At 44.4% G+C, this 57,671-nt stretch carries 47 protein-coding genes; 4 read left to right on the top strand and 43 right to left on the bottom strand.

Annotated elements, in window-relative coordinates; genetic code table 11:
- Window positions 1-458: 458 nt before the first annotated feature.
- The 19 genes from ASL11_RS11995 to ASL11_RS11905 form a co-directional block, all read right to left on the bottom strand.
- A complete protein-coding gene (locus ASL11_RS11995) occupies window positions 459-893 on the bottom strand; it encodes a hypothetical protein (protein WP_056613930.1) in 435 nt (144 codons plus the stop codon).
- A gap of 202 nt (window positions 894-1,095) precedes the next feature.
- Entirely contained in the window at window positions 1,096-2,112 is a 1,017-nt protein-coding gene (locus ASL11_RS11990) for a CapA family protein (protein ID WP_056613926.1), read from the bottom strand.
- Between the two features lie 663 nt (window positions 2,113-2,775).
- Complete coding sequence (locus ASL11_RS11985) at window positions 2,776-3,918, bottom strand: zinc-dependent alcohol dehydrogenase (protein ID WP_056613923.1); 1,143 nt, start codon at window positions 3,916-3,918, stop codon at window positions 2,776-2,778.
- A gap of 1,150 nt (window positions 3,919-5,068) precedes the next feature.
- The gene (locus ASL11_RS11975) at window positions 5,069-7,282 is read right to left on the bottom strand and encodes a family 78 glycoside hydrolase catalytic domain (RefSeq protein WP_157256913.1); all 2,214 of its coding nucleotides are present in this window, start codon (window positions 7,280-7,282) and stop codon (window positions 5,069-5,071) included.
- Window positions 7,283-7,315: 33 nt separating this feature from the next.
- Window positions 7,316-9,529 carry a helix-turn-helix domain-containing protein gene (locus tag ASL11_RS11970; RefSeq protein ID WP_056613913.1) on the bottom strand — a complete coding sequence of 738 codons (2,214 nt, stop codon included), beginning with the start codon at window positions 9,527-9,529 and terminating at the stop codon, window positions 7,316-7,318.
- Between the two features lie 106 nt (window positions 9,530-9,635).
- Window positions 9,636-11,282 carry an extracellular solute-binding protein gene (locus ASL11_RS11965; RefSeq protein ID WP_056613910.1) on the bottom strand — a complete coding sequence of 549 codons (1,647 nt, stop codon included), beginning with the start codon at window positions 11,280-11,282 and terminating at the stop codon, window positions 9,636-9,638.
- Window positions 11,283-11,365: 83 nt separating this feature from the next.
- Window positions 11,366-12,241: a carbohydrate ABC transporter permease gene (locus ASL11_RS11960; RefSeq protein WP_056613907.1), complete on the bottom strand. Its 876-nt coding sequence runs from the start codon at window positions 12,239-12,241 to the stop codon at window positions 11,366-11,368.
- Window positions 12,242-12,257: 16 nt separating this feature from the next.
- A complete protein-coding gene (locus ASL11_RS11955; protein WP_056613904.1) occupies window positions 12,258-13,217 on the bottom strand; it encodes an ABC transporter permease in 960 nt (319 codons plus the stop codon).
- A gap of 472 nt (window positions 13,218-13,689) precedes the next feature.
- Complete coding sequence (locus ASL11_RS11950) at window positions 13,690-15,636, bottom strand: discoidin domain-containing protein (protein ID WP_056613902.1); 1,947 nt, start codon at window positions 15,634-15,636, stop codon at window positions 13,690-13,692.
- A gap of 22 nt (window positions 15,637-15,658) precedes the next feature.
- Window positions 15,659-18,586 (bottom strand): discoidin domain-containing protein, encoded by a 2,928-nt coding sequence (locus tag ASL11_RS11945; RefSeq protein WP_063795555.1) that lies wholly within the window; start codon window positions 18,584-18,586, stop codon window positions 15,659-15,661.
- 38 nt (window positions 18,587-18,624) lie between these two features.
- On the bottom strand, window positions 18,625-18,837 hold the full coding sequence (locus ASL11_RS11940; RefSeq protein WP_056613897.1) for a hypothetical protein: 213 nt from the start codon (window positions 18,835-18,837) through the stop codon (window positions 18,625-18,627).
- Window positions 18,838-18,858: 21 nt separating this feature from the next.
- Window positions 18,859-22,491, bottom strand: a complete 3,633-nt coding sequence (locus tag ASL11_RS35420) for a discoidin domain-containing protein (RefSeq protein ID WP_063795554.1) — start codon at window positions 22,489-22,491, stop codon at window positions 18,859-18,861.
- A 103-nt stretch (window positions 22,492-22,594) separates the two neighbouring features.
- The gene (locus tag ASL11_RS36440; RefSeq protein WP_157256912.1) at window positions 22,595-22,750 is read right to left on the bottom strand and encodes a hypothetical protein; all 156 of its coding nucleotides are present in this window, start codon (window positions 22,748-22,750) and stop codon (window positions 22,595-22,597) included.
- A 269-nt stretch (window positions 22,751-23,019) separates the two neighbouring features.
- The gene (locus tag ASL11_RS11930; RefSeq protein WP_056613893.1) at window positions 23,020-24,708 is read right to left on the bottom strand and encodes a hypothetical protein; all 1,689 of its coding nucleotides are present in this window, start codon (window positions 24,706-24,708) and stop codon (window positions 23,020-23,022) included.
- Window positions 24,709-24,752: 44 nt separating this feature from the next.
- Window positions 24,753-25,793, bottom strand: a complete 1,041-nt coding sequence (locus ASL11_RS11925; protein ID WP_200962426.1) for a glycoside hydrolase family 88/105 protein — start codon at window positions 25,791-25,793, stop codon at window positions 24,753-24,755.
- A gap of 38 nt (window positions 25,794-25,831) precedes the next feature.
- Window positions 25,832-26,134, bottom strand: a complete 303-nt coding sequence (locus tag ASL11_RS36970) for an alpha-L-rhamnosidase-related protein (RefSeq protein WP_056613890.1) — start codon at window positions 26,132-26,134, stop codon at window positions 25,832-25,834.
- Complete coding sequence (locus tag ASL11_RS36430; RefSeq protein ID WP_157256910.1) at window positions 26,103-26,288, bottom strand: hypothetical protein; 186 nt, start codon at window positions 26,286-26,288, stop codon at window positions 26,103-26,105. The genes ASL11_RS36970 and ASL11_RS36430 overlap by 32 nt, the downstream gene beginning before the upstream one ends.
- A 380-nt stretch (window positions 26,289-26,668) precedes the next feature.
- Window positions 26,669-27,622 carry a 6-bladed beta-propeller gene (locus ASL11_RS11910; protein WP_056613884.1) on the bottom strand — a complete coding sequence of 318 codons (954 nt, stop codon included), beginning with the start codon at window positions 27,620-27,622 and terminating at the stop codon, window positions 26,669-26,671.
- 14 nt (window positions 27,623-27,636) lie between these two features.
- On the bottom strand, window positions 27,637-28,449 hold the full coding sequence (locus tag ASL11_RS11905; protein ID WP_056613881.1) for a phytanoyl-CoA dioxygenase family protein: 813 nt from the start codon (window positions 28,447-28,449) through the stop codon (window positions 27,637-27,639).
- 179 nt (window positions 28,450-28,628) lie between these two features.
- On the opposite strand from ASL11_RS11905, the gene ASL11_RS11900 reads away from it, so the two are divergent.
- The 4 genes from ASL11_RS11900 (at window position 28,629) to clpP (ending at window position 31,661) form a co-directional block, all read left to right on the top strand.
- Window positions 28,629-29,534, top strand: coding sequence for an AraC family transcriptional regulator (locus ASL11_RS11900; protein WP_056613878.1), 906 nt, complete (start codon window positions 28,629-28,631; stop codon window positions 29,532-29,534).
- Window positions 29,535-30,068: 534 nt separating this feature from the next.
- The gene (locus ASL11_RS11895) at window positions 30,069-30,662 is read left to right on the top strand and encodes an ArsR/SmtB family transcription factor (protein ID WP_056613874.1); all 594 of its coding nucleotides are present in this window, start codon (window positions 30,069-30,071) and stop codon (window positions 30,660-30,662) included.
- A 13-nt stretch (window positions 30,663-30,675) separates the two neighbouring features.
- Window positions 30,676-30,999, top strand: a complete 324-nt coding sequence (locus tag ASL11_RS11890) for a hypothetical protein (RefSeq protein WP_056613871.1) — start codon at window positions 30,676-30,678, stop codon at window positions 30,997-30,999.
- Window positions 31,000-31,079: 80 nt separating this feature from the next.
- The gene (gene clpP / locus ASL11_RS11885; protein ID WP_056613869.1) at window positions 31,080-31,661 is read left to right on the top strand and encodes an ATP-dependent Clp endopeptidase proteolytic subunit ClpP; all 582 of its coding nucleotides are present in this window, start codon (window positions 31,080-31,082) and stop codon (window positions 31,659-31,661) included.
- A 272-nt stretch (window positions 31,662-31,933) separates the two neighbouring features.
- Here clpP and ASL11_RS11880 read toward each other — a convergent pair whose 3' ends face one another.
- From ASL11_RS11880 to ASL11_RS11775, 24 genes are all read right to left on the bottom strand, one after another.
- Window positions 31,934-33,118, bottom strand: a complete 1,185-nt coding sequence (locus ASL11_RS11880; RefSeq protein ID WP_056613866.1) for a M24 family metallopeptidase — start codon at window positions 33,116-33,118, stop codon at window positions 31,934-31,936.
- Between the two features lie 473 nt (window positions 33,119-33,591).
- Entirely contained in the window at window positions 33,592-34,074 is a 483-nt protein-coding gene (locus tag ASL11_RS11875) for a hypothetical protein (RefSeq protein ID WP_056613863.1), read from the bottom strand.
- Between the two features lie 16 nt (window positions 34,075-34,090).
- Entirely contained in the window at window positions 34,091-34,516 is a 426-nt protein-coding gene (locus ASL11_RS11870) for a hypothetical protein (protein ID WP_056613859.1), read from the bottom strand.
- On the bottom strand, window positions 34,513-34,659 hold the full coding sequence (locus ASL11_RS36425; protein WP_157256909.1) for a hypothetical protein: 147 nt from the start codon (window positions 34,657-34,659) through the stop codon (window positions 34,513-34,515). The genes ASL11_RS11870 and ASL11_RS36425 overlap by 4 nt, the downstream gene beginning before the upstream one ends.
- A 16-nt stretch (window positions 34,660-34,675) precedes the next feature.
- Window positions 34,676-34,825, bottom strand: a complete 150-nt coding sequence (locus tag ASL11_RS37085) for a hypothetical protein (RefSeq protein WP_164483567.1) — start codon at window positions 34,823-34,825, stop codon at window positions 34,676-34,678.
- Between the two features lie 22 nt (window positions 34,826-34,847).
- Window positions 34,848-35,747, bottom strand: a complete 900-nt coding sequence (locus ASL11_RS11865) for a hypothetical protein (RefSeq protein WP_056613857.1) — start codon at window positions 35,745-35,747, stop codon at window positions 34,848-34,850.
- 13 nt (window positions 35,748-35,760) lie between these two features.
- The gene (locus ASL11_RS11860; protein ID WP_056613854.1) at window positions 35,761-36,693 is read right to left on the bottom strand and encodes a hypothetical protein; all 933 of its coding nucleotides are present in this window, start codon (window positions 36,691-36,693) and stop codon (window positions 35,761-35,763) included.
- A complete protein-coding gene (locus tag ASL11_RS11855; RefSeq protein WP_063795553.1) occupies window positions 36,690-38,201 on the bottom strand; it encodes an ATPase, T2SS/T4P/T4SS family in 1,512 nt (503 codons plus the stop codon). The genes ASL11_RS11860 and ASL11_RS11855 overlap by 4 nt, the downstream gene beginning before the upstream one ends.
- A gap of 23 nt (window positions 38,202-38,224) precedes the next feature.
- Complete coding sequence (locus ASL11_RS11850; RefSeq protein WP_056613851.1) at window positions 38,225-39,460, bottom strand: AAA family ATPase; 1,236 nt, start codon at window positions 39,458-39,460, stop codon at window positions 38,225-38,227.
- Between the two features lie 33 nt (window positions 39,461-39,493).
- Window positions 39,494-40,201 (bottom strand): hypothetical protein, encoded by a 708-nt coding sequence (locus tag ASL11_RS11845; protein WP_056613848.1) that lies wholly within the window; start codon window positions 40,199-40,201, stop codon window positions 39,494-39,496.
- A gap of 199 nt (window positions 40,202-40,400) precedes the next feature.
- A complete protein-coding gene (locus ASL11_RS11840; RefSeq protein WP_056613845.1) occupies window positions 40,401-40,988 on the bottom strand; it encodes a TetR family transcriptional regulator in 588 nt (195 codons plus the stop codon).
- A 24-nt stretch (window positions 40,989-41,012) separates the two neighbouring features.
- The gene (locus ASL11_RS11835) at window positions 41,013-42,176 is read right to left on the bottom strand and encodes a YhgE/Pip domain-containing protein (RefSeq protein ID WP_056613842.1); all 1,164 of its coding nucleotides are present in this window, start codon (window positions 42,174-42,176) and stop codon (window positions 41,013-41,015) included.
- 302 nt (window positions 42,177-42,478) lie between these two features.
- Window positions 42,479-43,552 (bottom strand): Gfo/Idh/MocA family protein, encoded by a 1,074-nt coding sequence (locus tag ASL11_RS11830; protein WP_056613840.1) that lies wholly within the window; start codon window positions 43,550-43,552, stop codon window positions 42,479-42,481.
- Window positions 43,553-43,584: 32 nt separating this feature from the next.
- A complete protein-coding gene (locus tag ASL11_RS11825) occupies window positions 43,585-44,751 on the bottom strand; it encodes a Gfo/Idh/MocA family protein (RefSeq protein ID WP_056613837.1) in 1,167 nt (388 codons plus the stop codon).
- Between the two features lie 34 nt (window positions 44,752-44,785).
- A complete protein-coding gene (locus ASL11_RS11820; protein ID WP_157256908.1) occupies window positions 44,786-44,989 on the bottom strand; it encodes a hypothetical protein in 204 nt (67 codons plus the stop codon).
- Between the two features lie 181 nt (window positions 44,990-45,170).
- Window positions 45,171-46,832 (bottom strand): extracellular solute-binding protein, encoded by a 1,662-nt coding sequence (locus tag ASL11_RS11815; protein ID WP_056613832.1) that lies wholly within the window; start codon window positions 46,830-46,832, stop codon window positions 45,171-45,173.
- Window positions 46,833-46,920: 88 nt separating this feature from the next.
- Window positions 46,921-47,817, bottom strand: a complete 897-nt coding sequence (locus ASL11_RS11810; RefSeq protein ID WP_056613830.1) for a carbohydrate ABC transporter permease — start codon at window positions 47,815-47,817, stop codon at window positions 46,921-46,923.
- Window positions 47,818-47,833: 16 nt separating this feature from the next.
- Window positions 47,834-48,802 carry an ABC transporter permease gene (locus ASL11_RS11805; protein ID WP_056613827.1) on the bottom strand — a complete coding sequence of 323 codons (969 nt, stop codon included), beginning with the start codon at window positions 48,800-48,802 and terminating at the stop codon, window positions 47,834-47,836.
- A complete protein-coding gene (locus tag ASL11_RS11800; RefSeq protein ID WP_056613822.1) occupies window positions 48,784-50,325 on the bottom strand; it encodes a glycoside hydrolase family 43 protein in 1,542 nt (513 codons plus the stop codon). Before ASL11_RS11800 ends, ASL11_RS11805 begins: the two co-directional genes overlap by 19 nt.
- 37 nt (window positions 50,326-50,362) lie before the next feature.
- Complete coding sequence (locus tag ASL11_RS11795; protein WP_235550461.1) at window positions 50,363-51,973, bottom strand: response regulator transcription factor; 1,611 nt, start codon at window positions 51,971-51,973, stop codon at window positions 50,363-50,365.
- A 1-nt stretch (window position 51,974) separates the two neighbouring features.
- Window positions 51,975-53,732 (bottom strand): sensor histidine kinase, encoded by a 1,758-nt coding sequence (locus tag ASL11_RS11790; protein ID WP_056613816.1) that lies wholly within the window; start codon window positions 53,730-53,732, stop codon window positions 51,975-51,977.
- Window positions 53,733-53,985: 253 nt separating this feature from the next.
- Window positions 53,986-54,828 carry a carbohydrate ABC transporter permease gene (locus ASL11_RS11785; RefSeq protein WP_235550460.1) on the bottom strand — a complete coding sequence of 281 codons (843 nt, stop codon included), beginning with the start codon at window positions 54,826-54,828 and terminating at the stop codon, window positions 53,986-53,988.
- Window positions 54,829-54,926: 98 nt separating this feature from the next.
- On the bottom strand, window positions 54,927-55,829 hold the full coding sequence (locus tag ASL11_RS11780; protein WP_056613810.1) for an ABC transporter permease: 903 nt from the start codon (window positions 55,827-55,829) through the stop codon (window positions 54,927-54,929).
- A gap of 66 nt (window positions 55,830-55,895) precedes the next feature.
- A complete protein-coding gene (locus ASL11_RS11775) occupies window positions 55,896-57,623 on the bottom strand; it encodes an extracellular solute-binding protein (protein WP_235550456.1) in 1,728 nt (575 codons plus the stop codon).
- Between the last annotated feature and the right edge of the window lie 48 nt (window positions 57,624-57,671).

The raw sequence follows: 57,671 nt of genomic DNA, 5'->3' as shown, positions 1-57,671 counted from the left end.
GTCTCTGTAATGGCTTACCCGACCTACTTTCGTTTGTTTGAATCAAGAGGGCGAAGGCCGGGCTTTGGTACCGAAGGCGTCAGTTATAAAATGGATAGATACTGTTGGGAGACATTAAAATTCTGAAGTGCAAGAAGCCAGCAAACATAAGGATTTGCTGGCTTCTTCATGAAAGTAAAAAGACAAATATAGTTTTGAAGTGGTTGTGGTGATCGAAAAATCCTAAAAACAATTAAGTTATGAAGTACTTCTAACACCAATAAAAACAGACAGTTCATTGAACTAACGTTTCCCGTTAGCTTAATGATGCAATGCGGTTAGGTGGTGCAGAGTTGCCTGGCTCTAATGGGCAGCAATGTTATAGTTACTTATAACTAATAATAAGAAAAGCCGCCCTATATATTAGAGCGGTCAATGAAATTAACATCTGCTTTAAGACAATAATTTAATAGAGTAAATTATTCGCCTCCCTCTCTTTCACATTCTATTCTAATAATTTCGCGTCGAGGTATTATCAACGTTAAATCTATCGGTTGTTCACCACTATTATCTACTCCAGTTATTTCAATAAAATCTGTTCCAATTCTAACTAAAGGACCATTGAATTCTCCTTGGTTTTTTGTCTTGATAAAAGCGAGAAAATTTAGCTCTCTATTAGGCACTAAGTCAGGGAAATCATATTTCCCAATATCAGAAAAATTGTGCCTAATTAGCCTACCATTTTCTGCTTGCACGACAAGAGACGATTCGTTAACTTCCCTAATTAGACCATTTTGATTCACCAGGTCTCTCCCGCGATTATCAGCCAAGAATACAATAAATTTGTTTTGAAGTTGTGTAAGCCGCTGTTGAAGGGTTATTTTCCTAGTAGCAGGACAAGCAATAATTTTCAATAATACCACTCCTCTTGTAAATTTACCTTTCTTCTATTTCACTAAATTTTCACCTGTATCGAATTTGTGCATGTATGTCCATGACTTATTTAAATAACGGAATACGATAGTTTAATAATTGGTTTACTTGCTGGTTCTAAAATAAACTACCCTTTAGCTTAATGAGGATACCGTTCAATTTCGCGGCAGCCTCATATTGTAGTTATTCTACCTTACTTTTTATTATTTTTTTCGTTTGGTTTAACATGTTTTGAAATCGTTCACGCTGCTTTGCACTTAATTTCGGATTGTTTTCATTTAAGGCTTCATGTATGGAGATAACCTCTGTTTTATTACGACCGTTTTCAGTTTTACGATGCACCAAAGTAGGAATATAATTAGTCTCCGATATGAATATTTTCCCTTCTTCATTTTTTTTGACTTTAATATTAAGAATGATACTGCTTTGAGTATGGGAGTTTTTCATTAATTTTGTAGAAATAAAATTACCTAAGGAATACGCAACAAATTGTTGCTCTCCCCTCGTACTTAACGGCTGAAGAACATGTGGGTGTGACCCTAAAATTATATTGGCTCCGTGTTTAAATAAAAGTCTTACCAATTGCTTTTGTTTCAGGTTTGGAGTATGACTGTATTCATTTCCGAAATGCAGATAAATGATCACAAGATCGACGTGTTTTTTCAAATGATGAATATCCTCAATTATTTTTTTCGTTTGGATTAAGTTAACCATCCAAGATTTATTTGATGGTACTGAAATACCGTTGAGTCCCGAAGTAAAGGATAGGATTCCGGTCTTTACACCTTTGATGTTTTTGATAAGATATTCTTTCGCCTTGTTTTCAGATTCAAATGTACCGGTATAATCAATCCCATTTTGTTTCAAAATCCTTAACGTTCGAAGTAAACCTTTGGCGCCGAAATCCATACAATGATTGTTTGCTGTTATTAAAACATCAAAGCCGGCTCTTTTTAGGACTGGAGCCAGTTCATCAGGACATTTGAACAAAGGACCACGTGATTTTCGTCTCACTCCCCCTTTAGTTCCAGCGAAGGTGGTTTCAAGATTTCCTATCGTTAAGTCCGCTTTTTTCAGAATTGGAGCTACCTTTTCTAAAAGTGGGTCGAAAGAGTAAGTCCCGTTAGCCAGTTTAGCATCGGAAATGATGTATCGTTTTACCATAAGGTCTCCGACAGCAGCTATCAAAATTTCAGACAAATTCGTTCACCTCCTATTTTTTATCTGTATAAGCGCTCTCGAAAAGACATTCTTGTAAAGAAGGACAATGCTGAGATCTGTGTGAAATCAATCGCTTCCATAAAGTCTGTGTATCTTCATAATATGAGCAAGAGTCCAATTGCGCTTGGGCAAAACTATTGACTTCAACCTTGGTTTTGATATTTAAAATTACCTTGGATCCAAAAAACAAATAAGGCTACCATCAAAGTGAACTGCATCCCGTCAAGTAGACAGACTGCTCCTAATAATAGAAACAGCGGCAGCCATGGACGAGAAAATAAAGTCCTAGACTGCCGCTGTTTTATGCCATTTAATAGGGGGACTTCGACCGCCACGGATCATCCGCTACATGGAGAGGGCTATCCAATCTGGCGAACGGGCCGCGAATGAAGTTCCCGCTTATCGATAGGCGGGCTTGGTCTCGTTTAATTCATCCTTTTTACTATCAAATTTTTATGCAGCACCGTATTGCCCTCGAACAATCGACTATTCAATGGCGTGTTGAACTGTCCTCTTCGGCCTCTTCGGCCGAAACAATTAATAATGAAATCGGTAGCGGAATGACCCATCCGCGCTACCTAACTATTGTAATGGTCATCCGCGCTTTCTGTAACTTATATGTTCGTTTTTAAACCGTATGTGCTAAGGTTTCAAGACAATCTTTATTGCATGATCCTCTTTATTATTGAATATCTTATAGGCGTGTTCTGCGTCACTTAGTTGTAGCCTATGGCTGATCACATCAGTCGGATCAAACACACTTTCCTTAATCTGACGATATAATTCGGGCATATAGTGAATAATAGGAGCTTGTCCCAATTTCACAGTAATATTACGGCTAAACAGATCACCAAAAGGAAATGCGTTATAATTTGCGCCATATACACCAGTTACTTGTATAGTGCCTCCTTTGCGCACAAGTTTAGTCGCCATCCTGAATGCTCCTAAACCTCCACCTTGTAGCTTAAGCAATGTTTCTACCTTTTCGACAAAAGTTTTCTCCGAATCCAGTCCTACCGCATCAATAACCACATCTGCACCTCCACCCGTAAGCTCCGCAAGATGTTGTAGAAGCTCGTCCTGCTTTTTAAAATTGAAAACTTCTACACGATTTGTTTTCCGAGCATGCTCCAAACGATAATCAACATGGTCGATGGCTATAACGCGTTTTGCACCTTTCAGCCAGGCAAATTTCTGCACTAGCAAGCCTACGGGACCACACCCTAGGACAATTACGGTGTCTCCGGCTTTCACGCCGGCATTGTCCACACTCCAATAGGCTGTAGGTATAATGTCAGATAGAAAGAGGAGCTTTTCATCTTCCATTTCGGCATCCTCTGGCACTTTAAAAGGAACGAAGTTCCCATATGGAACACGGAGAAGCTCAGCTTGTCCGCCTGCATACCCGCCAAAAGTTTCGGAATACCCCAAATAACCGCCTGTATCACCATGTAAAAAATCATTCGAATGGTCACATTGGCTTTCCAATTGATGTGTACAATACCAGCAATGACCGCAGGCAACATTAAAGGGAAGAATGACACGGTCTCCCTTTTTCACTTTAGTCACATCTTTACCAACCTCTTCGATAATCCCCATTGGTTCATGTCCAATTATGAAATCCTTAGGGGTGTTAGGAATCTCTCCGTTATAAAGATGAAGGTCCGAGCCACATATCGTCGTTGTTGTGATGCGGACAAGGATATCATCCGACTTCTGTATTGTTGCGTCAGTAACTTCTTTAACTTTCACATTTTTTAACCCTTGGTAGGTTACAGCTTTCATTTAATTACTCCCTTGTTTAATTCTATGTATTCTTGTTTGCTGACTTGTCCACAGTCGTTCATTTTAATAGTCACCTTTTGCTCTTTCACCACTTTGTTATTGAAAGCAAGCATTTATGGTAATCTGTGCGGATTATTCCATTTCTTATCCCAAAAACCGAATCCAAGAGTAACGAAATCAGGGAGCAGAAGCCAAAGTAATAGGGTTCTGTTCAGTTTTTTTCTAGCTTAGCATATACCAAAAATGGAAAAACAATGTATATACGAAGAACTTTAAGGTACACGTTAATACCGAAAGCAACCATCCATTGAGAAAGTGATGTTATTATGAAGCTAATTGATTGGGTTTCAATTCTGCATGTTCTTTTAAGTATCCTGCCCGTTAGTTTAATCCCCCCATGCCTACTACCTGGATACGACTAAGGACTTCCTCCTCCCTCCATACACAAAATTAAATAGGCGTTCACCCAATAGAGTGGACACCTATTTAATTTCAAAACTTATTTTGTTACTTCAGGTCTTTATTGTCTACTTCAATACTTTAATGTTTACTTCATTACTTTAATGTCTACTTCAAAACTTATTTGTCACCCGATAACGTGATGTTGGGTGACAAATAAGTTTTGAAGTGCTAGAAACCAGTAAAAACAAGGGTTTGCTAGCTTTTCTTATAAAAACGATTTACAAATTAAGTTTTGAAGTGGTATTTCGGATTGAAAAAGCTGAATTACAAATAAGTTTTGAAGTGCTTCTGACAAATCATTGCCATAGTCTCTTTGAACAAACGTTCTTCGTTCAAAGAGACGGCCACGATGTGGTAAGGTGGTATCACAATGTAAGAAAATTTAGACATTTAGCGATGCAGCCTTACATCAAGGCTTTCAGAGTAGTAACTTATAAAGCAGATGCTCTACCAACTGAGCTAATGACTCATGAAAAGAACTGGGGATCAAGGATTTGAACCTTGGCATGACGGAGTCAAAGTAGAAGACTTACGAGATTGCCCCCTATTCAATTCTTAGGCACTTATTAATTAAGCATCGTCAACATGAATTTTTTACCCACTAACTTAAACGTAAAACTATGCGTACCGCTGTAATTGAATTTAATATTGTCAAAATCTGTCGTATATCTCTGCAAATCCGTTGGATTTAGGCCCGTATGACAGGGATACCAGGCGGAAAGCTTTCGGTCCACACCCCGTTCTCAAAACTGAGTCGAATCGTGCCAGTTGGAACATTCAGCTGCAGCGATAATGACGTCCAGGTTGCAGGAAGCTTCGGACAAAAAGCGATTTCTTGCCAACCCGGCTTCGCAGGCTTTAAGCCGATAATATCTTCGATCAGCAAAGGAACCGGCCCGCTTGCCCAAGGATGGCATAAGCTGGTGTTCCATTTCTGATCTTTCCCCCATGCTTCGAAGCAGGTGGTGGCTCCTTCTTTGAGCATATTCCCCCACGAATGCTCATCGTCGGCTGAGAGCAAATCATAGATCAACTCATACTCTGCGACCTCCGCTAGAGCTTTCATTACAAAGTAGGAGAAATACACTCCGCATGCAAAACGCTTGGTCCGGATCATGTCGACAATGGCGCTGACAGACTCCTCTGGAGCGATATGGAACAGCAGCGGAAGTACATTGGCATGCAAGGCATGATGTGTACTCTGCTCCGAATCTGTAAACAAACCGTTCTTCTTATCATAGAAAGCCTCTAAGAAACTCCTCTTTAATTGCGGCAGCCGATTTTCATAGGCAAAACCGAGCAATTCACGTATCTCGTTTACGGTACCTACGCAGCCGATATATAGCGCGTTAATGACGTTATGGCAGCCAGGACCGACTGGCCTACTCAGTTCAAAATCATAGTTGTCACGTAAGTTTTGTGGCCAATCAACCAGATTCCATTTGTCCGTGACACCCTCAAGCAATCCATCCCCACGCTCAAATTTCTCAAAATGTCGCAGCAAACCCTCCGCATACGGATACATCGCCTGAAGGAATGCCGTATCTCCACTGTACCGATAATACGTCATGACTTGCATCGGCCACTGCAAAGAGAAATCAGCGATCTCCTGCATGAAATGCCCGGGTACAACAGCCATGATCCCTCCACACACGAACGAACTGCGACCGAATTGCTCAATAGCCTTGCGATACAACCTCAAATCCCCGCTGAGCAGCATATGGGAGTGACCAATAATCGTATTGTCGCCCAAATATTGCCCTTTTTCTCGGCTGGGACAATCGACATAATTTTCTTGAGAACCATATTGGACAACTTTTTTGCAAATGTCAAAAATTTGATTCATCAGCTCATCCGAGCTATGAAGCACACAGCTTTGCTCATCAAGCGGATAATGTCTGACTACGGCGTGGAAGGATTCCGGGCGCAGCGCTGCCTCAGGTCCTTGCACTTCCACATAGCGGAACGCCTTGTAATCATACGTTTCGAAGACGTCTATGTCACCGGATAATGTCCACTGATCATGATACAGGCAATTGCAGCGCATTTCGTAGCGAACGGCTTGATCCCCGGGCAATAGTTCTTCCCCTGAAAAGATCTGCACTTGTTCTCCCGCATTTCCATGTGCATTCATGGCGAATTGACCTGTCAGCTCGCTCCCAAAGTCGATCAGGTAATGACCAGGTGCAAGCCGTTCGACACGTAAAGGCTGCTTCTTATAGACGGCGAGCAGCGGAGTTGGCTGCAGTATAAAAGTATAATCGGTATGCTCCGCTTCCTCCGCATGTGCCCAATCCGAATCGTCGTAGCCGACTTCTGTCCAGCCCCGCTCCGATTGCCTTGCATCCAAATGCTCTGTGAATTGCGTGTCATAGCCGAACTTCACACCGGGCCGATTATCATGAACCCGTTTCGCTTTCCAATCACGATCGGTCTTGACTAGCAAATTATCGCCTGCCCATAGCTCCGCTAGGAGACCTTGACGGTAGTCGGCGCTGTTATAAGCGCGATTTAACAGCCCTTGATAGTAGACATGAACTGCCATTACATTTTTCCCGACCTTTAAATACGAACGTACATCTATGCGATTAAAATAGTAATGCTTCGCATCATTCTGAGCGGGCCCCTGAGCAACGAACTCGCCATTGATATACAGCTTATAATAATCATCTGCCGTCAGATGAAGCCAGATTTTCCCCTCATCCAATGCCTTATCATCCAGATTAACTACAGTTCTTACATACCAATGGTGATGCTGTAAATCAGGATCATGTGGTTCGACTTCAGATGCTTCGAGCTCTTTATGGTAGAGATAGGATTTTGCCAAATTTATAAAAGAACAATCTGTCAACCAATTTGCCTGCCACTCATGTGTCAACCGAACCCTCTCCTCTTCATGTATATAGAACCACCTGATTTAATACTTCAATATTTACTAAGTACCGTGTTTTTTCCTAAATTCGCTCGGTGGGAATCCCGTCAGCTTCTTAAACGCTCGGTTAAACGAAAAATAGTGTTCATATCCGACCAATCCGGCAATATCCTGTATCGAAGTATCTGTGTCTTCCAATAGCCGCTTCGAATGAAAGATACGCAGCGCGGTCAAATAATCGATAAAGTTTTCACCCATTTCTTCTTTAAATAGGCTGCTCACGTAATTTTTACTGACGGAGAATTGTTCTGCAAGCAATTGCAGGGACAATTCTGAATTTGCGTAATTGGTGTCGATATAGGCTTTCAGATCATGAATTAATAGCCTCTGAGTTTTGGATTGACGCAGCTGCTTCCATAACTCAAAAACAGTGCGGAGCCGCTCCAGTACAATATTCTTCAAATCTTCCATCGTTTCGAAACGATCAATGGCTTGGGAAATAGGATTAAGCGCCTCCACTCGCCATAACTCCGTATACTCACTTGGGAATTCAGATAATTCACGCGTGAATGTAAACGTCATATAGTAAAGCAGATTTTTCAACTCGTCCCGCGTATGCAAGCCGCGATTGATGGCTTTAAAAAGGAAATCAAACTGGCCATACCATTCATCATTTCCACTTTTATATAACTGGACAATTGAGCGGATTAACTGCAAAATATCAAACAACTCGGTTTCCGTCTGTCGCGTAATGACCTCATAGTGAATAACGCGATTGTTTCCTAATGCTGAACGATATTGTACGGCCTTAACAGCCTGCTCATAGGATCCGCTAATATCCTCTGAACGTTCCGTCTTTTCCCCTACGCCGATCGTTACCGTGAATGCGAGATTTGATTCTACCCACACCCGCATACTCTCACAAATGGTACTGATATTCGCCATCGAAAGTTCGCCATCCGCTCCAAACAAAATGCTCATTTCATCAGCTGATATCCATTCACTCCAAATCCCTATGCCATACTGTTCAGCCGTTTCTTTGAACACGTTCGACAATACAAATTTCAGCAACACCTGATCTCGAGTAGAGTAATTTTCTGTAAAGTCACTCATCTTGTCAATCTCTAATTTGGCCGTGTTGAACGAGTGCCAATGACACGAAAAACCAAAGTTATGCATCTCTTCGATCAATTCGTCTTGACTTATTGGACGATCTCCTGTAAGAAGTTCTTGAAAATAAAACTTTTGGCGATATGGCAAATTTAGATTACTCTCTGACTGATAACGATCAGCGAAATCAATAATCTTATCCACCGCCGCATCGACAACCAAATTCAATTCTCCACCTGGCTGTCTGCGGTTTAAATAATCGGTTATTCGGCTCATACTCGCATCGATCGGTCTTGCATATCGTTTGGACAAATAGATGATGACGGCCGATGCAATCAGCACCATGACAACCCCGATAATGATCCAACTGTAATAGAGCTCTGAAAAAATACCATAATGGTAGGATTCCTTGATACCGCTTTTAAACGTCCAACCTGTCTCCTCAAACTTCAAATTAAGGATGTCCTTATTGGCTTTTACTGTACTTTGCCCGATTAATTGTCCTGCCTGATCGACTAGTGTAACTGAACTAATTGAGTTCGAAGAGATGTCTTGAAGCCATGAAGCCAGACTCGAAACATCAATATTCACAATGAGAATGCCCTTTGGTTCTGTTTGAAGAGGGATCTTTTTAACGAGTGATACAACTTGAACATCAATGGATTGAGAAGGAAGTACTTTATAGGTTCTTATATTCGTCCAAATATTCGGAAGTGGCTGTTTCAACTGCTCCTGTACGAATTCGCGATCACCAAACTCTGCAAGCGGCAGGTACATCTCCGTTCCGAGTACAGTCATATCGATGTTACGGTAAAAATAAATGGACTTAACGAATGGAAAACCCGCCTGGACTTGCCTGAAAAGATCCGCTACCTTGCTGCGCAGCAAATACGGATTGGCATCCAAATCGTGAAGCTGAAACATATACTGATTAAACTCCTTATTATTAACGGTTGCCGCATTCACATTCTGATCGATGTTGCCAAGAATCGAGTTAAGCTGAAGCATGCTAAATTGCGTAAATGCCTCATTTGCACTCACAGTTTGCGCTTGGGACTGCTTATTGATTGTCATGAAGAACACAAAGAACAGGACGAAAACAAGCAAATAGACAATTGGCAAGTAGGTTGTCACCAAACGGTAAAACCAAGAGTGGTTCTTTAACATGGCAGATTCTCCTTGGGCATCGAAATGAAACAGCGAAACCGTCCAATAAGGACGGTATGAATATGGCTGTCGGCAGAAATCCGCCGACAGCCTTTTCTTTACTCATTTAGTTAAAATTCATGGAAAGCAAATCTTTCTGACTGATCATCGTATCCTTGTTCTTCACGTAGTAATCTTGATACCAAGCTTCCAGCTTATCTCCATCCGATTTTTTCCAAAGATTTATCGCATCCTGCTTCGCTTGAGCCGAAGTATACGAGGCTCCGCTTACAATTGCTTTACTCCATAAATCCGTAATCGGGTTACCGGCCAAATCTAGCAAGCTCTTGGAGATGAACTGCATGTCAGCAGGCAGCGAAGGCATGAACCCAGGAAGCGTAATGCTAGCTAACGGACGTTCCTTATTAATGTTCAAGCTGAAAATTTGCTTACCGAGATCGTAAAACTCCTTTTGAAGTGGATTGTTTTGATCAAAACCCTTCAACGCCGTATCAAATTCGTTATTCACATATTGACCGCCTAACATACGGAAATCGCCTAGCCAGTCAAGCTCTTTCTTATTTTTATCCACACTAATCGGAACTTCTTTGTTATTTTCAACTTTAAAGTGTGTACCTTCAACACCGCTATAAGTTGTTTTGACCCACTCTGGTGAGCTCAAATAATCAATGACTTTGATGGCAGCTTCAGGGTCTTTCGTTTTGGCATTCAGAACGCCAGTCAACTGCACAGGTGGATTGAATTCAGGTAAAAAGGTACCATATTGGCTTGATGGAAGTGCGATTGCCACAAGCTTAGCATCCGGGACGTTTTTACGCAATGTTTCGTATTGTGTTGTAAAAGCTTTGTATGAGCCTCCAGCTGTATAGATACCTGTTTTCCCGGTAACAAAGTCCTGCTCCGCTTTCTTTCCATTCTTATCGGTCAGAAAGTCTTTATCGACGATGCCTTCATCGAACAGCTTCTTGCGGAATACGTTTGCTGCTTCGGCGCGTTCCCAATCCTTGACCCACTTGCCGTCTTGGATAATCCAGTTTACATTTTGGAACATCGGATCAATGATGTTGCCGCCTCCGACCGCAGAGACCATATTCATGCCGTATGTATCCTTCTTGCCATTACCGTCCGGATCTTGTGTTGCAAAGGCTTTTGCAACCTGAAATAATTCATCTGCCGTCTTTGGTGCCGTTAATTTCAACTTATCCAGCCAATCTTGCCTAATCACGGTATAGCTGTATGGCACATACCCAAGAACGCGGCCAAAGTCATAAACCTTTCCATCATCCCTCGTACTCAGCTTTTTGAGCAGAGGAAATTTAACCAGTAGTTGCTTATATGTTGTGCTATATTTTTCGATCAAGTCTCCAGTCGGCATAAGCTGCTTTTGTAAATACATTTGGTTGCGGAATCCCAAATCGTATTCTAATATAACATCAGGCGCTGACCCAGACGCGATAAGCGTATTCAACTTGTTAACTGACTCCGCACGTGGGACAGGTGAAATCTTTATATTCACGCCGGTTTTTTCCTGAATAAATTTTGTCCAGATATTGTTTTCTGCTGTTCCGAGTTCAGGGGCAATCGTTCCCCGATCATAAAACGACATCGAGACGTTCTTCGGCGCCGCAGATACCTTTGAGGAAGGAGAGGAAGATGTTTGAGTTTCTCCTGTCTTACTCTCGGAGCAACCGACCAGTGATGTTGCAGTAAGCGTTAACGCAACCGTGGAGATGACTAGTGTTTTTTTGTTCATGTAATAACCCTCCTGATTAATATTGTATACAAGCATTCTTCTTTTAGGAAGAGTAGACCTGTCCAGAAACCAACATGTTAGAACTATCCTTTAACAGAACCAATCATTACGCCTTTAACAAAATACTTTTGCAGGAAAGGATACAGGATTAACATTGGCACAATCATGACGAATACCCCCGCCGCCTTAATCGACTCCGGTGTAACAGATGTAAGATCCTCCGACGATGTGTTTGCAATTTCCTGCAACAGCTGCTGGCTGGAAATCATCTGCTGAATAAGCACAGCTAATGTATTCTTACTGGAATCATTGATGTAAATCATGACACTAAAAAAGGAATTCCAATAGCCAACACCATAGAAAAGCGTAAGTGCGGCGAGTACCGGCAATGAAAGCGGCAGAATAATCTGAAGCATCAGCCTGATCTCTCCACAGCCATCTATGCGAGCCGCTTCTTCAATCTCTTCTGGAAAGCCGTTAAAGAATGAACGCATAACCAACATGTTATAAACGCTTATCAGTCCAGGCAGCCATAGTGCGCCGTAGGTATTGATCAATCCGAGTGAATTAATGACAAGATAGGTTGGAATCAACCCTCCATTAAAAATCATTGTAATTACAATAAGCATGTTAAAAAATTTACGACCGTACATAAACTTCCTTGATAACGGGTATGCCCCTAAGATCGTGAACAACATGCTAAGAAACGTTCCGATCACTGTCACCTCGACGCTATTTCGAGCCGCCTGTAAAATGCGAGTTCCTGTAAACAGCTTATGGTAAGTCTCAAAATTCCATCCAATAGGCCATAAGCTAACAAATCCGGATGAGATAGCATCATTTGTACTAAGAGACAACGCAAGCATATGCAACATGGGGATTAAGCAACTGACAGCGATAAGTCCAAGAAGCACATAATTTATCCAGTAGAAGAACTTTTCAGAAGTTGAGGGTTTTATGAGAATACGCTCCTTTCTACCATAGGCTATTGCCTGTGCGTTTCGCTAGAATGTTCGCTGCAATGACGAGTATTAAAGCGACCATCGATTCGAAGAAGCCCATTGCCGTAGCTAGACTAAACTGGCCACCGTTAATACCCACCCGGAAATTCCAGGTTGAGATGACTTCTGAGACGGAAGAAACCGCTGAATTTTTCAGCACATAAATTTGATCGAAACTGACTTCCATAAAATGGCCAATCGATAGAACAAACATGATCGCGATCGTCGGTAATATGGCTGGTAAGGTAATACTTCGAATTTGCCTTAACTTTCCTGCGCCATCCATGCTGGCAGCTTCATACAGCGCTGGGTCAACCGCAGCCAAGGCTGCCAAATATATGATGGCGTTCCAGCCCGCTTCCTTCCATATCCCACTGCCCACAAATATCGCTATCCAACTGTTCTCTTTGTACAAAAAGGGATAAGCTGTTTCTGACCATTGGGTAACAAAATGATTCAGAATCCCTTTCTCCTGTGCAAACACAAGGGCAATTATGCCGCCTATAATGACCCAGTTAAGGAAATGAGGCAAATAAATGAGCGTCTGAACAAGTTTTTTAAACCATAATTTCCTCGCTTCATTTAAAAGAATGGCTACCAATATTGGGAAAGGGAAACCGACAACAATCTGTAGAAAACTCAGAAGAATCGTGTTGCGGATAATTTGCAGCATTTGAGGCTGCGAGAACAGGATCTCAAAGTTTTTGAAACCTACCCATGGACTCCCGAATACACCATCTGCAAAATTGTAGTTTTTAAAAGCAATCACAAGTCCTCCGATAGGCGCATATCGAAAGATAAGAAAAAATGCAAGTGCCGGTAAAAACATTAGCATAATGGGCACGTTTTGCCGGAAGCGTCTTCGATCAAATCCGCGTTTCCTTAAGACATTGCCGGATGCTGTTGTTTGGAGTACTTTCTCGATATATCTCATCCTCCTCAAATATTGTTTTTTTCCGATAAGCTTGAATCGCTTTACCGAACTCTGGACCTATCGTATCTTGTGCTCCCTTCCGATTCAATTCACACATTTCCGAGTAGCTCACATTTCTCACATGAACACCCACCTCACCTATTTCACTGTCCTTAACTATTTCACTGTTGCCGGATATCATGGTATGTGTGCAACAAAAAAAGCGATTATTAGGGGTTACACCCTCACAATCACTTTGCAAATGTTTATATGTATTTCAACATCTTCGCAAACGTGCGATTAGCTGCATGCTGCTAGATCACTGGCCATACCACGCAGTTTCATAAGGACCAAGCTCATGGTCATCATGGCGGAGGCGAGATCGTCCGCGTTTACTAATTTTCATCTGTCCCGTCCATTTCCCTGCTTGCTTCTGCAAGGTTAAGACCAAAAAAACAAGCCGCACGATATCCGTGCGGCTTGTTTTTACTCGCTAATAAACTTCAATTTCCGCAAACGCCATCCGATACTGATTCGCATCACTCGCATTTTGCCGCAGATTCGTTCCTTCCACTTTCACATATCTGACAGACGCAGACCCAAAACCGAAGCTTTGCACCGCGTTGCCTGGCAATGCGTATCCGGTTTGCGTAACCCTCGTCGTCCAGCTCACCCCGTCAGTTGAGGTTTGGATGGTGAAATCGATCGGGAAATTCTTCCCGACTTGCCCCGCGTCATTTCGCGGATACAGGTTGACGGTATCAACTGTTTGGTTGGAGCCTAAATCCAGGGTAACGTATTCCGTATGGTTAGTGGTTAAGCTGTTATTCGTCGTCCAGCCGTAAGACCCGCTAACGGAATTTCGCTGCCCGTCATTCAGTTTGGTATACGACCAGTTACTGCTCTCGTAGGCACTACTGAATGTAGCATACGCTCCTGAAGCATGATTGACGCCATAGATCTCCATTTCAGCAAAAGCCATCCGATACTGGTTCGCATCATTTGGGTTTTGCCGCAGATTCGTTCCCTCCACTTTCACGTACCTAACAGAAGCAGTCGGGAAATCGAAGCTTTGCACCACGTTACCCGGCAATGCATAACCGGTTCGCGTAACCTTTGTCGTCCAATTAACACCGTCTACAGAGGTTTGAATCGTAAAATCGATCGGGAAATTCTGTCCCACATCGCCCGAATCATTCCGTGGATATAGGTTGACCGTATTGACGATTTGGTTCGAACCTAAGTCAAGGGTCACATATTCGGTATGATTCGCGGTCAACGTGTTATTGCTGGTCCAACCGTACGATCCGTTAACGGAATTTCGCTGCCCGTCATTCAGATTGGCAGAAGACCAATTACTACTCTCATAGGAGCTGCTGAATGTGGACAGAGCTCCTGCCGCAAGATTTTGAACATAAGGCTTTAAAATAGGTGCCAATCGATTAGCCACTTTTTGATGACCAGCATCAGTCGGATGTGTTCCATCTACATAATCGGAGGATGCCAACCAACCCGTCGTATCTACATAATGGATACGAGTATCACCAGCACTTGAACGAATCGAAACCGCCGCCTGTGTTGGTGTTGATTTAAAGCCGCCGAATGTCCGCAACACGAAAATTTCGGCAAGGGGATATTTTACCCGAACATTTTGCAGGAACGTAATATACGAACTTTGGAAATCGCTATCCGCAACATTAAATACTTGATCATTCGTTCCTAAATTGATTACAACCGCCGCTGGCTGATAGACATTGAAATTCCAATCCGGCGAAGTCGGATTATCCACCGTCTGCAGCTTGAAAAACTGACGGCTCATTCCTATCGCATTAGGTGAATAGCAAGAAACATTATCATGAAGACAGATGCCTGTATAAGCAATTTGCATGTGATCGACGTTAAGCTGTTCTCCTGTCTTCCAAGCATATGAGGAAAGAGCGATCTTCGAAGCCTTATAGCCTACAGTGATGGAATCGCCGATAAACTCAATCTGCTGACCCCGAAGATTCGGCGCTTGGGTGCTCGCCCCCTCATCGAGAATCAACCCCTGAAACCGAATCGTATCCGTAATGTCCCGACTTGCTACAAGGAGTGTATGCGTTCCCCCACTTAGCGGCGATGGTGTCAAATTAACCGTACCGCTCGCGTTGCTGTAAAGTGTCTGAGCTCCATTGTCCAGTTGGACATATAAGTTGACCGTGTTGCTGCTGCTTACTTTCAATTTGATCGTCGTACCCGTAAAGTTGACTCTAAAATACGCCCCCGCCCAATAGCTATTGTATTGCGAGCTGATGCTCTTATCCCATCTTCCGATATATTGAATATTGGAATCACTGGGATTGCCATCGCCTGCAGCTCCAAGTGATACGCCAGATCCGATCGGATAAAAAATAAGAAATAGGCAAATCATTAACAGCAAGTTACAGATTCTCCGCCACATTGAAATCCACCTTCCGCTTCCGTTAATAGATCTCCATTTCCGCAAACGCCATTCGATACTGGTTCGCATCACTCGCGTTTTGGCGCAGATTCGTTCCTTCCACTTTCACATATCTAGCAGAGGTCGATGTGAAGCTGAAGTTTTGTACCGCGTTACCTGGCAATGCGTAACCCGTTCGTGTAACTCTCGTCGTCCAGTTCACCCCGTCTGGAGAAGTCTGGATAGTGAAATCGATCGGGAAATTCTTCCCGACTTGCCCCGAGTCATTTCGCGGATACAGGTTGACGGTATCGACCGTCTGATTTGAACCTAAATCAAGGATAACGTATTCCGTATGATTGGTAGTTAAGCTGTTATTCGTCGTCCAACCATTTGACCCGCTAACTGAATTTCGCTGCCCGTCATTCAGTTTGGTATACGACCAGTTGCTGCTCTCATAGGAACTACTGAATGTAGCAGATGCTCCTGACGCATGATTGACACCATTGATCTCCATTTCCGCAAAGGCCATCCGATATTGATTCGCATCATTTGGGTTTTGCCTCAGATTCGTTCCTTCCACTTTCACGTACCTAACAGAAGCAGTCGGGAACTCGAAGCTTTGTACCGCGTTTCCAGGTAATGCGTAACCCGTTCGCGTTACTTTTGTCGTCCAATTCACACCGTCAGATGAGGTCTGGATAGTGAAATCGATCGGAAAATTCTGCCCAACATCCCCTGAATCATTGCGTGGAAATAAGTTAACAGTATTGACCATCTGGTTTGCACCCAAGTCGAGGGTCACATATTCCGTATGATTCGCGGTCAACGTGTTATTGCTGGTCCAACCGTACGATCCGCTAACGGAATTTCGTTGCCCGTCATTCAGATTGGCAGAAGACCAATTACTACTCTCATAGGAGCTGCTGAATGTGACTGATGCTCCGGAAGCAAAATTGTTGTCTGCGCCGTACACTTCAAACTCCCACAGCGAATAGCCATAGGTTGATCCTCTCTCCGTTCCGTTCATCCTTACATATCTGGCACTCGTCGGTTCGAAGCTTATATCATCCGTTCCTCCATTCCCACTAGTGGTGCTATACACATTGGACCAATTAACGGCATTGGCCGAAACCTGGATTTGATAGCTCTTTCCATACGCTGCCTCCCATATTAGTCTAACCCCATCAATTGTTCTGTTGGAGCCAAGATCCACATACACCCACTCTGTCTCCGTACGAAGTGAACCCCAGCGTGTATTCAAATTGCCATCGACAGCCCAACCCGCCGAGCTGCCCGCATCGGATGATACGGTTACCGGTTTATTCAGTGCAAGATTAGTCCTTTTAATGGGCTCAGGCGTTTGTATAGGCAGGATGGTCAATCCACTATAAAAGCCGGTATTCAACACATTCATTCCCGCTAAATTAGTAGCCGGAGTAGCACTGCCAGGCATATAAATGTTCTCGAACGTAATCCCGTTTATCGGATGAGTGCTGTCCAAACCTTTTAACAATCCCGGATTCGCGCCCTGATCTCGCACTTTGACATTCTTGACCGTAACCGTGGAAACGGTGCCGCCTCCTTCTTCCACTGCATTTTGAATAAAGAAACCAAGCCAAGTTCGATGATTATCGTTGGAGTAGCTCAAACGTTCAATATCGATATTATCGAAGGTGATATTCTTCGCCTCCGCCGTTCCATACTTGTGGTGTATCCCTATGCCTACTGCTGCATCATAGATAACACTGTTCTTGAAAGTGATGCCATCCTGCATCTGCCTGACGCCCTGGCCTACTTTTAATCCGTAGCAATACGTCCAGGATATGACATCATCGAATGTAACGTTGCTTAAGGGTTCCGGCGCTCCAGGCCAATTCTCACTAATATCCGTGGCCTGATTCCAAGTTTTGGTCGAGAATGGATCGTCTAGCCCAATGCCAATTGCATGTTGTACTGTCACATTTTGGGATTCCATTACGTCGATTCCGTCGTTCTCCTTTACGCCACTGAAACGGTTAAATATTTTGAAATTCTGGAATGTTAAATTGTTGGAACGAATCGGCGTTATGGCCCATGAGGCTGAATCTCGAATGATTAAACCATCCAATGTGAAATTGCTAACATCGATCGGCACAAGGATATTGTTGTAGATATTGTTCGTCGCTGCATATTGACCGTTGCCATCAAGCGTTCCTCGACCGTAAATTTTCACATTGCTAGAACCATTCTGCGTATAAATCCACCAAGTGACATCTCGTTGTTCCAGTGAATCTTTATTCCAATTAACCGTATAATCGCTCGGATTCCCTGTAAATCGTAATACAGCCCCTCCCTCAATGTACAGGGCGACATCACTTTTCAATTGCAGATTGCCCACCTTGTATACGCCTGCAGGCACATAAACAATCCCTTGCCCGCCGGTGTAGGCATTGGCATCATTAATCGCGCTTTGAATTGCGTTTGTTGCCAGCACGGTTCCAGTAGGATCGGCATTGTAAGCCGTACTTCCCACATTGTAGATGCCTGTGCCAGAAGATGCTGGCTTATTCGTTTCCAACGGGTCTGCAGCAATGATTAATTCCTTGATGCCTTCTATTTTGACGATAACATATTCATCATTGCTCAAGGTAAAGGTCAGCTTATTCCCATTTGTTGTGCCGGAAAGATTAAGCTTTTTGGGGCTGATATTGTAGGATGAGATGCTCGTTTTCCCAAGCGCAGTAACCTCAATCGTAACCGGTCCTCCAGCCACTGAAAAGTGGGCATAATCATAGTTTCCGTTGTAACCAACGACGGGAATTACCGTTGAATCCGCTTTCAGAGAATAGGTTGTTGACTGTGAATAAATAGTAGGAATCCCATAGGTTGAAATTGTAGCCGCAGAGACATTTGTAGGTAAAGCTAACAGAACAAGCATCAGCATGAAACAGGCAATAAACAGACCGAACCCATGTTTAGTTTTTAACATTCATCAATTCCTCCTTCTAATAATTAACTTTCTCGTGGCTAACAATGGCGTATAATTTCAAGTTGATCCTTGATGAGAATCCGTATTGGCAACATTTCTGCAGGTCTCTTGTGCAAGCGGAATGCCGTCTCCTCATCCTTATTACCTAATTTCACGATTAATCGGTTGTCGTCATGTTCGATTAATGGAGCGGTAGGAACCTCAACACTGTCCATCACGAACGAGAACAGGAAGGCTGCTTCTTGTATCAATCGAAAATCGATACTTCATTTTTATTTAAGAGCTTGAACTAACCTTACAAGAATGCCCGCTTGTTCCACAGTAATTCGCTTGCCTTTTTGAGCATCAATCTCATGAATGAGAGCATCGTTCTGCCGCTGTTCCAATTTTTTCAGGAATGAATTCTCAATCCCTTGTTCACCCGGTCCAGTGACGAATTCACGGATCAAGTTTGCGAGACTATTCTCAGTAACCTGCACCGTGTATGAAGCAGAACCTGTTCCTATGTTGCCTGCATGATCCGTAACTTGAATCGTGACATTGTGGGACCCGAGCTCCAACTGATAAGCCGGAGAACTAACCAACGGCTCTGTGCATGGGTTATACACGATGCCGGATACAATATCCACAGCTGCGCAAGCGATCATTACCGTCTGATCGACTGTATATGCTTTTGCCCCGACAAATTGTACCGTTGGTGACGTCCGGTCTATCGAGATTTGTACCGTTCGTATTTGTTCTATATTGCCGGCGTTATCCGTAGAACGGTACAGCAATGTATGAACCCCATCGGCAGTTAAGGAGATCGGTGATACATATAAATTCCAATTTAAGCCGTTATCCGTGCTGTAATCTGTTTTCTTTACACCTGTTAGATCGTCACTTGCCGTTAGGTTCACCCGAACTTCCGATACATACCAACTGTTAGCTATGGTTCCTTCGATAGCAGATGCCGAGACAGGCGGCGTAACGTCGAGAATGTTGGTCATAATTTCCATTTCCGCAAACGCCATCCGATATTGGTTCGCATCACTCGAGTTTTGCCGCAGATTCGTTCCTTCCACCTTCACATACCTGACAGAGGCAGACGAAAAACTGAAGCTTTGTACCGCGTTGCCTGGCAATGCGTAGCCGGTTCGTGTAACCCTTGTCGTCCAGTTCACCCCGTCTGTAGAGGTCTGTATGGTAAAATCGATCGGGAAATTCCTTCCGACTTGTCCCGAATCATTTCGCGGATACAGGTTGACGGTATCGACCGTAAGGTTTGAACCTAAATCAAGGGAAACGTACTCTGTATGATTGGAGGTCAAGTTGTTATTGCTCGTCCAACCAAACGACCCGCTTACGGAATTCCGCTGCCCGTCAATCAGTTTGGTATAAGACCAGTTGCTGCTCTCATAGGAACTACTGAATGTGACTGAAGCCCCTGCTGCGTGATTTACGCCATAAATCTCCATTTCTGCAAACGCCATCCGATATCGGTTCGCATCACTTGGGTTTGGCCGCAGATTCGTTCCTTCCACTTTCACATACCTGACAGAGGCAGATGGGAAAACGAAGCTTTGAACCGCGTTACCTGGCAATGCGTAGCCCGTTCGCATAACCTTAGTCGTCCAATTCACCCCGTCTGTAGAGGTCTGGATGGTGAAATCGATCGGGAAATTCCTCCCGACTTGTCCCGAATCATTTCGCGGATACAGGTTGACGGTATTGACCATATGGTTTGAACCCAAGTCGAGGCTCACATATTCCGTATGATTGGAGCTCAAGCTGTTATTGCTCGTCCAACCGTACGATCCGCTAACAGAATTTCGCTGCCCGTCATTCAGTTTGTTATCAGACCAATTGCTGTTATCATAGGAACTGCTGAATGTGACCGTTGCTCCAGCAGCAAGGTTATTGTCTTCTCCGTACACTTCAAACTCCCATAGTGAATAGCCATAGCCTGTCCCTCTCTCTGTTGCGTTCATCCGCACATATCTGGCGCTCGTAGATGCGAAGCTTATATCATCCGTTCCTCCATTCCCACTTATGGTGCTATACACATCCGACCAATTAATCCCATTTGCTGAAACCTGAATTTGATAGCTCTTGGCATAAGCAGCTTCCCAGAATAGCCTAACCTCATCAATCTTTCTGCTTGAACCAAGATCCACATAAATCCACTCCGTGTCCGTACGAAGTGATCCCCAGCGTGTACTCATTTTGCCATCGACAGCCCAGCCCGCCGTGCTGCCTGAATCCGATGATACGGTTACCGGCTGATTCAGAGCGAGATTGGTTCTTTTAATTGGCTCCGGAGTTTGCGTAGGCAGGATCGTCAATCCACTATAATAGCCGGTATCTAAAATATTCATTCCCGCTAGATTAGATGCCGATGTCGAACTGCCAGGCATATAAATATTCTCTAGCGTAATTCCACTTATCGGATGAGAACTGTCCAATCCTTTTAACAAGCCCGGATTCGCGCCCTGATCACGCACTGTGATATTCTTTACCGCAATCGTGGAAACGGTCCCGCCTCCTTCTCCCGCACCATTTTGAATAAAGAAAGCAAGCCAAGTCCGATGATTATCGTTCGTGTAGCTTAACCGTTCAATATCGATATTGTCAAAGGTGATATTCTTCGCTTCTGCCGTTCCATACTTATGGTGTATCCCTATGCCTACAGCAGCATCATAAACAACACTGTTTTTGAAGGTGATGCCGTCCTGCATCTGCCTAACGCCCTGACCTACTTTTAATCCGTAGCAATATGTCCATGATAGGACATCATCAAATGTAACGTTGCTCAAGGTTTCCGGTGTTCCGGGCCAATTCTCACTAATATCCGTGGCTTGATCCCACGTTTTGGTCGAGAACGGATCGTCCAGTCCTGCGCCCACGGCATGCTGAACCGTCACATTTTGCGATTCCATTACATCAATTCCGTCGTTTTCCCCGGCATCGAAGCGGTTAAATACTTTGAAATTCTGAAACGTTAAATTGTTGGAACGAATCGGCGTTATGGCCCATGAGGCTGAATCTCTAATAATTAATCCATCCAAGGTGAAGTTGCTAACGTCGATCGGCACGAGAATATTGTTACCAATATTGTTCGTTACCGCATTTTGACCGTTTCCGTCGAGTGTTCCTCGCCCGTAAATTTTCACATTGCTCGAACCATTCTGCGTATAAATCCACCATGTGACATCTCGATTCTGTGAATCTTTGTGCCAATTGGCTGTATAATCACTTGGATTCCCTGTAAACCGTAAGACGGCCCCTCCCTCTAAGTATAGGGCAACATTACTTTTCAATTGCAGGTTGCCAACCTTGTACACGCCTGCCGGCACATAAACGATCCCCTGCCCGCCGGTGTAGGCATTCGCGTCATTAATAGCACTCTGAATGGCAGTTGTTGCAAGCGCGGTTCCTGTCGGATCCGCATTATACGCCGAACTTTGCACATTGTATATGCCTGTGCCGGAGGAGGCCGGCTTATTCGTCTCCGACGGGTCTGCAGCAATGATTAATTCCTTGCTGTCGTTCACTTTAACGATTACATATTCATCATTACTCAAGGTAAAGGTCAGCTTATTCCCATTGATTGAGCCAGATAGGTTTAGCTTCTTCGGGCTAATATTGTAGGATGAAATACTAGATTGTCCAAGCGCGGTTACCTCAATCGTGACAGGGCCGCCAGACATCGAAAAGTGGGCATAATCATACATTCCAGTGTAACCAACGACGGGAATTACGGTTGAATCCGCTTTCAAAGCGTAAGTTGTTGACTGTGTATAAATAGAAGGCATCGCATAAGTTGAAATCGTAGCCGCATAGACATTTGCAGGTGAAGCTAGCAGAACAAGCATCATCATGAAACAGGCAATAAACAGACCAAACCAATGTTTAGTTTGTAACATTCGTCATTTCCTCCTTCGGATAATTAACCTCTCGTCGGTAATACGGGAGTACAATTGGAAGTCGATCCTTGTTGAGAATCCGTAATGGCTACATTTCTGCATCTCACTTGTGCAAGTCGAATGCTGTCTCGTCTTGCTGCTTCTTGCACCAATTGAAAATCGATACTTCTTCGATCACACCGCCCGTTTTGTCCAAGCTCGGATAAATATCACCTCCATTGGTTATAAACTCGACACCGAATAGCACATGCTGATCCATACGTCGCTTGACCTCCGTTATCAACGGAAGCCAATAGCGGACGTTTCTGATTCCACATCAACTCCCTGCTATGGCTGCTGAGTGAATATTGCACAGTCATATTGGTTGTTAACCCCACTCTCAATTTGGAACCGCATACTACCGACGAATTTCTCTTTCGAACACATGCCCATCTTGCAGCCAAAGAAATAATTGTCTAACTTAACGGGGGCAGTTCAGACGTGTGATGACATGTTGAAACCCCCAATTTGTTTATTATCATTAGTTGGCTACATTTCCACAGGAAGCTTGTGTAAAATGAATGCAATTTCTTCATCCTTATTACCTGATCTCACGATTAACCGATTATCGCCATGTTCGATCGTTGGTGCGGTAGGAGCCCCAACACTGTCGATCACGAATGAGAACAGGAAGGCTGCTTCTTGCACCAATCGAAAATCGATACTTCTCCGTTCACCCGAATAAATAATGAGATCTACATTGAACGTCCGACCGTCCTCATGAATTTCCCATTTCAGTGGTGCTTGAGGAATGTTATCTTCCGTAAAAGCTGCATACCATGTCCGTAACAGCATCTGGAGCTTACCTATCGAAATTACGGCACTGTTGTCACTAGCATCGCCGATCACGTTGTCAAGGCAGCCGCCAATTTCCATTCGCAAGCGAAGGTCTGAAGCTTCGATCACACCGCCCGTCTTGTCCAAGCTCGGATGCGTATCACCTCCATTGGTTATAAACTCTACACCGAATAGCACATGCTGACGGTCCTGCTTACCGCTGAACACGGCCGAGCAATAATCATAGCCGTCATGCAGGCAGCGCAATTGCGCATACGTCGCTTGACCTCCGTTATCGACGTAAGCCAATAGCGGACGTTTCTGATTCCACATCACCTCCCTGCTATGGCTGCCGAGTGAATAGTGCGGAGTCATATACGTCGTGGCCCAACTCTCAATATGAGTAGTTGCGTTCACCGCATACAACTGCCGAATTTCCTTTTCCTGCGAGGAAGAGAATAACGCGATCAATGACTCGGGACAGTAAAACCCACTCTCATACCATTCCTCCTCATAAGGAAGTTCTTCCCATGGGAAGAACTTCAATTCACCCTTCGTCGCCAATTGAAGAAAGGCTTGATTCTCTACACTGAGCAATGTTTGATAACAGCGGGCGTGCGGACCCGACCACTGTTTGGAGCCACTATGAAAGTGCTCTGCAACTGAGCTCCATGCCAGATGGAGAAGCTCATCGCTCAATCTCTTCGATTCTTCTCCCGTTGTTTCGTTACGTATCTTCGATAATTCTAGAATTGCAATGTAGGTATATGGCGGACTGTTATATTCCTGGAAAGCTCCTCGCTCCATCGTAAACCGATGAAGTTTCGCCAAACGGTTCAATCCATATTCGGCATAATCACTCCGTCCGAACCTTTCCCCTGCGATGAGTGTCACGAATGCGCCCATGATGGCAATATTCGTATAGTGGGGACCTACATTCCGCTTCATAATAGCATCACATGCGTTGAATATCGCTTGGATAACTGCATCTCGCAGTTGATCTGGGAATCGATTGACATGGCGCAATAATGCGAGCACCAGCTGCTTCCCGATGAAGTCCGCCCAATTCCAATCCGGCGGAGACATTTGGTCGAGACTTTCCTCGTAGAACCAAGACCAGATACCGAAGGTGCTGCGGCTGCGATCGGTATCCTGTAAGGAAACTATTTTTTCAATAATGTCGAAGGCTCTTTGCTTATTTTCTTCTAGTTCTGTATCTAACAAAGCAAGTGCGTATCTCATAGACTCACGGGTTGCATGGATAAAATCAGCTTCTTTAATCGTGGTGTGATATCCCGGGCTGCTGAACGGTGATCTTAACAAACGAAACTCCGAATTATACGCAGCATGTCTCACATTCACAATCTTAAGCAACATTTCCTTTTGATCTAGTTGTTGCATGAGGGTTCCCTTCCTTCCATGTATCCTAGTATCATCTAGTAGACTTACTCTATCAAAAGCGACTCTACGAACAATTGCATCGTTAAGCCTTGCCCATAGAGTGTCGGACATATACGAATTCGATTGTAATCTTCGATGGTCGGCTTAACCGCCGTCCCTCCGGATACGCCCGTCACTTCGCCCTTGGAAGTAATTAACCGAAGTACACTTTCCAGCGTCAATCGGCTCAATGCTAAATAAGAGGTATCCAGCATGCCTGCTCTGACTGCTTTGATAAAACCACAAGCAATTCCCGCACTCCCAGACGTTTCCTTGTAGAAATCCTGCCGATCGAGTACGGTGTGCCATAAGCCATCTTCTGCTTGGCGATCACGCAGACCCTTTGCAAGCTTCGCATAGCGTTCATTAAGCTCGTCTGGTATCTCAATGATCCCCCTAATTTCCATCACGATTTCCGGTACTGCGATCATGATCCAAGCATTGGCACGATTCCACTGGGTCGCTGACATATGATTTCCTGCTTCACAGTTCCAACCGTGAAACAACAGCCCTGTATCGGGATTCTGCAATAATCGAAGATGAAGCATCGTTTGTCGAAGAGCTTCCTCGGCAGCCTTCCGATCTTGCGTTAATCCCGCGTATCGAGCTAGGAACAGAACCGCCATATAGATGGTGTCTGCCCATACTTGCTCCTGAAACGCAACTTTTTCCGTAACGGTATGCTCGAAGGCCCCCTCGCGTGTTCGAGGTGCTTCGTCGATCATCCAACTCACTATTTCCTGCGACTTTTCCAGAAACCAGCTTTGCTGCTTCGCGCGATATAATGCAGGGAAGACAGCGAATGGTGCCATGGAATTAATCGTCTTCTTCACTTCCGACTTATCCTTGTTCATCTCCACCCATTCCAGCACATATCGGATGACACTTTCTTGCTTGAGCTTACTTCCATAGTCTGCAATCGCTATGATCCCAACACCCGGCACCCAGTCCCATTGATGGATATCCATTCCCCAGTCACCGCGATGATCCTGTATCATATAGAAATAGACCTGAGAGAGCGTGTTGTACATCTCATTGCTTTTCATAATACTTTCATTTCCTTTCAAGTTAAAATTTAATAGTATTACGACGTGGGCAACCCCTTTAGAGCTTGCCGATAGGCATAGACACCCACAGAAGGCACATTTACATTAAATGTCAAGTATTGCCCTATTGCGTTGGATTGAGAAGATGCTGCACTCCCGCCGCTTGCCGTACTTTCCGAAAACGTGCTATAACCCTGGTGTTCCATACCTTGGTCATTCCCCCGTGCTTCAAAGCAGGTGGTTGCTCCTTCTTTGAGTATATTCCCCCAAGAATGCTCATCGTCAGCCGAGAGCAAGTCATAGATCAGCTCATTCTCTGCGACCTCCGCTAGAGCTTTCATGACAAAGTAGGAGGAATAAACCCCGCATGCGAAGCTTGGTACGGATCATGTCGACAATAGCGCTGACCGATTCCTCTGGAGCGATATGGAACAGCAGGGGGAGTACATTGGCATGCAGGGCATGATGCGTACTCTCCTCCGAATCTCTGAACAAGGCTTCCTTCTCAGTGCCGGTAAAAACATCAGCATAATGGGAACGTTTTTACGGAAGCGCTTTCAATCAAATCCCCGTTTCCTCAAGACATGTCCGGATGCTGTTATTTGGAGTACTTTCTCAATATATCTCATCCTCACAAATATTGTTTTTTTCAATAAGCTTGAATTGCTTTACTGAACTCTGGATCTATCGTATCTCGTGCCCCTTTCCGATTCAATTCACACATTTCCGAGTAGCTCACATTTCTCACATGATGCCACACCTCACCTATTTCACTGTCCTTAACTATTTTACTGTTGCCGAAGTATTATGGTATGTGCGCAACAAAAAAAAGCGATTATAAGGGATTACTGCCCTCACAATCACTTTGCAAATGTCTATCCGTATTTACGTTTCAGCTTCGTTAATCGTCCATCCGAAATCCACTCGGCTACATACACGTCGCCACGGGAATCGACACAAATCCCATGCGGTGAGCTAAACTTGTTTGCACGAAAGTAGCCTTTATCTACATTTGGCCATCCTTGCTGTGATTTAGCCTGACGATCCTCACCCAAGTGAGCGACTAATCGGTCATGTTTATCAAATACCGTTACTCGGCTGTACAAGTCTGGAATATACATCTCATCCTTGTGGAAATAGAAGCTGCAAGGCATATCCATATCATGGTCGAAGCTGCGCTTAAACTCACCATTCAGCGTAAATACCTGGATTCGATGGTTGCCGCGATCCGCTACATAGATTTCCGGTTCCCCTCGGCGCACATCAATGGAAATACCATGCGGACAATTAAATTGTCCATCTTCCTTGCCTTTTTCTCCCCAGGAGCGGATATAGTTGCCAAGTGCATCATAGTGATGTATCCAGCTCTGTCCATACCCATCAGCGATATATATGTCGCCGTTTGGCGCTACAGCCACGTCCGTCGGTACAAATTTGCGCTCATCGTCATAAATATCCGGTACATCTGGTGCGCCGATCGTCAACAGATGTTCACCTGTTAATGTGGTCTTCACCATCATTCTTTTGGCTGTGTCCGTTACATACAGGAATTCGCAGCCTGCTTCTTTGTGCAGATAAAAGCCGTGCGCGCCTCCCTCGAACTCTTCGCCCCAAGCATTCAGGTACTCCCCATCGCGGTCAAAAACGACAACCGATGGTCTCCCTGTGTGGAACAAGTAGACCCGATCCGCCTCATCTACGACAATGCCGTGGGAATAACCCAGCGTCACATGATCAGGTATTTTTGCCCAATTTGGGACGACTTCATAATCATGAGACGTATTACCAACTTGCAAAGCATGTAAGGATAACGTTTCCAATTCATTCACATGGAGTCACTCCTTTATTTTGTATAAACAACAGGAAAATCTGCTCCGGTCAAAAGTTCACCTGGTTGTACAAGGATATGTTTACTCATGGGGTGATTGCCGACGGGCTCATAACGAATGTTCCCCGGCATATAATGAACCGCAATCGCGCGCCGCTTCGTCTGTGAGTGGTTAGGCAGAGAGCCGTGCCAGGTCATACAGTGATGGTAACCGACCTGACCTTTCTTGATCTCGAACGGCACTGGCTTGATTTCCACACCTGCGGGCAGCAACTCAGGACACTTATGCTGCGGCATATGGTCTGGGCCATGAAGCAAGTGCCTTTGATGATCTCCCCATGTATGACTACCAGGTACCATCCACATGCATCCGTTCTCAACAACCGCATCGTCCAACGCCACCCAAGCGCTGATCAGCTCTGAAGGTTTAATGATCGGCCATAGGGGATGATCCTGGTGCCACTTCGTAGGCCCACCTGTGACAGGCGGCTTGTATTGAATTTGATCATGCCAAATTCGCAATGTGTCAGTACCTGCGAGTTGGGCAACATCTTCGCACAACGTGCGATTAGCTGCATGCTGCATATATAGATCACTGGCCATCCAAATGTTAACAACCTGAACGATGGTCTCATTGGCTTCCATACTCATCCCATATTCGCTTTTATCTACTAAATTACGATTCAAAACCGGTTTCTTAACCGTTTTTCCTTCCAGTACTAGATCCAGCTCACGACGCAGAAGCTCAACCTCCTCGTCATTCAGCACAACCTCACCTTTAACAAAACCATCACGCTCAAACGCCTCCACTTGTTCCACAGTCAGCATGCTTAATCCCCCATCCACGATTTGTTGATAGCCACTGTTGCCGCTTACAAGATCAAGTGTAACAGCGCAGCGCTCGCAAGTCGTTGCAGGAAAGGTTAGAATCAGTTGTACTTTCCAAAGGTTTTTAAGCACAAGCAGCGAACTAGTTGAGAATAAAGATCGATAAGGGAGAACATCTAATGGAGCATTCTCGCTCGCTAGGGCCGATGGGCTTATTACTTCCTGCTGTGAACTATGCCAATATACAGAACGTTACGGTAGGTACTGTTTACGGCCCTCGAACAATTCCTGATTATCAGCTTGTTTATGTGGTTTCAGGTCGCATGGATTTGTTGATCGGCTCCGATACATACGCCATTCTTCCGGGTGAATGTGCTTATTTGGGATCTGATACGCTGCATAAGCTATCCGTCCATCCCGATAAATCAGTCACGTTTATCAGTCTCCACTTTGATTGGCATCGTCTGTCTCCAGAGCCTATTCATCCGGGCCCTAAGCTGAAAAACTTCACGGGGAGCCCCCCATCTGAGCCAGCCCTGCGCTACACGGTTGAAGTTGAGGGTTACGGTAGCGTCACCATCCCCGTTCATTTCAAATTCATGGAAAGTGAACGAATTCTTCATCAGATTGTTCAGGAATACAAAGAAGAGGAGCACGGCTACTCGTTCGTTTTAAGAGGACTTCTGATGCAAGTCTTAACTGAAATCATGCGTCGTGAGTTAGACGTTTCAACCACACGTAGCTCTAAACGAAGCATGATTAGAAATGCCCTGCAGATGATCGTGGAACGCCCTGAGCATGCGTGGAGTATAACAGAACTAGCCGAGAGTTGCGGTTATCATCACATCTACTTTTCCCAGTTATTTAAGGAGGTCATGGGTGTTTCTCCGAAGCCTTACATGATTCATAAACGAATACAATTGGCTAAGAAGCTGCTCTTGAAAGAAGAAAAAGTTGAGGTTGTTGCTAATAAGCTTGGCTATGCCTCTATCCATTACTTCAGTCGGCATTTCAAAGCCATTACCGGGATGTCACCGTCTACGTTTAGACTTTATGGTGGTGAAGATGACCAAAAGATTGAATAGTCTCTCCAAGCTCCCAGCGGTATCTCGTATTGATTTTGGCTAAAGAGATGAATGCCTTCTTTACATCGGCGCTTGATCAAACATCATTGGTTCACTTGTGCTGACTATGGACAAATGTCCTACGGATCTTGGTATTATATAATCTCACCAAACAGTCATTTTCTACATTTCAAAACTTAGTTTTGTTCTTCAGAACTTTATTTGTTACTTCAAAACTTATTTGTCAACCAATAACTACCTCTATTCATCATTCTTTCCCCCTAAAATAAAATAAGCGTTCACCCAATGGAGTGAACGCAGCTGCTAACTAAGGACAAATGTCCTAAACATCTTGGTATTATACAATCTCGCCAAATGGGTTACTTTCTATACTTCAAAACTATGTTTGTTACTTCAAAACTTTATTGTCTACTTCAAAGCTTATTTGTCACCCGATACGATATATCCTCCTCCCCCGCCCATTGACATTCCGTTCTCCACGTAATAAAATATTTGTACGTAACATATAATTTGTACACGGAGGCTATCCACTCCATGCCACAAGACAAAGAGATCCAAGACAGCTACTACATCGAGTCCCCGGAGCAGGCAACGGTGTTGCTAAATCCGCTTCGCGGAGAAATCATCGCTCAGCTCTTAGAACCGGGATCCGCCGCGGAAGTGGCCCGCACCTTAGGCGAGACGGCTCAACGCATCAACTATCACCTGAAAGCGTTGGAGAAGGCCGGCTTAGTTACGCGCGTAGGCACACGCCAAGTGCGCAATCTGGTTGAGGTACTCTACCGTTCGATCGCCAAAACCTTTGTACTGGCCGAATCTCTCAGTATGAAGCCTGAAACCTTGCAAAAGCTGAAGGATCAGAGCTCGCTCGCTCATCTCGTGACAACTTCCGAGCGAATCCGCCGAGATGCTATGCTACTCATGGAGCAGTCGGATGTCGGCGAAGTGATTCCAAGCGCGACGCTACAGCTTCAAGTGCAGCTATGCACGGAGCAACAGCGACATGCATTCATTGAAGAATACACAGCAATGGCCCAGCAGTTAGTACAACGCTACGCAGGTGTTCGCGGTGACGAACAAGACGCTTATCAGGTATTACTAGCCGTTTATCCCAAACCAAAGGAATGAGGAGGCAATTACCATGAGTCAAGAGCAAGAGCTTGGGCATGCACATGAGAAACAAACAAATCTGCCACAGCAGGATACTGCTCCATCATCCGTATCACCTATCATCGCTTGGGAGCAGCCCCTTGCCAAAACAAGCGATTCCTCCAAAAGCAAAGTCATTTCGATTGAATCTTATCGCCGACAAGATGCCGCATCTATAGATTCCGAAGCAACCGTTACTGTTCGCGAGTTTCCATCATTTCAAAATGAAGAACCTATTCGACTCATCATGGTTTCCTCTGGATTTGGACAGAAGACTACCGTGCATACCCATACGATCCAATGCAAAGCCGCTTAGTGCGCTAAACCATTTAATTACGCTAAACCTTAATCTTTTAAACAAAATAACCCATTCCCATCTTAGAAAGGATGATTTCAATGAGCTTCATACCAATGGTAGTCGAACAAACCGCGCGCGGAGAGCGCTCGTATGATATTTACTCCAGATTGCTGAAAGACCGCATCGTGTTCCTCGGTACGGAAGTTAATGATCAAGTGGCGAACGCGATTATTGCCCAGCTTCTGTTCCTTTCCGCAGAGGATCCTGAGAAAGATATTTCGCTCTACATCAACTCGCCAGGCGGATCTACCTCAGCTGGTCTCGCAATTTATGACACGATGAACTTCATCAAACCTGATGTATCCACGATCTGCGTAGGTATGGCTGCCTCCATGGGCGCTGTTCTGCTGACAGCTGGTGCTCCGGGTAAGCGTTTTGCTCTACCGAATGCTGAAGTTATGATTCACCAACCTTGGGGAGGCACACAGGGTCAAGCGAGTGATATTCAAATACGCACCCAGCATATTCTTCGCACACGCAGCATTCTGAATGGCATCCTTGCCGAAACGACCAAACAACCGATCGAGAAAATCGAACGGGATACGGATCGCGATTACTTCCTAGAAGCAGAGGATGCGCGCGTGTACGGGTTGATTGATAAGGTGATTTCGCGAATTTAACGATATCTGCAAAATGAAAAAGACTACCGAAGAGCTTACCTCTTGGTAGTCTTTCGTTTTATTTCATCGCATTAATAGTTGTGGCCTGCACTAATTAAACTGCCTGCTGAACGGAGCGATGGGGATAGTGGTAATAGTCGCCCTCGTAAACGGACATGCAACTCATCCCTCTCCCCCTGCTTCGCACAAAATAACAAAAACCCGCCATCCGTTTCCAAAGAAACAAGACAGCAGGTTTACTGTATTCCGATGCGAAATCTCGCTAGTCTTCGTTATAGACTTCGTATCCCATCACGGGATACGGTCAGTTTCTCGTATCCATCTTCGGTGATCAGATACGTATCTTCAATACCTACGACACCTCGCCCAGGGAAGGTGAACTTGGGCTCGATCGCGATGACCATGCCAGGCGCCAGCGGGTATTTGAATCCCTTGGCGAGAACGGGCAACTCATCGATTTCGAGCCCGATGCCGTGACCAAGGAATTTCACTTGGTCAGCGCCGTACCCCATGAAGTGGGCGCTGAGGCCAGCTTCCTGTACTTGATCCAGCGCGAGCAGATACAAATGCTCGGCAATCGTGCCAGGCTGCAGCCTGGCTTCCGTGGCACGGAGGACTTCCTCCGCCACGTCATAGGCTCGCTGCAGCTCAGGGTCTAGATCTCCGATCACGAGGGTGCGCGTCTGATCGATCAAGTACCCGTCGATGGTGCAACCAATATCGACGAGAATCGGATCGCCGCGCTGAATCTGCGCGCGGCCTGAGCTCTGCGGGCTGGACGGGTGAAGCCCTGTGCCCCCGGCCGGCCCGTCAAAATAGGTGGGCACCGCTGCCGATGAGCCTGACGCGACCATTCCGGTGATTAACTCGGAATTGTACGCGCGCATGCGCATCAGCCCTTGGTGCCCGCGCAGCCTGAGCTGATGCTCAATGAGCGCCATCAGCTCAAATTCCGCCATCCCCTCACGAATGTGGGGGATGACCGCCTCGAGCGCGCCGTCCGCGACGCGCGCTGCCGCCCGAATCGCCGCGACTTCGTCCGGCGATTTGATCATGCGCTGCTCTCGCACGAGCAGCGAGCCGTCCTCCCAGACCGCGCCGGGCAGCGCGGTCTGCAAGCGCACGTACAACTGGACGGGTAACACGTCCAGCTCTGTCGCTATACGCAGCGGATCTCCCGCCGCTGCGTCACCGCCAATACGAGCGCGAAGCCGCTCGCCGAGCGTCTTCCAAGAGCCGAGCGCTTCGACGGCAGCTGCCGCTTCCTCCTCCGCTCGTACTAAGCTTCGACGGACGAGATAGATCGCTTCGCCCTCCGTCGGAATGAACAAATACCCCGTCTGCATCGAGCCGCAGTAGTAATATATATCGACATTGTGTGTGACCAGGAAGCCTGACCACCCTCGCTTACGCATTTCATCTTGCAGCCACTGCTGCCTTTGCTCAAAAATTGTCATAGAAATCGACTCCTATACGCCGTAGATTAACACCTCACTTTCACATTATACATGGAAATTTCCTTTATCGCTCTAACGCTACTCCATCGGCACTCTAACATCGCTCTTACACTAGATCTGGCTCCAACCTCATCAACCAACTCCAAACAAATAAATGGATTTCCTGTATCTAATTTGCTCACTTTTGGGCTCATTTACAGTATAACTGGATTTCCTCCAGCTATTTTCCTTGAATTTTGCCTAATTGAGTGTTTACGAGGAATTTACCTGTACATTTTCCATCTATACTCAAATACTCATCATTTCCACACGAATTAGCTGTATGTTTTCCATTTAAACGGCGCTGGCTAAGCCGATCTCCTTCACTCTCACTCTCACTCTCACTCTCACTCTCGTCCTGAGGCATAAGGAAATAGGGTATGAGAGAAAGGGGCGAGTTTGATTCCGAGTGCGAGTGGGGATGAAGATAAAGCTCAATACACCATCTCCGCAGACGCCTTAATCGTCCACGTAATCGGCTGCAAAACCGTATACGTCCGCGGAAAAGCCAACCGTATAAACATAATCACCCCAGGGCGTTCCAGGGTGACAGTGTAGTCCTGCGCATCATCTCGATACGTGTAGGGAAATATTTCCCCCTCATTAACAACCTTAAATAAGTCAACCGCCACCGTGCTCTGCAAAAACGTATCCGGCAGGGGCTCGTTATCCGCATTTAATCGTAAATTGGCCTGCAAATATGCCATTGCAGCCTCTCTTGCTCTCGTTTCATCAATCGAATGAATCCCTTGTGCAAGCTTTGCTGCATCACTTTGTTGAGCAGCAGCATGCACAGCATTGTTCAGCCCATGTTTCCCCTGAAATACGGTATGCATAGCCAACTCTTCATCCGTTTGAAGCCCATAGAGCGACATAAAAACCACGCTCATTAACACCATTAATAGCAGCTTATACACGCCATTCCCTCAACTCTCATGGCACATATTCACTCATCTTCATGCCCGTCGCACCCATACGATCGGAAGCCAGCGGCACCGAAATGCCGACCAGCTGATCAATGACAAAAAGCCGCTGATACGGATACGTAATCGTTAAGCGCAAGCCCGTTCCTCGCCAGACCGGCGCATTTGCATCCATGCCACCAACACCTGAGTTGGTAGCCACCGTATAGGCAAGCTCATCAACCAAGAAACCTCTTTCCGCCATACGCTCCCTGGACTCGGCAATCATCGCTGCATTGATATACCCGTGGCTGCCGTTTGCCCCGACCTCGAGCAAATAATCGACTTCCTTTTGCAGCACAGCCTGTCGAACAATAATGATATGCTTGTACACCGGTGCGAACATGAACCAACAGAGCAAAGTCGCAAATAGTATAAACACCAAAATCTGCTTCATGGATTAATCCGCTCTATAGATCCGCTAATTCTAGCCCCGCTGTTGCTAATCTGCTTGCGAGTTCCCGTGCTTCCCCCAACAACATCCATATAAATGCCGATTACAACAATCATCAAAAGCACTGTAACAAGAATGGATCTCATACACCGCCTGCCTTTTCTAAGGTTGAAGTGCCGTAATATTCGTATTTGCGGTCGTCCCATGGGTCCCGATATTTCGTCTCATACCTGTTGATCCATCATTGATAATCGTTGTAAACAATAAAGCCACCACAATCAGCATCATCACCGTTACCAAAATATTTCTCATCTACTTACTCTCCCATCGCATGTTAGTTAATTGCATCAAATAATCGTTGCCCTTCGGCGATCCAAGGGTACATAAACACTCGGAAAGTATTCAATATCGGCAGACCCGCAAGTACAAAAAGCACATACGATACCGTTTCCTTTTTGCTGTCGCGAATCAATTCCATCTTCTCTTTATAATCCTGAATGCGCTGCTTGATCAGCTCGTAATAGCCCCCATGTTCATTCAATCTGAGTGCATTCAGCGTTTCTCCAAAGCTATGAGCTTCCTCCGTTCCTAGTCTCTTTTTAAAATGGGAAATTGCCTCCTCAGCCCCTTGATACCATTCATTGAGCAGCAGCTGAACATGAACTCGAGTCGATGTCGTCTGACCGACACATAGTGATAATTTGTCATGCAAGTTTAATTTCGAATCATTATAGTACAAGAGCTGTCGACTGATTGCATAAATATCCCGAACGATGCGCTGGGAACGCTTTTCTTTGAGCTGTGCAAGCACTTTGCCATCCCATATAAGAAAAATCGACACGACTGCCGATCCAACTAACACGTACGCAGGCTGCATATGCAAAGCAATCCAAGGATGCTCGAAAGCCGCATATCCCATCCCGCCTACTAGAAATGTCACTGCTAAAAGCAATCTTCTCGTTCCCTCATACAGGTTCGCATTCAGCCAAATCCCGCATCCCAACAATAATTGGCGCTTCGCCTCCACCGCTTTTGTGCTCATGCCCAGCATTTTGTACAACATTTGGGGAATTTCGGCCTCTTTTAGCGTGCTCTTTACCTGTAAAGATCGCCATCTTCTCTTACGTGCTGGCAAGTATCTTAACCCCTGGTAAATCAGGATCATAAAAAGTATAAATAAGAGCAAACGCGAAGCATATTGCAGCATTAACAGCTGGGTATTGACCATAACCATAGCATTCACCTCCTCACATTCTTCGCATAGACAAGTAGATCCCCATCAGAAACGATACAAAAATCAGTAAAAGTGCATCCAAAATCATATTCCGACCAGCGGGATCGATCACATAATATAAATAAGCGTTATCTGCGTTTACCTTAAAGTTAATCCACATGAATAAGGCCATAAATCCAATTGGTGTAAAATTGGCAATGCGTATTTCCAACAGTCGATTTCTTTCCATCTGATCAAAACGTTGTGCTTTACGCATGTCGGTGATCAGTTCCTTCAAGCTATCTCCGACAAAGCTTCCCTCCTTCAAGGCCACTCGCATGATTCCTGTAAAATAGTCCGCCCAAATGTGCCCAAGCGTCAGGTTGAAAATGCGCAAGCTTTCCTCGGTATCCCTTTGTGTCATGAGATGACGATATAATTGCTCGAAAACAGGCTTAATCGGGTACAAAATACGATTTTCCTCTATACAATACTTCAGCGCAATTTTCATATTTTGATTAGGGTCCATCATATAAGACTGGAAAAACACTTCAACAGCCGGAAGAAACTCTAGTCTCGTTCGCAAACGGACACTTACCAGCTTCACTCGAAGCAGCAAATACGGCAGCGAAGCGCCAATCATCGTCATAATAAGTGCGCCTTTGAAGGTTTGAAAAAACACACCCCCAACCAACAAGCCGAATAATAACCCAATTAAACTTATCGTCAACATGGCTTGCATACTTAGTCTAGATTCGACGGATTCCAGCAACTCCTTCATATGCTTATATATCCAGCCCCATGTCTCCAAATAAGTGGATATTCTCGCGCTAACTGTAGCATTTCTTACATAGTGCAACCTGAACCTAGCCTTGCGTTGTCTAATAAGCAGCTCTAACAGAACTCGAAAAACAACATAGACGAGCACAAATAACAGCAAGAGAAAGACATATTTGGCGAAAATCACGGTTCAAAACCGCCTTCTTTCCCTTCATTTTCGAGAAATCCGTGCTCTCTCAACAGCGAATACTGTCTTCGATCAGCCTTCCTTATTTTTCGCGATGCATGAAGCGACAATTTCCCGGGAAATGTCCATTCGCCTGTCGAGTTGTCATAAAGTGCTAAATCCGTGACGAAAACGCATTCATTTTCATAGCGATATTCGACGATTCGCACAATCTTTCTTTTCCTGTGTACAACCTGCATTTCAATGCCGATATGTGTCACAAATTCCGTAATCCTTTTCGTTAACCGCTTCGAATCCATTCCTCTGCCATCCAGCATACACATGTCAGTAATCGCATCCGGTACGTCTTCCAGCTCACTCACATGGACTGTCGTCAAACTACCCTCATGACCACGTGTACAAGCGCGCACGTACAAATTGGCATCTACATCCCTAATTTCTGCGTGACAGATACGCTTCGGCGACTGCCTTAATGCCAGCTTAAAAGCCTGCAAACCCGAATGCCTCGGATCTTCCTCGTCAATTTCGTATTCAACGATATTTTTATGAGAAAAATCTCGCTTTAAATTCAACTCGAATCGGGATTCAATTGTGATCAATCGTTCGTTATCGTCCATTTCGGCAATGAGCGCCTTAATTAAATTGGTTTTCCCTGAATTGGTCGGTCCAATGACGACCATATTGAAATACGTGTGGATGAAACAACGAAGTAACACTTCCATGCGGGAATCCATCGTGGCCAGATCTGGGGAAGCAAGCGAGGCTAAATCAAATCTTTTTACCGTATAAAAGCGTATCGTTAAGGTGGGTTCAGCCGTAAATCCGAAGCCAGTCATCGTTACTCGCGACCCATCCTGCAGAACAACCTCCGCCCAACGCTTTCTAGGATTGAGGGTATCGTGGTTAAATAATACTAAATTTTGTTGAATTCGCTCTAATTCTCGAATAGATGGAAGCTCGTAAGACGAAGGTGTAGCCATTCCTCCACGCACTTCAAAAATCTGCCTCCCCACAACCTGAATCTCTTCCAATCCTTCCTTCTGTTTGAGAACGAGTTCAAGGACATTTAAGCCAATAATTTCGGCAAAAATCGCTTCAGGCAGTGTCGTATACCCACTAGTCCTAGGTGGGATGTCCGAAAGTCTCCTTTTCGACACGAGATCATGAATAATGGCCAGCAGCTTTCCACGATCCTCTTCATAGCCTAGAATTGCGCGATTCAGCGTCTCGTTATACAGCTGTTTTTCAGTCTCAGATCTACCTTTCAGGGCAACCAACTCACTGCGAATCTCTTGCACCCATTGCTGGAAAAAGGCTTCCTCACCTGCGCTAGCGTGATCCTGTACGCTGCCAGTTCCACGTACTCCGTTAGTCTGTTCGACCATTCTATCGTTGGAATCATTAGCATCAGCTGCGTGTAATGTCGGGTAGCGCCCCAATCCCAACACAGCCTCTTCCGTCCTACGTTCATGCATGTAGGTAATCATCGAAAACCTTTTTCCACTCACTCCTTTACCCTCCCGATCCTGATTTAGCTGACCGCGCGTTTGCCAGCAATGAGCTTCTGGAACCATGTTTCCTGCCGCACACTCGACCTCTGGGGCAGCTTGTAAAAATCAGCAAACTTCCGAGCTACCGCTTTCACCTCATGATGCATGGGATGCGTTGGGTTCAACAGTTCCATCAACTTACCTTGGTTGCAACGCGCAAGCGCATCCCCATGTCGACTGACATGTCCAATTAAATGAAGCTGCGTTTCTTTCCGAATATCTTTGATCGTAAATTCGCTTTGCTTCGCATGCCGGTCCGTTTGTACCGCCATAAGCTCGAAAGCATCTGGCTGCAAGCCAAATACAGATCCGACCTGCCTAATCCACCTCGAGAAATCTTCCTGAAAATGTGCAATATCCCCGGTCGTGACGACAATTTTGCTATCTGCTTCCAACAGCCCGCTTACGGTCGCTGCATTATCCCAATACGCGCTAACTTCGATGATACAGATGTCAAAAGCGCCTCGCGCCACACGCAGTAAATGGATAATTTCTGATGGCGTGAAGAATTCCGCCTGTTCACGCAACATATTGCCATAAAGAACATGTAGGCCATGTGCCTCTTTCGGCTTATCACAAACGTGGAGCAACCTTTCTGGCGTTAAACTTTGAGCTTTCAGTTCCGCCCTCAATCCATCTAACGTAAAAATGTGTTCTTCACGCCCCAAATACCGATGAAGCTTTGAACTTTTCAGATTCAAACAGAGGTAACCAACCTTCTTTGAAGTCTCCATCGCTAACATACAGGCCACTCCATAAGAAGCCAGTGTCGTACCAATATTCGGTGTTGAACCGACGAACGTAATTAATTTACCAGAAAGCGCCTGATTTAATTGACCCCCGTTTGACCCATCAACCCAGGCGCGGATTTCATCCGCAATGACAGCCGTACTGCGCCCTGGGAGGATATAATCCAACTTCATCAGCTTGCACATTTTCACATATTTCTCGTTGATTGAGGCATCGTGATAGTTTGAAAGCAACACAATGATTTTCGTCGTTGGCTCTTGCCCTTGCATACCTTCAAGGAACTCCTCCAGCTCCCCATACGAGAGCTCCCGATCCGAAAGAATGACATGGGAGTAAGATTGCTCCAATGATTTAGACTGTAAATCATTCGCCTCCGTAAATATTCGCCACCCGAACGGTTTGGCATACACCACATTCGTTAGCTCATCAATTAATCGCTGATCTGTCGACACTAGCCCGATTTGCACATGGTTTCACCTCTCTTTTTGCCAAATTACATGCTACTCCTGGACTTGAATTGACGTGGAACTAAAAGCAATGACCACCTTAGCCTTCTTCGCTGAACATAATTGATCGATCTGAAGCCATTCGTTTTCCGTCAAATTCAAATTGATCTGATCTATGGCTCCATTGGCTTCCAGTCTGGAGGTATACATCTTTTGCTCGTCTCCCTGGGCCTTGGATAGCAAATTGGAGTTCTTCGGGTTGTCTACCTCCACATTGGCGGATGACTTCACAGAGGCCACCGTAATTTCCTTGTCACCAAACAATCTGCGTGAACTGCCATCGCTCCCCGACACGTACATTCGAACCCGATCTCCGGCACGAATACCATTCGAAACCGTAAGTAGATACTCTTTGGGAATTTGAAAAGTTGCCTGTTGCTCATTAGGTAGGAGATGATAACGATTCAACTTCCACTTCAGAATGGGCTCCTGTGTGCCTAAAGGAATCATGGACTCCTGTCCAACAACATCCGTAAGTTCCGTCATCCTACTCGATGTATAGCTACCTTTCTGAATCGCCTTGAACTCGACCATATCGGCATGAATAAACTGACCTGCTCGAATAAAATCCTTCGGCACCACAACCTGAACTGTCTGCTGCAGCTCAATCTGATTCACTTGCAACACATAGACCCCGTATACGAGCAATCCAGCCAGCAATGCAGCAACCACACTAATTAGCAGGCTTCTCCTGCGATTCAATCGATCACCTCCCTCCTTTCACCTACAAACACAACAAAAAAACGCAAACCCCAGAGAATTCATCTCCGAAATTTGCGTTCTTCGCAAATCAAACTATATGATTATCAGTTCGAAACAATACACTAAAAGTATCACATAAACTTCCAAATTTCAACATCTATTTACAATAAATTTGGGGTAATCAAATGAAAGCGCTCTGCTATTTGTGATACCCGAGCGCCCGCATGATGAATGCCGTCGTTTGCCCAATCAGCGTCTCCATATCAGGGCGTTCCTCTGTAAACATCGGTTCGAAGAACTCTCGCTGCTTGTAGAAAAACATTGCTCCCAACACAAACATGAGCGTACTATCCAGCCCTTCAAACTCATAGAGCCCCTCTTGTCTACCCTTGTCCAATAAATCACGAACCTTTTTCCACAGCGGGAAAACAAGCTCCCGCATTTTGTCTACACGTGGGGTAATCGTGATAATCTCCATTTGAATCAAGCTAATCAGCTGTGGATCTTCGTTTCGAATTTTGACAACTTCTCTAATCACCTGTTGGATGCCAGCAAGGGGATCTTCCACTTCATAAAACTCCGTTAATTTAATTGCAGGAAAAAACTGCTTAAATATTTCATGGAAAACGCTCTCTTTCCCACCAAAATAATAGGAAACCAGAGCCACATTGGCCCCAGCCTCCTCACATATTTGACGTACGCTAGTCGCATCATAGCCATGCTGTGCAAACAGCTTTTTCGCGGCCAACAGAATTTTCATTTTCATATCTGACTCTTGATGAACCATGTCTAGCGCCCTCCTAATTCTTAGTTAAGCGTTTGATGGAACACTTCTTACCGATGGGGCAACCTTGGTTTTTTTCGCAAATACAACCACCATATCAATGACAAGCGCCACCGCGGCAATCACAAATAAATAGCCAACTTCGCTGCCAACACCAGGTCCACCGAACAAAATATTCATCAACCCGTTGACTGCATACGTTGCCGGGAAGAAATTACTGATCGAATGATAGAAATCTGACAGAAGCTCTCTCGGTACAATCGCACCTGATGAGACCAACTGCAGAGATAGCATAGCAATGTTAAATAGCATACCTGCGTTCCCAAACAATGTCAAAAACATTTGAGCAACCAAAGCAAACGTCAATAAAAACAACGATTCAAAGCCCCAAAGAGCAACAAATCCTTTATCTACATGCCCACCCAAAGAGACAACCATGGTGGCACTGATGAGTCCAACTACAATCGCAGCAATCACCGTTATTCCGATGCGCGCTGCCATTTTTTGCGTTTTAGACAGAGAAGCACCTAGGAGATTGGTTGAAACACTGAAGTTCATTCCCATAATCATCGTACCTACAATAGAAGCTAACACAAGCATCATCGGCAGCATTTGGTTCGGCATATCCTTTACTTTATTGGTGCTTTGGATATCTGAACTCACTTTACTCGCTAACCCTTGTGCAATCTGAGTCGCTTGCTCAGCCGGCAGCTGTGGGTTCATCTGTGTCAAGACAGCTGATGCCCCTGCCGCTACCGCTTCTTTATTTACCGTTGCCGTAATGTTCCCTGCCACAGCTTGCATGACTGACTTCGTCATCGACGGATTGGACTCATTCACCGTATAGGTGATCGGTGCTGTCTGTCCTGGCGTTTGGAGTTTTTTCGAAAAATCCGGCGAAATGTGCATAACCATCTGCACTTCACGGTTGTTTAGCTTGTTCTGAGCTTCTTCATTTGACGCGATAACCTCCGTTTGAAAAGGGAGATTGCTTTGCAAGCTTTGAACAATTTTGCCACCCATGGCTTGATCTTCATTCACGATCGCAATCTTCAAATTCTTCGTATTATCCGAAACTCCCGAATACCCGGTCATCCATATGATGCTAAACAACAACTGAAACGTAATCGCTGTAATAATCCCTACCTTAGTTGTTGCAGGCTTCAAAAAAGCCGCTATTGACGATCCCATTTTGACCACTCCTTATTATTAAACAATCATTTAAAACGAATGTTTAAATGATACGGCAGGAAGGATATTTTGTCAACTTGCTATTACCAACACCCCAGATGATAGTACAACGACAAGAAAATACCTTGAATATGAAAACCCTTCTATTCAACTCTTCTGCCCGTCTAGGTGAGCAAAGGCTGCCCTCAGAAAGAATATCCGCTGGCAGCCTAGTTTTTATTATTCAACTCTTGTTTCCACTAATTTAAATAACCTACTTAAAATAGAACGCGAGCGCAATAAGTCATTATATAGTTAGAGCCTTAACTCCATTTAAGCTTGACTTCATGTCCCGTACGGGAAGATTCATAGATCGCATCCAGTACCAAGTTATTCGTAAAACCACTCAGTGCAGAGCAAATTGGCTCTTTCCCTTCCCGTATGCATGACAAGAAGTGACGGCACATCCGAATCCGATCACCTTCATCGTTATCAGGTGTATATAGGTCTAAATCGATTGGTCGGTCAAACTTCTCTGTAAACAGCTTCCCATATGGTCCTCTATAGCTTGCACCACCTTCTGTACCCATTAGATGATTGAATGGTTGGTTATCCGTATCCAAATGTGCGGCCCAACTCACATCGAGCGATAAAGTGCTGCCATCCTCCATTTTGATCAATGCTGTAGCCAAATCTTCCACATCAAAAACACCATCCCAATTAGGCTTACCCCATTTACCAATCCCTTTCTTTTGGGGTCCGAATTCCGCGTATGTTGAGCCAAATACGGTTACCGGCTTCGGATTGCCCATAAGATAGAGCGCTAGATCCAGCATGTGCACACCAATATCGATTAAAGGCCCTCCACCGGCTTGGTCCATACGTGTAAACCATGTTCCCCAACCTGGAATTCCTTTACGCCGGAACCAGCCAGCTTTTGCAGTATAAATGCGCCCCAATTCGCCTCTTTCTACATGCTCTTTAATCTGTAATGGAATTGACTGCCAGCGTCTTTGGTGGGCTACCATGAGAATGTTGTCCGACTTATTGCTCACCTCTAAAATATAACGAGCACTCTCAGGATTGAGACCCATCGGCTTTTCCAGTAAAACATGTTTTCCTGCCTCGATAGCCTGAATGGCCAATGGAGCATGAAACTGATTCGGTGTAGCGATGATAACCGCATCGACTTCCATGCTTTCGATGAGCTCTTCCGGACTTTTAGCAACATTTCCAATCCCATACTCTTGCGCTCGGGATTCTGCCAATGGTAAATACGTATCCGTAATGGTTGTAATTTCACACTCATCTGGTAGCTTCAAGAATTCGTTGATATGAACATTACCAATATTGCCTGCGCCGATGACACCGATTTTAATTTTGCTTGTACTGCCCATAATTGTTAAACTCCTCTCAACTAGTCCTACTCTTAATCAAAATTATCAATCTTCACCCAAGTTTTGGTACGATGGCTTTCCAAAACAGCATCAATAATTTTCATGATCTGATGTCCGTCTGCAATAGAAGCAAATATCAGATTTCCTTTGATATGCTGCTGTCTTCTCTTCCTTTTAACTTCATTATAGAAATCGATAAGCAGATTCTTGAATCCATCAGGCCATCCTTCTTGATGTCCGCCTGGGAAATGAGCTAACTCAGCGGCTTGAGGTAAAAGTAACGCAGGATCACGTAAAATCTCTATATTAGGCCTGTTCCTTTTGCCTTCCCATAATCGATTCGAATTCTCTTGGTCCCAATATAAACTTGATTCACACGCTGAAATTTCAAAGTGCAATTTATTTTTACGTCCGGCACTCACTTGGGACACGGTAAATACACCTGATATTCCATCTTCAAAATGGACTAAAACCGAACCGCAGTCTTCCGTGCTAACATCTATAACTTCGTACTCACCATCCTCATCCTTCGCATAGGTGGTACTACTTGTTATTGGCTTCTTCCTAGTCGGATGAATTGTCTTTAGATCAGCAAACACTTCGATTATTTGTTTTCCAAGAACAAACTGTAGGGTATCACACCAATGAGAACCAATATCTGCAATTGCTCTAGATGGTCCGCTTTTGCCAGGCTCAAGTCTCCAACTGTAATCTGTATCGTATAACAGCCAATCTTGCAAATATCCTCCAGTTACTAAATGTACTTGGCCGCAGATGGTATCTTGTACCATCTGCTTAGCCTGCATAACCATTGGAAAATGTCTGTAGTTAAAACAAACGCCATTTATGATCTCGTTTTTTTCCACCAGCGCTACTAACTCCGCGGATTCGGAGCTGTTCATTGCAAGCGGCTTCTCGGACATCAGATCCTTGCCTGCTAAAATTGCTGATTTATTAATATCAAAATGAAGAAAATTTGGGGTACAATTATGAATTACTTCGATAAGAGGATTGGACAGCATTTCTTCGTAGCTGCCATAGGCTAAAGGAATCCCGTAAATGTTAGCAACGCACTTTGCCTTTTCCTGTGTGCTCCCGGCAATAGCAACAATTTCTACGCCCGGAATACGTCTAAGTGATTCAATATGAAAATTTGCCGAAAATCCTGTACCAATTATTCCTACTTTAATCGTTTCCATGTTGTAACACTCCATTATTGAAGGATGCAAGCGGTTAATCTCTCGCTTCGTCACCAACATATTGTTCCAATAGCTTTAAGTCATTTTCCAGACTTTTATATTTATCCTTTCGCTCTCCGTCACTTTCCACGATGGTATATTTGACATGTCCAAGTTCTTGAATTTTGCTATAGACACTCTTGAAATCAAAAGATCCTTCGCCCAAGTCTACGAACATATCAGGCTTCCTGTATTTCATATGAACCTCATGATAAGGTAACTTGTAATCCACTTCAGTTAGTTCTTCAAAAATGTTTAAAGGATGCTTCAGCCATTCTGAAGATCAAATGGATACTTCATGAAAAAAAGGTAGCCCTACTGTGAAGTAAGGGCTACCCGTTCAGAATGTTTTTAAAAAAAAAACACGAAAAACAACCTATTTATTTCTTTGAACCCTTCCATTTCGCATCGTACTCTTTTTGCATGATGGAAACGTACTCTTCAATGCCTATTTGTTTCAACTCTGCCTGGAATTTATCCCAATCCTTCTCAATATTCAGGTTGCCTACGATAAAGTCAGCCGTAGCCGCATCTAACCGCTTCTTAATCTCTGTCTTCAATTCATTATGTCGTTTTGAAGTATTAGGGTCAAAGAAAAACTTTGGCACTGAAACTTTCGGTGCCATTTTATCATATAATTTTGCAGCTTTGTAAAGTTCAGACTCCAAATCATAACCTGACTTCAGCGCTTCTCTTGCATCAGAACCGAAAGGCGGCCATCCTCCGTTAGTGCCACTCCAGTGCGCTTTATCAGGCTGTCCCCATATATCTTTGCCAATCAGCTTAAACTTAGCTGGTCCGCCATTAGCTGCAATTGAGTCCTTAGGCACTTCCCAGTTAACTCCAGGCACACCGTAGCGGCCTCTCAAGAAAGCCTCATTAGAGTACATAAAGTCAATTAGCTTCACGACTGCTTCAGGATGTTTGCTCTTGGCCGGAATGATGTATCGGTATGCGCCGACCATGCCATATTCGTTGTAAAAGGCCGTTTGAAAGCCATTAGGCCCCTTCAGAGGAGGTACGATTTCATAATTGGATTTGGTGGAATCGTTAGCTGCAAATGCATGCGGCCCACCATTCCCAACTGAACCAACGGTATTCCCGTTATTTAACTCTACCAATTGTCTCAACTGACTCTCATCGTTAGTGAACGATGACGTATCAATTAGCCCTTCTTTGTACAGCTTGTTCAGGTATCTTAATCCTTCTCTCCATTCCGGAGTGGTGAAAGCAGCAACAACTTTGTCATCTTTCACATAAAGCTCATTGCTGTCATGATAAGTGAATGCATTCATAATAAATTGGTGCACATTCGAGAACCAGCTTTTCGGTGAGCCAACCAATCCAATTTCGTCCTTCTTGCCGTTACCATTTGGATCCTTTTCTTTAACGGCCTTCAAATATTGATACAGCTCGTCTGTGGTTGTCGGCACGGACATGTTCAAAGTTTTAAGAAAGCTTTTGTTCACCCAGAAGCGCATCGCACGATCGCAATTATAGCAGACACCTACATCTGGTACGCCATATATATTTCCGTCCGGTGCGGTAGTGGCCTGCTTAATAGCAGGTAACTCGGTATACATTTTTTTCAAATTTGAGCCGTTCTTTTCAAGTAAATCCTTCATATTTAATAGTAGTCCTTGGGATCCATATGTTGCCAGCATGGAGTTGTCAAGGCCGAATTCACCCATAACTAGGTCACCGAGATCGCCCCCGGAGGATAGCTCCAAATTAAGCTTTGTCTTAGCATCCGCTGCAGGAAAGAGATTCCAGTTAATATGAATATTAGTCTGATCCTCAATCCAGGTCGTAAACTCATTCTTTCCATACTCCCATGACAACACGTAGGGACTGGCTGGCACCGTAACGGTGATGTTGATCTTTTCTTTAGAAAACGGCAATTGACCAGGCGCAGACAGACTTGCCGCTTCCTTGGATTCCGTTTTTCCCCCCTTCGCTTCTTTCTCGGAACTGCAAGCACTTAAAATCATAGAACTGGACATCACTAGAACAACAGCTCTTGTTAACAATCTTTTCTTCATTTACATGCTCCCCTCAGTTTTTTGATATCTATACAATGAATCGGCACTTTACTTATGGTTTACATAAGCATACACCGATTTATTGACTTTAACCTTTGATTGACCCGATCATGACTCCTTTTACAAAGTGCTTCTGGACGAACGGGTAAACAAGCCACACAGGCAGGCTAGCCACAATTATGACAGAGTATTTCAGTAGATCGGCCAAGCCTTGTTTCCTTGTCATCGTATCCGTATCCGTAATGCTGGATGGATCGATTTCACTCTGAATAAGAATATCCCTCAGAACGATTTGCAAGGGGAACAAATCTTTATTCTTTAAATAAATGAAAGCATTAAAGTAGGCGTTCCAATGGGATACGCCGTAGAATAAGACCAATACGGCTATAATTGATTTTGAGAGCGGAAGCACGATACTCCATAGAAACCTCACATGGGAGCATCCATCCATAGCAGCGGCTTCGTAAAGCTCATGACTGATGGTGGATTGGAAAAAGGTGCGCGCGATGATCATATTCCAAACGGCAATCGCGCCTGGCAGGAGCATCGCCCATCTCGTATCAATCATCCCCAACGATTTCATCAACAGATAGTTGGGAATCAATCCGCCGTGAAACAGCATTGTAAAAGCAAATAGGTACATGATTAGATTGCGGCCAACCATCGTTTTCCGAGAAAGCGGGTATGCAACCAGGATCGTCAGCACCACATTAATCGTGGTACCGACAACAGTATAAAACACTGTATTTCCGTAGGCGGGCATGATTCTCGAATCTTTAAAAACGGCGATATAGCCTTCCAAAGAAAAGTCAACCGGCCAAAGGAATACTTTTCCCGATATAATAGCCAGCTTATCGCTGAAAGAAGCGCTGAATACATAAATAAGCGGATAAAGTACGATTATCAGTGCGAGTAACAAGATCAAATCATTAATAAAATAAAATATTTTATCCGAATTCGTAAGCCTAGCTTTATTGGATTTCATGCGGCAGCCTCCTTTGTTACCATAGACTGGTATCTCCTACTCTTTTGGCTATTTGGTTGACGGATAAAATTAAGATCATATTGATGAAGGAATTAAAAAGGCCAATCGCAGTAGCATAGGCGTAATCCGGAGCGCTAGATGCTAGGCTGACCGAATAAACATACGTAGATATAACTTCCGAAGAACCAATATTCAGTGGATTTTGCATCAAGTAAATTTTCTCAAAGCCTATCCCCATAATCGTACCAACATTCAATATCAGCAGCGTTACAATCGTCGGCATAATACCTGGAATATCAACATGCCATATTCGCTGGAACCGACTTGCGCCGTCAATCATCGCTGCTTCATGAACTTCTTGACTGATCCCCGACAGTGCAGCCAGATAGATGATGGTCCCCCATCCTGTACTCTGCCATATTCCTGACCATACATAGATGGACTTAAACCAACCGGGATCACCCATGAAATTGAACGGCTCAATTCCAACTAAACCAAGCCCTGTATTGATAACACCGACCCGTGGATTCAAAAACTGCAGAATCATGCCAACCATAACGACCGTCGAAATAAAATATGGCATATAAGTAATAAATTGAACAGCTTGCTTAAACTTCGTTCTTATTGTTGCGTTCAATGCTAATGCCAGAATGATCGGGAGAGGAAACCCTGCGATTAGCTCATATAAACTGATAATAATCGTATTTTTTAACACTTTGATAAATTGGTATGAATTAAAAAATTTGGTGAAATGATCCATGCCAACCCAAGGGCTTCCCCATATACCTTCAAGAATTCTGAAATTTTTGAATGCTAGTTGAAGGCCATACATCGGAACGTACTGGAAAAGAATTAACCATATCACTGGCAATAAAATAATCAAATATAGTTGGTAATCATGCCTCATTTGTTTGAGCACACGGAGGCGGTCTTTTTGCCTAATTTCTTTCGTGACTTCAGCAGCATTCAATGTTGTATGTGCCATTTATCATCATCAGCTCCTTTACACACAAAGTGAAAATAATCAAAATCCGCATGTCCACCAACATGTCTAGTTGCATAATTAAACAACCCTATTCGGTAGCCCATAAAATGATCCAATGTATATAACATCTTCAATGGACTTCCAATTTTCTTCCAATCTTCTCCGTTGCTAGAAAAGTAAAAATTTGCCATATCAACACTGTTTTCAAAATCGAAATGAATTTTCAAATAAATCAGACTACCCTCGAATGAATGCTTTTCGACTGTTTCTTCATCACATTCACCTCGTTTGACACACATTGCAACTTGGCGCTCACCGTTTTCTGTGATTTGCACGCCTACAGTTCCAAATTGATTCTGTAATGCAACTAAACCTGCGTGGTCACCCGGTCTCATATGGGAAACATCCAACATGGTAATCCCGATGCATGCCGGACCTTCCGTCCGTTGTGTTAATGTATTTCTTGAAAATAATACATTTTTAGAAATATTTCCCGTTTGTAGCCGCAGCCATCCCCAGCGCGCAGTTACAGACCATAACCGATTATCTGGATTATGATTCCACTGCCAATTCAGGATCAATTTATTTTCTGAATATTCAAACTCATCACTTTGCACCAAAGATATAGGATTCGTACTTGGCAATTGTGCTTTAAATGCCAATAGCGCTTTTCCGTCCATACCTATAACAGGCCAATCCTCCACCCAAGATAATGGCTGTACGATTGGAATACGTCCCACAGCATCGTGATCTTGAAATAATACCGCATACCACTCATTGGTTGGCGTATCGACAATACCGCCTTGAGCAATACCGTGATTACGATAGCCCAGGTCGTCATCGAGAATTACTTTATGTTCATAAGGCCCCAAAAGTCCTCGTGAGCGATAACAAAGTTGTCTTCGACGACGATTTCCGGTATTTGGCCATTCAATAAAAAATAAATAATAGTAGCCATTCAACTTATAGGCATGACATCCCTCGCACCTCAGCATGATCCCCTTATGCTCTGTCTCGAGAAGCAGTTGATTGACGCCGCCTAATTTAATTGCCGAAACATCAGACATCAACTCTGTAATGTAAATATTCCCATTGCCATGTAGAACATAGACACGCTCTTCGTCAAACAGCAGACTCGGATCATGATATACGCCTTGGAATACGGTGCGTTCCCATTGTCCATTCTCAATATCAGCAGTCCGGAACACATAGAACTGTTTCATATCATTGCACGAGAAACACACATAATACAGGCCATTATGATAACGTAAATTTGCAGCCCAAGATCCTTTCCCATAAATGCCGATCCCATCCAACAAATTATGAGCATCGTTATCCTCCAAGGTATCGTAGACATAGTTTACGATTGTCCAATACTGCAAATTATCTGATTTCATGATTGGGCATCCGGGCATCGAATGCATGCTTGTGCTTACCATATAGTAAGCTGTCCCCACTCTAATGACACTAATGTCCGGAACATCAGCCCAAATGATTGGATTTGTAATTATCAGACTCCCCATCGCCATTTCTCCTCAATGATGTTGAGAACACATGTTCTTAATCACGCAAAATCTCCCGATATTCAACTGGTGTCATCCCCGTTAATTTCTTGAAAAATCGAGTAAACGAATGCGGGGTTTCGTACCCCACCTGAGAACCCACTTCAGCAATCTTCAGTACATCTTGCTTGAGCAAATTTTTGGCTTTCTCTACTCTTACTTCATCAATATAATCCGACAGATTGACGCCACTTTCCTGTTTAAAAAGCCTCGATAAATAAGATGGATTGAAATGAATCACGCTGGCTAAACGTACGAGAGACAAGTCCTCGCCTATGTGCTCCTCGATATACGAACGAATCTTCTCAACCACTGCAGCCGCCCTATTGCGTTCTACGCTCAATCTGAGATCAAACAAGGATTCTGCCATCTTTTTCAAAAACTCAAAACTATCATGCCTTGAAGCATGCATATCTCTTTGCATAAGACCTGTTGTTCCAACCTTTTCATGCAGTTCCCAACGGTTTATATATGACAAAAGGAGCAGCGCTATCGTATAATAAAGCTCCAAATGAAAAGGTCCCCAACTTCCACGCTCGTCAAATACCGACTCAGTCAGTTCTCGCAACAGTTGGAGAAACCCCTCTTTATTCCCGCCTTCAAGATGAATCGCCAATGACTCCGCCTTTTCTCTCAGTGTTCGTGAATGTGCTGCAGTTTCTATCGTTTCAAAGTTAACTGTATGGACCATCTGAGCGCCGTCGCCTGCTCGCCAAAATTGCTGACTTCTAACTCGGTCATATACCTCAGATAGTTGCTTCCATTCACAGGGGTCAGCGCAACATGTAATGGCAAAAGTCAGTCCCATAGATTCAAAACAAGCTTGCTGGATAAGCTCAAATTGTCCTTCTAGAAACTTTACTGTGCGGGCATAGGATTCGTCCGATTCTGATCCATGGCCAGGCATCGGCTGAATAAGCCAGACGAGACCACCGTAACGATCAATGATTCCAAGACAGCTTGTTCGTTCCGCGAGAAATGTATCTGCCAAAAACTTTACGGCTAGAGCTGTCTCCTGACTTTCGGCAAACGAGTAATTCATATCCTTTCTCTGCGAGTCACCTATTGCCATTAGAACAGGCAGATTTGGATCGAGAACAATTCCTAATTTGCTGAAATCAGATGCTAACTCCTCCATTACCCGCGTTCCCTGCAACAAGTACTGGAAGTAATTCCCTTGAGCAAGAGTTTCAAGTGTGGTAAGTTTCTCTCTCGACTGCATGACGAGATGGTCGAATTTTAAACTTTTTTCCAGTTCATGAATAGCATCCCTGACTGCATTAATAATTACTTCATATTCTTCGCTCTTTAGGAGGTAACTGACTCCCGGTGTTTGAATCGCTTGATAGACGTAATCAAAATCATTATACCCCGTTAAAAAAATGATTTTGCAATGCGACCAATTATTCCGAATGTAGGTCATTAGCTCAAGGCCATCCATACCAGGCATACGGATATCAGACAGCACGATGTCCACTCTCGTTGTCCTCATCCAAGCTACTGCTTCTTCGCCTGAATAAGCTTTGTACAAATCAAGATCCAGATTTAATTGACTAAATATATCAAACAAACCATCCGTTATGATCTCCTCATCATCAACGATCAGCATTCTAATCACGAGCTTCACCCCCTTTTAAGGGAAAACTAATAGTTACTTTTAATCCCCCGTACTCACTCCGACTTATTCCAAGACCGTATGATTCACCAAACGTGCTCTTAATTCGTCGATGAATATTTACCAATCCTGTCGTTTCCATATGATTATCAACGTTATCCAAGTTTTCTGAAATACTTTGCAAACTCTTGTCCGTTAAGTTCTCACCGTTATCTTCCACCACGATGAGGATTTCCGTCTCTATGATCTCGAAGCGGATGACAATCAATCCATTCTGTTTCATTTGTTCCAGGCTGTGTTCGAATGCATTTTCAATGATGGGCTGAACGATCAACCGCGGCACTAACACCCGCTCGATTTCCTGCGGGAGAGCGTCGAATTGCACTCGAATACGCCGCGAGAAGCGTAGCTGTTGAATCTCCGTATACATTCTGGCATGATGGATTTCTTGTTTCAGTACAATCTCATCAGAAGCATTCCTTGTGACAAATTGAAAATATTCGCCAAGCTGAGTTGTGAACTGTCCGATTCGATCCAAGTCTCCCATTTTTGCCATCGTTCTCAAAATAAAGAAACTGTTGTATAGAAAATGTGGATTAATCTGAGATTGAAGCTGCTTTAGCTCAGCCCGCTGAGTCATTATTTTCTGTTTATAAACTTGATCGATCAGAGAACGAAGATTTCCGACCATTTGATTAAACCGTCCATACAGGTAACCGAATTCATCATTAGACTTATGCTGGATGTTTACCTCAAGATCTCCATTCTCCATACGCCGAAAACTTTTTACGAGCGTTAACAACGGCTTGTGAATAAACTGGTAAGTGTAATAGGCATATATCGCAATTACCACTACTGCTGCAAAAATAAACAACCACGCCCACATATAAAACTTATCCAGCGGTTTCTTAATCATTTGTTCAGGAATGAACCGGTATATGGACATACTTAGATAATCAGACACTGCAAAAGCAGTATAGTAACGACTTCCAGTTATGGAAATATTTCCAGTGTTATGAATATCAGATTCTTTTATTTGTTGAACGATCGAAGTCATATCCAGACGCAAGAGTTCTAGTGCCCCACTCCTGAGAATGATACTGGAGTTCTTCGGGGTCATTACAGTTCCGCTGCCGGTATAGGTGTTGAACTGGCCTAACGCTTCCTGTAGTCGAGCTTGATCAAGCTCGATTTCAATAATGAACAGCGGTTGATTCCCATTGGTTCCGCTTTTCCTAACCGCACTTAAATATAATCCTCCATTCCACTCAATAAGCTGGTTATTCCGGTTGCCTAAGGTCGCGCGAAGTCCATAATACCGCTCGATATCAATATCACGAGGACCGTTAGCGGATGAAATCGTTTTTGATACCTGATAGATGTGGGCGCTCACATTTTTAATATAGGGACTGCTGTTTTGAATGACGTAAAGTCGTTTGCGCAGTGAATTAATTTTTTCAGTGCGCGTGAATACATCCATCGTATTCCAAGTTAGTGTGAGTTCATTGAGATCTTCATCCTCTAGAATGCCATACTGAAGAATCTTCATCCGTTCTACTTCGTTCTCAAGATCGCTTAGAAAGAAGGTGATCTGAGAAACCGCAGTTTTAGAGATATCTTCACTAGCCGTCTGAACAATCCAACTATACAGGTAGACGCCAAAGAAAATAATTGGCAGCATGATACACATAAATGTGATAAGCAGTCGTAGGAAAATTGTATTTTTCAAAGAAAGCGGGTTACGGTTTATCAAGGCACAAGCCTCCAACTTTTTTCTTTAATTATAGCCTGAAACCCTGAACTCTCCTAAATTAGACATCCCTCATCCACCCGTCACCCCTTCACACTGCCAAGTACAATTCCTTTCACAAAATACTTCTGCAAAAACGGGTACGCCATAATAATGGGAAGCGAGCCNTTCATTGGGACATTTTGCGGCTGTCTCTTGAAAGCATGATTATTTTACTGCTGGTGGATGGATAACAATGGCTCCCCTCATCCACCCGTCACCCCTTCACACTGCCAAGTACAATTCCTTTCACAAAATACTTCTGCAAAAACGGGTACGCCATAATAATGGGAAGCGAGCCCAGAAAAATCTGTGATGCTTTCAAAGTTCGGTCGGAAATGAGAGCCATATTCAACGCTTCGTCGCGCGACATGTTCGTTAAATTTTGTTGTATGACAATCGTTTGAATATAACTTTGCAAGGGATARTGGCTCGGATCTCCCATTAGCAATAGTCCATCAAACCAACTGTTCCAATGCTCRACCATCGAAAATAAGGCTAGCGTTGCAAGTGCAGGTTTGGATATCGGCACATATATTCGCCATAGTGTCGTCCAGTAGCCAGCGCCGTCCATGACAGCTGCCTCCTCCAACTCTTTAGGCACCTCCCGAAAAAAGTTGAGCAGCAAGACTACACTGAATACAGGAACCGCTCCTGGTAAAACAAGTGCCCAGATGGTATCAAGGAGGTTGTACTGCTTAAGCGTTGTGTACCAAGGGATTAAGCCTCCGTGAAAAAGCATCGTCATGAAAAATATCCAAGCGTACATCGCTCGCAGGCGGAACGTCTTCGATTCCTTGGATAAAGGAAATGCAACGAGAATCGTCATGATTAAATTTAATGGCGTCCCAATCGCTATCCGCTCTATTGAAACAAGCATGGATTGCCAAAATGCCTCACGGCTAGCTGTAAACGCATATGACGCCAATGTGAAATCGACCGGCCACAGCTTCACATGCCCTGCTGCCGCTGCCGTACTTGAACTGAACGAAACGGCGACGATATGAATTAATGGAAGAACACATATCAACGATACCACTATGAGAAAGGAACTATTCAGAACGGAAAACCATTCGAACCGTCTTCGATTGTGGGGGGCCCGTTTTTGTGACTCATATTCCGATCTTGGTGATGGCTGTACCACTGTTTTCCCTCCTCCTAGAAGATTCTATATTTCGCAAAACGATACGCAACAAAGTAAGAGCCGGAAATCAATATCAGCGAAACCAGAGACTTGAATAGTCCCACCGCCGTTGCTACACCGTATTGGGCATCCAGCAAACCGATTCGATATACAAACGTATCCAGGATATCGCCGCTCTCATACACCTGTGGACTATATAAATTGAACACTTGATCGAACCCTGCGTTCAGCAACTGTCCTAAACTTAGAACCGACAACAGAACGATGACCATGCGCATGCCGGGAATCGTGATATACCACATCTTATGCCAGCGGTTAGCGCCATCTATCGTTGCAGATTCATATAAACCGGGATCAATACCTGTGATAGCTGCCAAATAAACGATTGTCCCATAACCAAAGTTTTTCCATATATCCGATGATACGAGCGTAAACGGAAACCATTGGTTGTCCCCAAGAAAAAATATTTTTTCAATCCCGAGAGTACCTAATAGTTGGTTAACAATACCGTTCGAAGGCGATAAAATATCGATGAGTATACCGCCCAGCACGACCCATGACAAAAAGTACGGTAAATAAATAGTCGTTTGTACACTTCTTTTAATCACCTCATTCTTCAATTCGTTAAGAAGAATGGCGAATACAATCGGCACAAGTAAGCCAAGAATAAGCTTAAGACTTGAAATAAATAGCGTATTCCACAGAATCTGATTAAAGCTGGGCAAGTTCATGACATAATCAAAGTTATCTAAACCAATCCAGCGCTGATCACCGAAGAGCCCCTTCGCTGGAATGAACTTCTGAAACGCGATAATAATTCCCGCCATGGGCACATAGGAAAATAAAATAACAAGTATCAGTCCTGGCAATATCATCAGATGCAGCGGAAGCTCTCTCCATATTTGTTTAGTTCCCATATCCAYCCTCCATCTTTTGAAACAAAATAAGCAGAGGAAGAAAAGTAAATCCTCCTCTGCCCGTCGCTACTTCTTCGTTGCCATATACCAGTCGTTTACTTCTTTCGTAATTTGCTCTCCGCCCAGCTTCGCCCAATCTTTGGCAAATTTATCGAATTCATCGATAGATCCACCCATAATGATCTTCATGTACGTTTCATTCATTAACTTTTCCAACGTTGATTTACGCTCAACCATGGTAGGCGTAGGTGCGCCAACGAACTTATCCATCAGGAACTGATTATTTTTGTCATACTGGTCAACGACTCCCTCGGAACCTTCGGGACCATAGATCCGCTCCCATCCCCAGAGTGCAAATCCTTCCTTCGATTTCGAATTGTAAGCCTCAAGCTTCCCTTGAATGGTTTTGGCCTCTCCCTTCAATGCTGAGAAGTTGTTGGCTTTACGCGCTGCATCAATCGCTCTAAATGCCTCTACGTTCTTCTTTACCGGTGCAGGCATGACCGGGGACAGCTGCCAGACACTCTCCGCTTCYGGCGGTGCGTAATATTTATCAAACTCCGCTGTAGCGCCGAAGTTTTTCTCCAAGTGCAGATTGAACATCTTGATGACGGCTTCGGGATGCTTGAATCCCTTTTTAACCGCAAAGAACTTGGTCGTACTGAACTTCAGAGGCACTTTAGGTGTATCGCCCGTCTCGGAAACAATCGGATAGGCCCGCCATTGCGCGTTCGGGTCGTTGTTGCGATTCAATTGAAGCGGCCAAATGGAATTCCATTGTTCGCCGTATTCCATTCCGATCTTTCCGGCAGCGATGGTCTCGGAAACCTTGCCGCCATCTTTAATACCGAATTCCTGATCCAGCTCTCCGTTCTTAAACATGCTCTGAAGAGCTTGAAGCCCTTTCTTCACTTCCGGCTGGATGCCGCCAAAAACTAGTTTTCCGGATGCGTCAGCCAGCCACATGTTTGGATAAGCCTTGTACCCGGCCATCCATCCTTCCAATCCCATGGCTCCGCCCCACAGCCCTTTGGTTAAGCCAAGGCCAAATGTATCTTTTTTCCCGTTGCCGTCAGGGTCTTTTTCCGCAAAAGCTTTTGAAATCGCCTGCACATCCGCCATCGTTTTCGGAGCCTGCATGCCTACCTTGGTTAGCCAATCTGTACGAATCCAGATGAACATCGCACGTTCGAGCGAAGAATCGACCTGCGGAATCGCCATCAGCTTGCCGTCAATCGTAGCGGCGTCGAAGGGGCTTTTCCCTTCCTGCGATAAGATTTCTTTCGTTAATGGCGAGGCATACTTCTGGTATAAGGCTGTCATATCTTCAATTTGACCGGCATCAGCCAATTGCTTTAATTGCGTCGCATTGACTTGGATCACATCAGGCAGGTCGCCAGAAGCAAGCGTTACATTCAGCTTTTGCAAGTATTGCTCTGAAGAATCGCTTCCTTTTACGACCCAATTATTTTTAATCGAGACGCCCAGCTGATCTTTGTATAAACGCGTCCAGCGATTGTCTTCAAAGGTTTCACCCTTTAGCGCGCCAAGTACGTTGTTTTCTACAACATCGCTGAGATTGCGAACAAACGATACCGTGATTGGSGGATCATATTTGCCAAGCGGCTCTGCTGCTGCACCCTTCGCATCATTAGTTCCGGCAGTGCTCACTGCTTCCTTTGCTGCTTCTTTCTTCTCGGTTGATTCATCTTGACTGCTGCATGCGGACAAGAGCGTAGACATGGCTAAGATTGAAACGGATAACGTTTTCATTTTGTGCTTCATAAGTTTCATGAACATCCCCCATTTCTAGTTTTAACGATTCTCTTACTGTGACACTGT

This window comes from Paenibacillus sp. Soil750, from assembly GCF_001428045.1.
GTDB classification, from domain to species: Bacteria; Bacillota; Bacilli; order Paenibacillales; family NBRC-103111; genus Paenibacillus_E; species Paenibacillus_E allorhizoplanae.
This window is presented reverse-complemented; position numbering and strand designations above follow the sequence as displayed.

Coding starts and splice junctions, on each gene's coding strand:
- ASL11_RS11985 (WP_056613923.1), bottom strand. CDS start 3,918: ATGAAAGCTGTAACCTACCAAGGGTTAAAAAATGTGAAAGTTAAAGAA.
- ASL11_RS11970 (WP_056613913.1), bottom strand. CDS start 9,529: ATGTTAAAGAACCACTCTTGGTTTTACCGTTTGGTGACAACCTACTTG.
- ASL11_RS11965 (WP_056613910.1), bottom strand. CDS start 11,282: ATGAACAAAAAAACACTAGTCATCTCCACGGTTGCGTTAACGCTTACT.
- ASL11_RS11955 (WP_056613904.1), bottom strand. CDS start 13,217: ATGAGATATATCGAGAAAGTACTCCAAACAACAGCATCCGGCAATGTC.
- ASL11_RS11950 (WP_056613902.1), bottom strand. CDS start 15,636: ATGTGGCGGAGAATCTGTAACTTGCTGTTAATGATTTGCCTATTTCTT.
- ASL11_RS11945 (WP_063795555.1), bottom strand. CDS start 18,586: ATGTTAAAAACTAAACATGGGTTCGGTCTGTTTATTGCCTGTTTCATG.
- ASL11_RS35420 (WP_063795554.1), bottom strand. CDS start 22,491: ATGTTACAAACTAAACATTGGTTTGGTCTGTTTATTGCCTGTTTCATG.
- ASL11_RS36440 (WP_157256912.1), bottom strand. CDS start 22,750: ATGGATCAGCATGTGCTATTCGGTGTCGAGTTTATAACCAATGGAGGT.
- ASL11_RS11930 (WP_056613893.1), bottom strand. CDS start 24,708: ATGCAACAACTAGATCAAAAGGAAATGTTGCTTAAGATTGTGAATGTG.
- ASL11_RS11925 (WP_200962426.1), bottom strand. CDS start 25,793: ATGAAAAGCAATGAGATGTACAACACGCTCTCTCAGGTCTATTTCTAT.
- ASL11_RS36970 (WP_056613890.1), bottom strand. CDS start 26,134: ATGAAAGCTCTAGCGGAGGTCGCAGAGAATGAGCTGATCTATGACTTG.
- ASL11_RS11905 (WP_056613881.1), bottom strand. CDS start 28,449: ATGCTGACTGTGGAACAAGTGGAGGCGTTTGAGCGTGATGGTTTTGTT.
- ASL11_RS11900 (WP_056613878.1), top strand. CDS start 28,629: ATGGAGCATTCTCGCTCGCTAGGGCCGATGGGCTTATTACTTCCTGCT.
- ASL11_RS11895 (WP_056613874.1), top strand. CDS start 30,069: ATGCCACAAGACAAAGAGATCCAAGACAGCTACTACATCGAGTCCCCG.
- ASL11_RS11890 (WP_056613871.1), top strand. CDS start 30,676: ATGAGTCAAGAGCAAGAGCTTGGGCATGCACATGAGAAACAAACAAAT.
- clpP (WP_056613869.1), top strand. CDS start 31,080: ATGAGCTTCATACCAATGGTAGTCGAACAAACCGCGCGCGGAGAGCGC.
- ASL11_RS11880 (WP_056613866.1), bottom strand. CDS start 33,118: ATGACAATTTTTGAGCAAAGGCAGCAGTGGCTGCAAGATGAAATGCGT.
- ASL11_RS11870 (WP_056613859.1), bottom strand. CDS start 34,516: ATGAAGCAGATTTTGGTGTTTATACTATTTGCGACTTTGCTCTGTTGG.
- ASL11_RS36425 (WP_157256909.1), bottom strand. CDS start 34,659: ATGAGATCCATTCTTGTTACAGTGCTTTTGATGATTGTTGTAATCGGC.
- ASL11_RS37085 (WP_164483567.1), bottom strand. CDS start 34,825: ATGAGAAATATTTTGGTAACGGTGATGATGCTGATTGTGGTGGCTTTA.
- ASL11_RS11865 (WP_056613857.1), bottom strand. CDS start 35,747: ATGGTTATGGTCAATACCCAGCTGTTAATGCTGCAATATGCTTCGCGT.
- ASL11_RS11840 (WP_056613845.1), bottom strand. CDS start 40,988: ATGGTTCATCAAGAGTCAGATATGAAAATGAAAATTCTGTTGGCCGCG.
- ASL11_RS11835 (WP_056613842.1), bottom strand. CDS start 42,176: ATGGGATCGTCAATAGCGGCTTTTTTGAAGCCTGCAACAACTAAGGTA.
- ASL11_RS11830 (WP_056613840.1), bottom strand. CDS start 43,552: ATGGGCAGTACAAGCAAAATTAAAATCGGTGTCATCGGCGCAGGCAAT.
- ASL11_RS11825 (WP_056613837.1), bottom strand. CDS start 44,751: ATGGAAACGATTAAAGTAGGAATAATTGGTACAGGATTTTCGGCAAAT.
- ASL11_RS11820 (WP_157256908.1), bottom strand. CDS start 44,989: ATGAAATACAGGAAGCCTGATATGTTCGTAGACTTGGGCGAAGGATCT.
- ASL11_RS11815 (WP_056613832.1), bottom strand. CDS start 46,832: ATGAAGAAAAGATTGTTAACAAGAGCTGTTGTTCTAGTGATGTCCAGT.
- ASL11_RS11810 (WP_056613830.1), bottom strand. CDS start 47,817: ATGAAATCCAATAAAGCTAGGCTTACGAATTCGGATAAAATATTTTAT.
- ASL11_RS11805 (WP_056613827.1), bottom strand. CDS start 48,802: ATGGCACATACAACATTGAATGCTGCTGAAGTCACGAAAGAAATTAGG.
- ASL11_RS11800 (WP_056613822.1), bottom strand. CDS start 50,325: ATGGGGAGTCTGATAATTACAAATCCAATCATTTGGGCTGATGTTCCG.
- ASL11_RS11795 (WP_235550461.1), bottom strand. CDS start 51,973: ATGCTGATCGTTGATGATGAGGAGATCATAACGGATGGTTTGTTTGAT.
- ASL11_RS11780 (WP_056613810.1), bottom strand. CDS start 55,829: ATGGGAACTAAACAAATATGGAGAGAGCTTCCGCTGCATCTGATGATA.